Annotated in this window: 52 protein-coding genes (2 of these 52 only partly in view); 31 read left to right on the top strand and 21 right to left on the bottom strand. The window is 69.3% G+C overall.

Features of this window, described 5'->3' with window-relative positions:
* The 4 genes from rpoZ to AB0I35_RS05245 all read left to right on the top strand — a co-directional run.
* A protein-coding gene (rpoZ, locus tag AB0I35_RS05260; protein WP_067493623.1) for a DNA-directed RNA polymerase subunit omega crosses the window boundary here: on the top strand, positions 1-186 show its 3' portion. The gene continues 93 nt to the left of window position 1, outside the view; only the last 186 of its 279 coding nucleotides appear in the window; its start codon lies beyond the left edge, outside the window; the stop codon is at positions 184-186.
* A gap of 28 nt (positions 187-214) precedes the next feature.
* On the top strand, positions 215-1,432 hold the full coding sequence (gene coaBC, locus AB0I35_RS05255) for a bifunctional phosphopantothenoylcysteine decarboxylase/phosphopantothenate--cysteine ligase CoaBC (protein ID WP_357394498.1): 1,218 nt from the start codon (positions 215-217) through the stop codon (positions 1,430-1,432).
* A 167-nt stretch (positions 1,433-1,599) separates the two neighbouring features.
* Entirely contained in the window at positions 1,600-2,811 is a 1,212-nt protein-coding gene (gene metK, locus AB0I35_RS05250; protein ID WP_084476608.1) for a methionine adenosyltransferase, read from the top strand.
* A 15-nt stretch (positions 2,812-2,826) separates the two neighbouring features.
* Complete coding sequence (locus tag AB0I35_RS05245) at positions 2,827-5,187, top strand: primosomal protein N' (protein ID WP_357394497.1); 2,361 nt, start codon at positions 2,827-2,829, stop codon at positions 5,185-5,187.
* A gap of 188 nt (positions 5,188-5,375) precedes the next feature.
* Here the strand turns inward: AB0I35_RS05245 and AB0I35_RS05240 are convergent, their stop codons facing one another.
* Positions 5,376-6,221: an NAD(P)H-binding protein gene (locus tag AB0I35_RS05240; protein ID WP_357394496.1), complete on the bottom strand. Its 846-nt coding sequence runs from the start codon at positions 6,219-6,221 to the stop codon at positions 5,376-5,378.
* A 74-nt stretch (positions 6,222-6,295) separates the two neighbouring features.
* On the opposite strand from AB0I35_RS05240, the gene AB0I35_RS05235 reads away from it, so the two are divergent.
* The 8 genes from AB0I35_RS05235 to AB0I35_RS05200 all read left to right on the top strand — a co-directional run bounded on the left by AB0I35_RS05235 (position 6,296) and on the right by AB0I35_RS05200 (position 13,988).
* Positions 6,296-6,886 (top strand): TetR/AcrR family transcriptional regulator, encoded by a 591-nt coding sequence (locus AB0I35_RS05235; RefSeq protein ID WP_357394495.1) that lies wholly within the window; start codon positions 6,296-6,298, stop codon positions 6,884-6,886.
* Between the two features lie 127 nt (positions 6,887-7,013).
* Positions 7,014-7,829, top strand: coding sequence for an acyl-CoA thioesterase domain-containing protein (locus AB0I35_RS05230; RefSeq protein WP_357394494.1), 816 nt, complete (start codon positions 7,014-7,016; stop codon positions 7,827-7,829).
* A gap of 128 nt (positions 7,830-7,957) precedes the next feature.
* Positions 7,958-8,635, top strand: a complete 678-nt coding sequence (locus AB0I35_RS05225) for a PadR family transcriptional regulator (protein WP_357394493.1) — start codon at positions 7,958-7,960, stop codon at positions 8,633-8,635.
* Between the two features lie 146 nt (positions 8,636-8,781).
* Positions 8,782-9,714, top strand: a complete 933-nt coding sequence (locus AB0I35_RS05220; protein ID WP_357394995.1) for an alpha/beta fold hydrolase — start codon at positions 8,782-8,784, stop codon at positions 9,712-9,714.
* A 75-nt stretch (positions 9,715-9,789) separates the two neighbouring features.
* The gene (def, locus tag AB0I35_RS05215) at positions 9,790-10,329 is read left to right on the top strand and encodes a peptide deformylase (RefSeq protein ID WP_067493859.1); all 540 of its coding nucleotides are present in this window, start codon (positions 9,790-9,792) and stop codon (positions 10,327-10,329) included.
* Entirely contained in the window at positions 10,329-11,252 is a 924-nt protein-coding gene (gene fmt / locus AB0I35_RS05210) for a methionyl-tRNA formyltransferase (protein ID WP_357394491.1), read from the top strand. The genes def and fmt overlap by 1 nt, the downstream gene beginning before the upstream one ends.
* Before the next feature lie 787 nt (positions 11,253-12,039).
* Entirely contained in the window at positions 12,040-13,398 is a 1,359-nt protein-coding gene (locus AB0I35_RS05205) for a transcription antitermination factor NusB (RefSeq protein ID WP_357394994.1), read from the top strand.
* A gap of 251 nt (positions 13,399-13,649) precedes the next feature.
* Positions 13,650-13,988 carry an MmcQ/YjbR family DNA-binding protein gene (locus tag AB0I35_RS05200; RefSeq protein ID WP_067636589.1) on the top strand — a complete coding sequence of 113 codons (339 nt, stop codon included), beginning with the start codon at positions 13,650-13,652 and terminating at the stop codon, positions 13,986-13,988.
* A 27-nt stretch (positions 13,989-14,015) separates the two neighbouring features.
* Here the strand turns inward: AB0I35_RS05200 and AB0I35_RS05195 are convergent, their stop codons facing one another.
* Both AB0I35_RS05195 and AB0I35_RS05190 read right to left on the bottom strand, forming a co-directional pair.
* Positions 14,016-14,906, bottom strand: coding sequence for an RNA polymerase sigma factor SigF (locus tag AB0I35_RS05195; RefSeq protein ID WP_357394490.1), 891 nt, complete (start codon positions 14,904-14,906; stop codon positions 14,016-14,018).
* Positions 14,906-15,328: an anti-sigma factor gene (locus AB0I35_RS05190; protein ID WP_067493638.1), complete on the bottom strand. Its 423-nt coding sequence runs from the start codon at positions 15,326-15,328 to the stop codon at positions 14,906-14,908. Before AB0I35_RS05190 ends, AB0I35_RS05195 begins: the two co-directional genes overlap by 1 nt.
* A 96-nt stretch (positions 15,329-15,424) precedes the next feature.
* Here AB0I35_RS05190 and rpe point away from each other — a divergent pair, with 96 nt between their 5' ends.
* Positions 15,425-16,081, top strand: coding sequence for a ribulose-phosphate 3-epimerase (gene rpe, locus AB0I35_RS05185; protein WP_357394992.1), 657 nt, complete (start codon positions 15,425-15,427; stop codon positions 16,079-16,081).
* 10 nt (positions 16,082-16,091) lie between these two features.
* Here the strand turns inward: rpe and AB0I35_RS05180 are convergent, their stop codons facing one another.
* Positions 16,092-16,565 carry a hypothetical protein gene (locus tag AB0I35_RS05180; protein WP_225280667.1) on the bottom strand — a complete coding sequence of 158 codons (474 nt, stop codon included), beginning with the start codon at positions 16,563-16,565 and terminating at the stop codon, positions 16,092-16,094.
* Between the two features lie 403 nt (positions 16,566-16,968).
* On the opposite strand from AB0I35_RS05180, the gene AB0I35_RS05175 reads away from it, so the two are divergent.
* The 4 genes from AB0I35_RS05175 (at position 16,969) to AB0I35_RS05160 (ending at position 19,891) form a co-directional block, all read left to right on the top strand.
* Positions 16,969-17,592, top strand: coding sequence for a riboflavin synthase (locus AB0I35_RS05175; protein WP_357394488.1), 624 nt, complete (start codon positions 16,969-16,971; stop codon positions 17,590-17,592).
* Between the two features lie 97 nt (positions 17,593-17,689).
* Complete coding sequence (locus AB0I35_RS05170) at positions 17,690-18,934, top strand: bifunctional 3,4-dihydroxy-2-butanone-4-phosphate synthase/GTP cyclohydrolase II (protein ID WP_357394487.1); 1,245 nt, start codon at positions 17,690-17,692, stop codon at positions 18,932-18,934.
* Positions 18,935-18,959: 25 nt separating this feature from the next.
* The gene (gene ribH / locus AB0I35_RS05165) at positions 18,960-19,436 is read left to right on the top strand and encodes a 6,7-dimethyl-8-ribityllumazine synthase (protein ID WP_357394486.1); all 477 of its coding nucleotides are present in this window, start codon (positions 18,960-18,962) and stop codon (positions 19,434-19,436) included.
* A gap of 8 nt (positions 19,437-19,444) precedes the next feature.
* Positions 19,445-19,891 carry a PH domain-containing protein gene (locus AB0I35_RS05160; RefSeq protein WP_357394485.1) on the top strand — a complete coding sequence of 149 codons (447 nt, stop codon included), beginning with the start codon at positions 19,445-19,447 and terminating at the stop codon, positions 19,889-19,891.
* A 28-nt stretch (positions 19,892-19,919) separates the two neighbouring features.
* Here AB0I35_RS05160 and AB0I35_RS05155 read toward each other — a convergent pair whose 3' ends face one another.
* Positions 19,920-21,869, bottom strand: coding sequence for a gamma-glutamyltransferase family protein (locus AB0I35_RS05155; protein ID WP_357394484.1), 1,950 nt, complete (start codon positions 21,867-21,869; stop codon positions 19,920-19,922).
* Positions 21,870-21,944: 75 nt separating this feature from the next.
* Between AB0I35_RS05155 and AB0I35_RS05150 the strand changes: the two genes are divergently transcribed.
* On the top strand, positions 21,945-22,634 hold the full coding sequence (locus AB0I35_RS05150; RefSeq protein ID WP_357394482.1) for an HAD-IA family hydrolase: 690 nt from the start codon (positions 21,945-21,947) through the stop codon (positions 22,632-22,634).
* Between the two features lie 80 nt (positions 22,635-22,714).
* On the opposite strand, the gene AB0I35_RS05145 is transcribed toward AB0I35_RS05150, so the two are convergent.
* Complete coding sequence (locus AB0I35_RS05145; RefSeq protein ID WP_357394481.1) at positions 22,715-23,125, bottom strand: hypothetical protein; 411 nt, start codon at positions 23,123-23,125, stop codon at positions 22,715-22,717.
* Positions 23,126-23,260: 135 nt separating this feature from the next.
* On the opposite strand from AB0I35_RS05145, the gene uvrC reads away from it, so the two are divergent.
* The 7 genes from uvrC (at position 23,261) to tpiA (ending at position 31,592) form a co-directional block, all read left to right on the top strand.
* Complete coding sequence (gene uvrC / locus AB0I35_RS05140; protein ID WP_357394480.1) at positions 23,261-25,264, top strand: excinuclease ABC subunit UvrC; 2,004 nt, start codon at positions 23,261-23,263, stop codon at positions 25,262-25,264.
* A gap of 106 nt (positions 25,265-25,370) precedes the next feature.
* On the top strand, positions 25,371-26,327 hold the full coding sequence (gene rapZ, locus AB0I35_RS05135) for an RNase adapter RapZ (protein WP_357394478.1): 957 nt from the start codon (positions 25,371-25,373) through the stop codon (positions 26,325-26,327).
* A complete protein-coding gene (gene yvcK / locus AB0I35_RS05130; RefSeq protein ID WP_357394477.1) occupies positions 26,324-27,388 on the top strand; it encodes a uridine diphosphate-N-acetylglucosamine-binding protein YvcK in 1,065 nt (354 codons plus the stop codon). The genes rapZ and yvcK overlap by 4 nt, the downstream gene beginning before the upstream one ends.
* The gene (gene whiA / locus AB0I35_RS05125) at positions 27,379-28,362 is read left to right on the top strand and encodes a DNA-binding protein WhiA (protein WP_067493655.1); all 984 of its coding nucleotides are present in this window, start codon (positions 27,379-27,381) and stop codon (positions 28,360-28,362) included. The genes yvcK and whiA overlap by 10 nt, the downstream gene beginning before the upstream one ends.
* A gap of 201 nt (positions 28,363-28,563) precedes the next feature.
* Entirely contained in the window at positions 28,564-29,580 is a 1,017-nt protein-coding gene (gene gap / locus AB0I35_RS05120; RefSeq protein WP_357394476.1) for a type I glyceraldehyde-3-phosphate dehydrogenase, read from the top strand.
* A gap of 5 nt (positions 29,581-29,585) precedes the next feature.
* Positions 29,586-30,800 (top strand): phosphoglycerate kinase, encoded by a 1,215-nt coding sequence (locus tag AB0I35_RS05115; RefSeq protein WP_357394474.1) that lies wholly within the window; start codon positions 29,586-29,588, stop codon positions 30,798-30,800.
* Positions 30,801-30,803: 3 nt separating this feature from the next.
* Complete coding sequence (gene tpiA / locus AB0I35_RS05110) at positions 30,804-31,592, top strand: triose-phosphate isomerase (RefSeq protein ID WP_067493662.1); 789 nt, start codon at positions 30,804-30,806, stop codon at positions 31,590-31,592.
* A 57-nt stretch (positions 31,593-31,649) separates the two neighbouring features.
* On the opposite strand, the gene AB0I35_RS05105 is transcribed toward tpiA, so the two are convergent.
* On the bottom strand, positions 31,650-32,435 hold the full coding sequence (locus AB0I35_RS05105; protein WP_357394473.1) for an META domain-containing protein: 786 nt from the start codon (positions 32,433-32,435) through the stop codon (positions 31,650-31,652).
* A gap of 135 nt (positions 32,436-32,570) precedes the next feature.
* On the opposite strand from AB0I35_RS05105, the gene AB0I35_RS05100 reads away from it, so the two are divergent.
* From AB0I35_RS05100 to AB0I35_RS05090, 3 genes are read left to right on the top strand one after another with little or no spacing between them, the layout of a single operon-like run.
* Positions 32,571-34,166 (top strand): MFS transporter, encoded by a 1,596-nt coding sequence (locus tag AB0I35_RS05100; protein ID WP_357394471.1) that lies wholly within the window; start codon positions 32,571-32,573, stop codon positions 34,164-34,166.
* Positions 34,167-34,200: 34 nt separating this feature from the next.
* Positions 34,201-34,434, top strand: a complete 234-nt coding sequence (gene secG, locus AB0I35_RS05095) for a preprotein translocase subunit SecG (protein WP_067493884.1) — start codon at positions 34,201-34,203, stop codon at positions 34,432-34,434.
* 36 nt (positions 34,435-34,470) lie between these two features.
* Positions 34,471-35,031 (top strand): hypothetical protein, encoded by a 561-nt coding sequence (locus AB0I35_RS05090; protein WP_357394470.1) that lies wholly within the window; start codon positions 34,471-34,473, stop codon positions 35,029-35,031.
* On the opposite strand, the gene AB0I35_RS05085 is transcribed toward AB0I35_RS05090, so the two are convergent.
* From AB0I35_RS05085 to tkt, 8 genes are all read right to left on the bottom strand, one after another.
* A complete protein-coding gene (locus AB0I35_RS05085; protein ID WP_357394468.1) occupies positions 35,032-39,135 on the bottom strand; it encodes an amino acid adenylation domain-containing protein in 4,104 nt (1,367 codons plus the stop codon).
* A gap of 126 nt (positions 39,136-39,261) precedes the next feature.
* Positions 39,262-39,738 (bottom strand): hypothetical protein, encoded by a 477-nt coding sequence (locus AB0I35_RS05080; protein WP_357394467.1) that lies wholly within the window; start codon positions 39,736-39,738, stop codon positions 39,262-39,264.
* Positions 39,739-39,857: 119 nt separating this feature from the next.
* The gene (locus tag AB0I35_RS05075; RefSeq protein WP_357394465.1) at positions 39,858-42,077 is read right to left on the bottom strand and encodes a thiamine pyrophosphate-dependent enzyme; all 2,220 of its coding nucleotides are present in this window, start codon (positions 42,075-42,077) and stop codon (positions 39,858-39,860) included.
* Between the two features lie 177 nt (positions 42,078-42,254).
* Complete coding sequence (gene pgl, locus AB0I35_RS05070) at positions 42,255-43,049, bottom strand: 6-phosphogluconolactonase (protein ID WP_357394464.1); 795 nt, start codon at positions 43,047-43,049, stop codon at positions 42,255-42,257.
* Positions 43,042-43,950 carry a glucose-6-phosphate dehydrogenase assembly protein OpcA gene (gene opcA / locus AB0I35_RS05065; protein WP_067636576.1) on the bottom strand — a complete coding sequence of 303 codons (909 nt, stop codon included), beginning with the start codon at positions 43,948-43,950 and terminating at the stop codon, positions 43,042-43,044. The genes pgl and opcA overlap by 8 nt, the downstream gene beginning before the upstream one ends.
* A complete protein-coding gene (zwf, locus tag AB0I35_RS05060) occupies positions 43,947-45,515 on the bottom strand; it encodes a glucose-6-phosphate dehydrogenase (protein ID WP_357394462.1) in 1,569 nt (522 codons plus the stop codon). Before zwf ends, opcA begins: the two co-directional genes overlap by 4 nt.
* Positions 45,516-45,519: 4 nt before the next feature.
* The gene (tal, locus tag AB0I35_RS05055; RefSeq protein ID WP_357394461.1) at positions 45,520-46,656 is read right to left on the bottom strand and encodes a transaldolase; all 1,137 of its coding nucleotides are present in this window, start codon (positions 46,654-46,656) and stop codon (positions 45,520-45,522) included.
* A 4-nt stretch (positions 46,657-46,660) separates the two neighbouring features.
* Positions 46,661-48,802, bottom strand: a complete 2,142-nt coding sequence (gene tkt / locus AB0I35_RS05050; RefSeq protein ID WP_357394460.1) for a transketolase — start codon at positions 48,800-48,802, stop codon at positions 46,661-46,663.
* A gap of 562 nt (positions 48,803-49,364) precedes the next feature.
* Here tkt and AB0I35_RS05045 point away from each other — a divergent pair.
* Positions 49,365-50,288 carry a heme o synthase gene (locus AB0I35_RS05045; RefSeq protein WP_357394990.1) on the top strand — a complete coding sequence of 308 codons (924 nt, stop codon included), beginning with the start codon at positions 49,365-49,367 and terminating at the stop codon, positions 50,286-50,288.
* Positions 50,289-50,347: 59 nt separating this feature from the next.
* Here the strand turns inward: AB0I35_RS05045 and AB0I35_RS05040 are convergent, their stop codons facing one another.
* The gene (locus AB0I35_RS05040) at positions 50,348-51,313 is read right to left on the bottom strand and encodes a quinone oxidoreductase (RefSeq protein ID WP_357394459.1); all 966 of its coding nucleotides are present in this window, start codon (positions 51,311-51,313) and stop codon (positions 50,348-50,350) included.
* A gap of 78 nt (positions 51,314-51,391) precedes the next feature.
* Between AB0I35_RS05040 and AB0I35_RS05035 the strand changes: the two genes are divergently transcribed.
* Positions 51,392-51,757 carry a hypothetical protein gene (locus tag AB0I35_RS05035; RefSeq protein ID WP_357394457.1) on the top strand — a complete coding sequence of 122 codons (366 nt, stop codon included), beginning with the start codon at positions 51,392-51,394 and terminating at the stop codon, positions 51,755-51,757.
* Positions 51,758-51,932: 175 nt separating this feature from the next.
* Here the strand turns inward: AB0I35_RS05035 and AB0I35_RS05030 are convergent, their stop codons facing one another.
* The 5 genes from AB0I35_RS05030 to AB0I35_RS05010 all read right to left on the bottom strand — a co-directional run bounded on the left by AB0I35_RS05030 (position 51,933) and on the right by AB0I35_RS05010 (position 57,362).
* Positions 51,933-52,904, bottom strand: a complete 972-nt coding sequence (locus AB0I35_RS05030; protein ID WP_357394456.1) for a heme A synthase — start codon at positions 52,902-52,904, stop codon at positions 51,933-51,935.
* Positions 52,905-52,971: 67 nt separating this feature from the next.
* Positions 52,972-53,751 carry an ABC transporter permease gene (locus AB0I35_RS05025; protein ID WP_357394455.1) on the bottom strand — a complete coding sequence of 260 codons (780 nt, stop codon included), beginning with the start codon at positions 53,749-53,751 and terminating at the stop codon, positions 52,972-52,974.
* The gene (locus AB0I35_RS05020; protein ID WP_174550292.1) at positions 53,748-54,683 is read right to left on the bottom strand and encodes an ABC transporter ATP-binding protein; all 936 of its coding nucleotides are present in this window, start codon (positions 54,681-54,683) and stop codon (positions 53,748-53,750) included. The genes AB0I35_RS05025 and AB0I35_RS05020 overlap by 4 nt, the downstream gene beginning before the upstream one ends.
* Entirely contained in the window at positions 54,677-56,392 is a 1,716-nt protein-coding gene (gene mptB, locus AB0I35_RS05015) for a polyprenol phosphomannose-dependent alpha 1,6 mannosyltransferase MptB (RefSeq protein WP_357394453.1), read from the bottom strand. The genes AB0I35_RS05020 and mptB overlap by 7 nt, the downstream gene beginning before the upstream one ends.
* A 73-nt stretch (positions 56,393-56,465) precedes the next feature.
* Positions 56,466-57,362, bottom strand: a complete 897-nt coding sequence (locus tag AB0I35_RS05010) for a rhomboid family intramembrane serine protease (RefSeq protein ID WP_357394452.1) — start codon at positions 57,360-57,362, stop codon at positions 56,466-56,468.
* Positions 57,363-57,551: 189 nt separating this feature from the next.
* On the opposite strand from AB0I35_RS05010, the gene AB0I35_RS05005 reads away from it, so the two are divergent.
* Positions 57,552-57,671, top strand: the start of a protein-coding gene (locus tag AB0I35_RS05005; RefSeq protein ID WP_357394451.1) for an FAD-dependent oxidoreductase. 1,356 nt of this gene lie beyond the right edge of the window; only the first 120 of its 1,476 coding nucleotides appear in the window; it begins with the start codon at positions 57,552-57,554; the stop codon falls past the right edge of the window.

Here is a 57,671-nt window from a genome sequence, read left to right as displayed (position 1 = left end):
AAGTACGCCCTCGTGATCTACGCGGCCAAGCGCGCCCGGCAGATCAACGACTACTACAACCAGCTCGGTGACGGCATCCTCGAGTACGTCGGCCCGCTCGTCGAGCCGGGTCTGCAGGAGAAGCCGCTGTCGGTCGCCATGCGCGAAATCCACTCCGACCTGCTCGAACACACCGAGGGCGAGTGACAATCCCCAGCCGGGAGGCGTAAAGACCATGCGGATCGTCGTCGGGGTCGGCGGGGGCATCGCCGCTTACAAGGCGTGTGCCCTCGTTCGCCGTTTCACCGAGACCGGGCACCAGGTGCGGGTCATTCCCACCGAGGCTGCGCTGCAGTTCGTCGGCAAGGCGACCTTCGAGGCGCTGTCCGGTCAGCCGGTGCACACGGACGTGTTCACCGACGTGCCCGAGGTGCCGCATGTGCGGATCGGCCAGGAGGCCGATCTCGTCGTCATCGCCCCCGCCACGGCGGATCTGATGGCCCGCGCCGCCCAGGGGCGCGCCGACGATCTGCTCACCGCCACCTTGCTGACGGCCCGATGTCCGGTGTTGTTCGCGCCCGCGATGCACACCGAGATGTGGGAGCATCCGGCGACGGTGGCCAATGTCGCGACGCTGCGCGCGCACGGCGCCAACGTCATGGAACCCGCGTCGGGCCGGCTCACCGGCACCGACACGGGTCCGGGACGGCTGCCGGAACCGGAGGAGATCTTCGGTCTGGCCTCGCTGCTGCTCGAGCGCGCCGACGCACTGCCCCGCGACCTGACCGGTCGCCGCGTGGTGATCACCGCAGGTGGGACGAGGGAACCCCTCGACCCGGTGCGTTTCCTCGGCAACCGCAGCTCCGGAAAGCAGGGTTACGCCCTGGCCAGGGTCGCCGCCCAGCGTGGCGCCCAGGTGACGCTGATCGCGGGCAACACCATCGAGCTCGCCCCGCCCGCCGCGGTCGAGCTGGTCCACATCACCACCGCCGAACAGCTCAAGACGGCCGTCGACAAGCACGCCGTCGGTGCCGATGCGGTCGTCATGGCCGCCGCGGTCGCCGATTTCCGTCCGACCCACGTGGCGGCAGCGAAGATCAAGAAGGGCGCCGACGAACCCGACGTGATCCCGTTGACCAAGAACGCCGACATCCTCGCCGGTCTGGTCGACGCCCGCACCGAGGGCAGGCTCGACGGCACCGCGATCGTCGGTTTCGCCGCCGAGACCGGGGACGACAACGGTGACGTGCTCACCCACGCCCGCGCGAAACTGGCCCGCAAGGGCTGCGACCTGCTCGTGGTCAACGCGGTGGGTGAGGGCAAGGCGTTCGAGGTCGACACCAACGACGGGTGGCTGCTCGGGGCCGACGGTACCGAGGTGGCGCTCGATCACGGTTCCAAGGCGCTGCTGGCCAGCCGGGTGCTCGACGCGCTCGTCCCGCTGCTGCGCTGACCGGGTAAAACCGCCGTTTCGTGCGCGAAAACCGTTGCGCCGCAACGATCTCGCGCAGTGTACCGCGCACGGGTGTGTTCGTGGTGTGGCTTGTCCTAACCCGCCACCTTGTCGGTGGTTTGGAATAGTCTGAAGAGAAGTAACCCGTTGAGGGAGAGGGAATAACTGTGCGTACGACAGGTAGTCGGCTATTCACCAGTGAGTCTGTGACCGAGGGCCATCCGGACAAGATCTGTGACGCGATCAGCGATTCCATCCTCGACGCATTGCTCGCCGAGGATCCGGGCAGCCGCGTCGCGGTGGAAACCCTGGTCACCACCGGCCAGGTCCATGTCGCGGGCGAGGTGACCACGTCGGCTTACGCCGATATCCCGCGGATCGTGCGCGAGAAGGTCCTCGAGATCGGATACGACTCCTCCGCAAAGGGTTTCGACGGCAACTCCTGCGGTGTCAACATCGCGATCGGTGCGCAGTCACCCGATATCGCCCAGGGTGTCGACACCTCGCACGAGGCGCGCGTCGGCGGGTCCGACGACGAGATCGAACGCCAGGGCGCGGGCGACCAGGGCCTGATGTTCGGCTACGCCACCACCGACACCCCCGAGCTGATGCCGCTGCCGATCGCGCTCGCGCACCGGCTCTCGCGCAAGCTCACCGAGGTCCGCAAGTCCGGCGTGCTGCCCTACCTGCGTCCCGACGGCAAGACCCAGGTCACCATCGAATACGACGGTGACCGCCCGGTCCGCCTCGACACGGTCGTCATCTCCACCCAGCACGCCGCCGACATCGACCTGGACAACCTGCTCGCCCCCGATATCCGCGAGAAGGTCGTCGAGGCGGTCATCGCCGATCTGGAGATTCCGTCGCTGGACACCTCCGACATCCGCCTGCTGGTCAACCCGACCGGCAAGTTCGTGCTCGGTGGCCCGATGGGTGACGCCGGTCTGACCGGTCGCAAGATCATCGTCGACACCTACGGCGGCATGGCCCGCCACGGTGGTGGCGCGTTCTCCGGCAAGGACCCGTCGAAGGTCGACCGTTCGGCCGCCTACGCCATGCGCTGGGTCGCCAAGAACGTGGTGGCCGCCGGTCTGGCCGACCGCGTCGAGGTGCAGGTCGCCTACGCCATCGGCAAGGCGGCGCCGGTCGGTCTGTTCGTCGAGACCTTCGGCACCGAGAAGGTCGACCCGACCCGCATCTCGACCGCCATCTCCGAGGTGTTCGACCTGCGTCCGGGCGCGATCATCCGCGATCTCGACCTGCTGCGCCCGATCTACGCGCCCACCGCGGCCTACGGTCACTTCGGCCGCACCGACGTCGACCTGCCCTGGGAGCACACGGACCGCGCCGACAAGCTGCGCGCGGCCGTCGGCCTGTAGTACCCACTCACCCGCGTGACCGCGGACGAACCATCGACAGCAGCGGGACACCCGATCGCCCGGGTGCTCCCGCTGCTGTCGCCTGCGCACCTGGACCGCGACTTCGACTACCTCGTCCCGCCCGAACTGGACGAGATCGCCCAGCCCGGTGTGCGGGTGCGCGTCCGCTTCGCCGGCCGCCTCGTCGACGGCTATCTCCTGCAACGCCTTTCGTCCACCGAGCACACCGGCAAAATGGTGAAGCTCGAGCGCGTCGTCTCCCCGGAACGCGTCCTCACCCCCGAAATCCTCCGCCTGGCAACAACTGTCGCCGCCCGCTACGCAGGCACCCGCGCCGACGTCCTCCGCCTGGCCATCCCCCCGCGCCACGCCCGTACCGAGGCCAGTGGATCGGCCACCACGCCGAAGAAGCCGGCCGCCCGAGCTACGGCCAAGGACGCCGCCAACGCGACTGCGCGGCCCCTCCGGGCCACCCCAGGGTCGTCCAGCAACGCTGCCGGAGCGGAGGGGTCTGATGGCGCCACCGCGACACAGGCTGAAACCGCAGCTGAATCGATTACTGCCGCAACCGAATTCGCTTCGACATCCGCCGCCCCGGATGGACCGAGCGCCACCGACGCTGTGGACGTCCCCGCCGCCGACCGCACAACCGACGCGTTCGGAACTGTCGGTGTGGTCGGTTCGGTTATCGGCGGCACTGCGGGCGTGAGTGGAGGCGTGTCCGGCTCGGATTCTGTTAGGGGTGGATCCGGGTCAGCGACAATGGAATCTGTTCTCGATGTGGATGTTTCGGCGTGGGGGCGGTATCTGCACGGTGAGGCGTTCGTGCGTGCGTTGCGGGAGGGGAGGGGTCCGAGAGCGGCGTGGCAGGCGATGCCGGGGGAGGACTGGGCGGCTCGGTTGGCCGAGTTGGCGGCGACCGTTGTGGCTGCGGGGCGCGGTGTGGTGCTGATGGTGCCGGATCAGCGGGATCTGGACAGGTTGCTCGCGGAATGTGTTCGGCTGGTGGGGGATTCGGCGGTCGGGTTGTCGGCGGGGTTGGGGCCCGCGGCGCGGTATCGGCGGTGGTTGTCGGTGTTGCGGGGGCAGGCGCGGATCGTGGTGGGGACGCGGGCGGCGGTGTTCGCGCCCGTGCGTGCTCTCGGGTTGATCGCCATCTGGGACGACGGCGACGACACCTACGCCGAACCGCGTGCGCCCTATCCGCACGCCAGGGAAGTCGCGATGCTGCGCGCGCACGAGACGGGTGCCGCCTTCGTGGCCGCCGGGTTCGCGCGCAGCGCCGAGATCCAGGCGGTGGTCGAATCCGGTTGGGCGCATGATCTTCTCGCCGACCGCGCCACTCTCCGCGCGGTGATGCCGCGCATCAGCGCACCGGGCGACAGCGACTTCGCGTTGGAACGTGACGCGCTGGCCCGCGCTGTGCGCATCCCCGGAGTAGCGTTCACCGCCGCACGAGCCGCCATCAAGGAGAACGCGGCGGTGCTGGTGCAGGTGCCGCGGCGCGGGTACGTGCCGTCGCTGGCCTGCGCCAAGTGCCGCACCCCCGCCCGCTGCCGACACTGCAACGGGCCCTTGGCATTACCGCATTCGAGCAATGGCGAGGCGGCCAGCCCGCACTGCAAGTGGTGCGGCATCACAGAGGCGGCGTTCCGCTGCCAGGCGTGTGGGGCGCGGGCGCTGCGGGCGATGGTGATCGGCGCGACCCGCACCGCCGAGGAACTGGGCCGGGCCTTTCCCGGCGTACCGATCAGGTCATCGGGCGGCGGGGAGATGCTCGATACCGTGGAACCCGGCGCCCAGGTCGTCGTCGCCACGGTCGGCGCCGAACCCGTGGTGCGCGGCGGCTACGGCGTGGCGCTGCTCCTCGACGGTTGGGCCCTGCTCGGCCGCGCCGACCTGCGTGCCGCCGAGGACACCCTGCGCCGCTGGATGGGCGCCGCCGCCATGGTCCGCCCCCGTGGCCAGGTGATCGTGATGGCCGAACCGTCCCTGCCCACCGTGCAGGCCCTGGTCCGCTGGGACCCGGTCAACCACGCCGCCGCCGAACTCGAAGCTCGCGCCGAGGTGGGCTTCCCCCCGGCCGTCCGTATGGCCGCTGTCGACGGCACCACCGACTCGATCGCCGAACTGCTCGAGGCCGCCCAGCTACCCGACCAGGTGGAGATCCTCGGCCCGGTCCCACTCCCACCCACGGCCCGCAAACCGTTCTCCGGCGCCGACGAACCCGCCGAAGTGGAACGCATGCTCCTCCGCGTGCCCCGCTCCACGGCGGCCCCCTTGTCCCGCGCCCTCGCCGCCGCCCAGGGCGTCCGCAGTTCCCACCGCTCCGACGCCCCCCTCCGCGTCCAGATCGACCCGGTCGACATCGGCTGACCTCGCCCGGACAGATTCGGGCATCCATCCGCGTCGGCCTGATGGACGTCGACTGATGCGGGCGGGCCGATTCCGGGTGCCCTCCACCTCGGACCCGAGGACATCAACTGATCAGGCCGACCCGCCGTCACCCTGTGGGGAACGCCCGACAATGGTCGGCCCCGCGCTCGGCATGAGCCGCGGCGGGTTCAGCGGAACATCGCGCTGTGGCGCCGCGCCCACTGGGCGTACGACGTGGCCGGGCGCCCGAGTACCCGCTCGATGTCATTGCTGACCTGCTGTTCCTCGGGAGTCGGTGTGCCGAGGATGGTCAGGGTGTGGTCGACGACCGGTTCCGGCATGAAGTGCAGCATGTTCTGCTTCGCCTGGGCGGGTGTGAGCTCGACGAAGGTGATCGGCTCTTCGATCGACGCGGCGAGGGCGGCCGCCTGTTCCCGTGGACTCACCGCGGCGGGGCCGGTGAGCGTGTAGGCGTTTCCGGCGTGGCCGTCCTCGCGCAGCGCCGCGGCCGCGACGGCGGCGATATCGGCGGGGTCGACCGAGGGCAGGCCGACATCGCCGAAGGGCGCCGCGACCGTGCGGGCAGTGCGGACGGATTCGAGCCAAGCGAAGGTGTTGGAGTTGAACGCGCCCGGTCGCAGCGCGGTCCATTCGAGGTCGGAGGCCGCGAGGGCCTGCTCGAAGGCGATTGTTCGCGCGTACCCGGCGGACTCGGGCCGGGTGACCGCGCCCTGGGAGGACACGAAAACCACGCGGCGCACACCGGCCGCCGACGCCGTTTTCAGCACCTGTTCCGGCTCGGGTCCGCCCATCAACTGCTCGCCCGTGATGAGCAGGAACAGCGCGTCCGCGTCGGCGAGGGCCGGGGAGAGACTGTCGAGGTCGCCCAGATCGGCGACGACGTGCTCGACGCCCGCGGGCAGGTCGACGGGCGTGGTTCCGCGCGAGACCGCACGAACCGGCTCTCCCGCCTGGTGCAATACCTCGACCAGCTGACGTCCGATATTGCCGGTCGCACCGGTGACAACGATCATGCTCACTCCTGAGTTAGTTGGCTGACTAAACAGACCGTAGCAGCTGGTTCGCCATCCTGTCTATAGTTAGTCGCATGACTGACTCACAAACGCGGGTTGCGCCGAGAGCGGGGAAGCGGGAACGTCTCGTCGAGGCGGCCGCGCGGGTGTTCTACGAGCAGGGCATCGAGAAGACGACCATCGCCGATATCGCCACCGCGGCCGACGTCCCGGTCGGCAACGTCTACTACTACTTCAAGACCAAGGATCAGTTCGTCCACGCTGTCATCGAGACCCATGCGAGCACGCTGGCAGAGGTGGTCGCGAAGCTCGCGCCGCTGCCCGGACCTGCCGAGCGGTTGAAGGCGATGGTCGACTCGTGGGTGGACCAGCGTGACCTCGCCGCCCGTTTCGGCTGCCCGACCGGCTCGCTCGCCGCCGAACTCGACAAGCGACCCGACGGCTTCGGGGGCGAACCGGCGCGGCTGATGAGCCTCCTGATCGACTGGGCGCGCGATCAATTCACCGAACTCGGCAGGCCCGACGCGGCGGAACTCGCGGTAGCCTTCGTCGCGGCCTATCAAGGAATTTCCTTGATCACCAACACGTTTCGTGATCCCGACCTCATGGTTACCGAAGGTGACCGGCTGAAACGGTGGATCGATGAGGTCGCCGACCGGGGCTGATCAGGCCGGGGCACGGACCGGACGCTGCTGTCCGGTTCGTGGCCACCGAGGTCGGGGGAGGCGACGGTGCTGTGGTAAGACCGGATGACCCTGCCCGATGACGTGCGGCGGGCCTGCGGAGAGGACCGTGGTGGAGTTCTTCAGGATGTCCGACGGTGAGTTCGTGCCGACGGAAGTGGCGATCAGTCGCTGGTCGCCCAATCAACTGCACGGTGTCGCGGTGTGCGGCCTGCTCGCGGTGGAGGCCGAGAAGCACAGTCCTGGAGAGGGTTTCGTGCCGGCCAGGTTCACTGTCGACCTGTTCCAGCAGGTAACGACCGACCCGATCTCGCTGCGCAGCGAAGTGGTGCGCGACGGCAACCGCATCAAGGTCGCCGATGTCCGGCTCGTGCAGCAGGGGCAGACGCGCTCCCGCGCCACCGTCACCTTCCTCGCGGCCACCGACGACCCGCCCGGCACCGTCTGGCAGCCCGACCTGGAACTACCCGTCCCCGAGCAGCGCATCGACGAACCGGGCGGCGCCGCACCGCTGTTCAAATCCGGTGCGGGCGACTGGCTCACCGATTTCCGCACCGTCTGCGACGCGGAACGCAAGGTCACCTGGAACAACCTGCCGACCCTCGTCGCGGGGCAGCCCTTCTCGCCCTTCCAGCGCGCCGCCGCCAGCGGTGACCTCACCAACCTCGTCTGCCACTGGGGTTCGCACGGTGTCGGCTACATCAACGCCGACATGACCCTCAGCCTCTCGCGCCTACCCGAGGGGGTTGAGCTCGGTCTGCAAGCCCTCGATCACACCTCACGGGCCGGTGTCGCGGTGAGCAGTGCCGTCCTCTACGACCGCCGGGGCAAACTCGGCACCGCCACGATCACCGCCATCAGCAACGACCGCCGACGCTCGCCCTCGACTACGGAGAGCGAGCCGGTCGCGGTGGCCGTCGAGTAGTTCACTCGCGGGAGGGTGATCCGATGCTGCCGTGAGGCGGCGCACAGCAAGAACACCCTTGCGCTAGATGCATTGCCGATATATCGACGATAACGTCAACCAACAACGAACATGCCGAGGAGGCTGTTATGCACGACGATCGACAAAGAGAATTCGGACACTTCGAGCGAGGACGCGGTCAGGGGCACCCGGAATTCGGGCCCGACCGCAGGCACTTCCGGCGCGGTGGCCGCCACGGTCACGGCCCGGAATTCGGACCCGGCTTCGGCCCGGGATTCGGTCCCGGTTTCGGCCCGGGCTTCGGCCGGGGACGCGGTCGCGGCGGCCGGGGCAGGCGCGGTGACGTCCGCGCCGCGGTTCTGTTGCTGCTCGCCGAACGACCCATGCACGGCTACGAACTGATCCAGCAGATCCGCGAGCGCAGCGACGACATCTGGCGTCCGAGCCCGGGTTCGATCTACCCGGCATTGGCCCAGCTCGAGGACGAGGGACTGGTCCTCATCGAGAAGGTGGCCGGGCGCAAAACCGCGCAACTCACCGAGGCGGGCAAGACCTATGTCGAGACCGAGCGCGACGAGCTCGGCGACCCTTGGGCCGAGGTCCGGCAGGACGTCGGCGCCCAGGCGCTCGATCTTCGTGGCCTCGTCGGCCAGGTGATGGGTGCGGTCGGTCAGGTCGCCCAGGTCGGTACCCCGGAACAAGCCGCGCGAGCGGCCGAGGTGCTCACCGAGACCCGTCGGGCGCTGTACCGGATCCTCGCCGAGGACGACATCGCCGCGACCGGTGACGCAACCCCCGATAAATGAGGGCGGCGTGAACCCCCTTTTCGAGGTGCGTTTGCCCAGGCAATGGAGTAAATCATTGGGGTATGGAACAACCGCGAGGTCTGTGGGGTTGGGGATCGTCACAATGGGGAAGGGCGGTGTCGCGGACGGCGCTCGCCTGCGCGGCGGTGATCGGGGTGGCACTCGCCCCGATCGCCACCGCGGAACCGCCGGGCTACCGCCCGGCGATCATCCCGAGCGAACCCGGTCCGGCACAGTCCGACCACCTGGCCGCTGCCCGCTACATCAGCGACCATCCCGACGCGGTTCCCTTGGGCGTCAACAACTTCGGCTGTAAGCCGAGTGCCGAGCACCCGCGCCCGGTCGTGCTCGTCCACGGTACCGATTCGAGTGCCTACTCCGACTGGTCGGGTATCGGCCCGCAACTCGTCGCGGCCGGCTTCTGCGTGTTCGCGCTGAACTACGGTGGCGCGCCCGGCGCCGACACCTACGGCACCGAGGACATGCGCGTCAGCTTCGCCCAGCTCGCCGCCTTCGTCGAGCAGGTGCGCGCGGCGACCGGGGCGGCCGAGGTCGACCTCGTCGGTTTCTCGCAGGGGGCCAATGTCAGCCGGTACTACGTCAACAAGCTCGGCGGCGCCGAGGTGGTGAACACCTGGGTGGGGCTCGCCTCCCCGAGCTACGGCGGCGTCATGTACGGCCTCGTACCGGTCGGTCAGGCGGTGCCGGGCATGATGGACGTGTACGCGAAGGTGACCTCCACCGCCGCCGTCCAGCAGGCCCAGGGTGAGCCGATCATGGTCGAACTGAACGCAGGCGGCGACACCGTGCCCGGTGTCCGTTACGTCACTGTCGGCAGTCGAGTCGACGAGATGATCCAGCCGTTCGAGAACATCGCCCTGCGCGGACCGGGCGCGGAGAACCTCGTCCTCCAGGATCTGTGCCCCGACGACCTGACCGGGCATTTCAACCTCGTCTACGACCCCTTCGTGCAGCAACTGCTGCTGCGGGTGCTCGACCCGACCCGGCCCGCGCCGGTCTGCACTCCGGTGCCGTTGGGGACGGGCATCCCGCAGGTCATCATCGCCGGCAACTCCTGACGGCCGCGCCGGTCGGAACCACCCCGGCGGGTCTCTAGAATGGGACGACCGCACATCGTCCAGCCGGGAGCCGCCGTGACCATTCAGCCCGTTCGCCTGTTCGGCGATCCCATCCTGCGCTCGCGTGCCGACGAGGTCACCGAGTTCGGTGCCGAGCTCGCGCAGCTCGTCACCGATCTCACCGAGACCATGCACGACGACGGCGGCGTCGGGATGGCGGCGCCGCAGATCGGCGTGGGGCTGCGGGTGTTCGTCTACGACACCGGCGACGCCGCCGGGCACGTGGTGAACCCGGAGTGGACCGCGATCGGCGAGGACGAGCAGGTCGGGCCCGAGGGCTGCCTGTCGATCCCCGGCGTGCGCTACGACGTGCGCCGGGCGCTGCGGGTGCGCGTCACCGGCGTCGACAAGACCGGTGCGCCGGTCGAATTCGACGCCGACGGGCTGCTCGCGCGGTGCGTGCAGCACGAGCACGACCACCTCGACGGAGTGCTGTTCGTGAACCGGCTCGAGCCGGCCGACCGCAAGGAAGCGATGCGGACCATCCGCGAATCCGACTGGTTCCGTGCGGGTGTCACCGTGCGTGAGTCCAGCGGTGTCGGCGGTGGCCGCTGATGCGTCTCGTCTTCGCGGGCACCCCCGAACCGGCTGTTCCCTCGCTGCGACGGCTGCTCGACAGCGAGCGCCACGAGGTGGTCGCGGTGGTCACCCGGCCCGACGCGGTCGCCGGTCGCGGGCGCAAGATCATGCGTTCACCGGTCGGTCGGCTGGCCGACGAACACGGCATCCCGGTGCTCACCCCGCGTAAACCGTCGGAACCGGAGTTCGTCGAGGCGCTCACCGCGCTCGCCCCGGACTGCTGTCCGGTGGTGGCCTACGGTGCCCTGCTGCCCCAGCAGATCCTCGACATCCCCACCCACGGCTGGATCAACCTGCACTTCTCGCTGCTGCCCGCGTGGCGCGGCGCGGCGCCCGTGCAGGCCGCCATCCTCGCCGGGGACGAGATCACCGGTGCCAGCACCTTCCAGATCGAGGCTGGGCTCGACACCGGGCCCGTCTACGGCGTGATGACCGAGAAGATCGGCCACACCGACACCTCGGGTGAACTGCTCGCGCGCCTCGCCGAGGCAGGCGCGGTGCTGCTCGAGAAGACCATGGACGGTGTCGAAGACGGGACGCTGCAAGCGATTCCGCAATCCAACGACGGCGTGTCCTACGCCCCGAAGGTGACCGTCGAAGCGAGCCGCATCCGGTTCGACGAGCCCGCCCTGGCGATCCACCGCCACATCCGCGCCGTCACCCCGGCGCCCGGCGCGTGGACCGAGGTGAACGGGCTGCGCCTCAAACTCGGCCCGGTGGAGCTGGTGGAGGAAACCTTGCCCGAAAGCGAGATCGAGGTGCGCAAATCCGGCGTCTTCGTCGGCACGTCGACCACCGCGGTCCGCCTCGGCCAGGTCCAACCGCCCGGCAAGAAGATGATGAACGCCCTGGACTGGGCGCGCGGCGCCCGTCTCGCACCGGGCACGGTGATCGGATGAGCGAGCGTAGCGAGCGAACGATGAACACAGCTGCCCAGGCGATCATGCCGGAGCCGAGCGTCAGCGAGGTGCAGGCATGAGTGCCTCCGACCGCAGGCGTCGGCGCGAAGCCGACCAGCGCAGCGGCGCCGCACCCCGCGACGACCGCAAGATCACCGGCAAGAATGTCGACGGCGGCTGGGCCGCACGCGCCGCCAAGGGCCGAGACAACAAGGCCCCCCGCGCCGAGGACGACCGTCGCCCACGTCGTGGCGACAGCGACGCCCGAGGGTGGGACTACGGCCGCCGTGGCCCTGCCCGCGCCGACGACACCCGGCGCGCTCAGGGCCGCGACTCCGGCGCTGCCCGCGACGACCGAGGTTATGACGCTGCCGGGCAGTCCTCGCGTAGCGACCGCGCACCGCACGGTCGCGGCCGGGACTCCGGCGACCGATCCGGCGTTGCGCGCGACGACCGTGGCTACGATGTCGCCGGGCCGTCCGGGACCTCACGGGGCGACCGTGTGCGGCGTGACGCGGGGCCACGCGGTGACCGGCCGCGCGGCAGCGGCGTCGGCGAGCAGACCGGCGCGGGTCGTTCCGGCGGTGGGCGCGAAGGAGATTCGCGTGGAGCTCGCCGTGGGCAGGCAGCCGATCGAGGCGCCGACGGCGGCCGTTCCGGTGAAGCGCGGGCAACACAGGGTGGGAAGCGAAGCGACCGGACCGGTGGCGCACGACAGGGGCAGGGCGGCGGAAAGCCGGCCGGGCAGCGCAGTGAACGGCAGCGCGCCGATCGGCCGGATCCGAGTGTGCCGAGTCCGCGCAAGCGGCGGGGTGAGCCGGTGGACGTGGCGCGGGAGGTGGCCCTCGACGTGTTGCGGGCGGTGCGCGAACGTGACGCCTACGCCAACCTCGTGCTGCCGAAGTTGTTGCGGGAGCGAAAGATCAGCGGGCGTGATGCCGCGTTCGCGACCGAGCTCACCTATGGTGCGTGCCGGTCGCAGGGGCAGCTCGATGCCGTGATCGCGGCGTGCGCGGGTCGTCCGGTCGGCGAGATCGACGGGCCGATCCTCGACATCCTCCGCCTCGGCGTCTACCAGCTGCTGCGCACACGGACCAGCCCGCATGCCGCCGTGGACACCTCCGTCGATCTGGCCCGTGCCGAATTCGGCCAGGGCCGTGCCGGTTTCGTGAACGCGGTGCTGCGGCGGGCGGGGGAGAAGACCGCCGAGCAGTGGATCGCGGAACTGGCACCGGCCGATCCGGTCGGCAAGCTCGCCTTCGAATACGCGCACCCCACCTGGATCGCCCAGTCCTTCGCCGACGCGCTCGGTGCGCAGGCGGGTGAACTGTCCGACCTGCTGGCCGCCGACGACGAACGTCCGGTGGTGCATCTGGTCGCGCGTCCCGGGGAGATCACGTCCGAGGAATTGGCGCTTGTCACCGGCGGTGAGGAAGGTCGCTGGTCGCCGTACGCGGTGTACCTCGACGGCGGTGATCCCGGTCAGCTCGAACCGGTACGCGAGGGAATCGCCGCGGTGCAGGACGAAGGTTCTCAGCTCGTCGCGCTGGCGCTGAGCCGGGCACCGCTCGAGGGCCCCGACCAGGGTCGCTGGCTCGATCTGTGCGCCGGACCCGGCGGGAAGGCGGCGCTGCTCGGCGCGCTCGCCGCGATCGACCTGTTCGCCGTCGATGCGGTGGAGCCGTCGGAGCACCGCGCCGAACTGGTCCGCAAGTCCACCCGCGACCTGCCCGTCACGGTGCACGTGAAGGACGGCCGCGACACCGGTCTGGAACCCGGCTACGATCGCATCCTGGTCGACGCCCCCTGCACGGGCCTGGGCGCCCTGCGCCGCCGCCCCGAGGCACGCTGGCGCCGCACTCCCGCCGACGTCCCGGAACTGGTCACTCTGCAGCGTGAACTCCTCACCGCCGCCTGGGATCTCCTGCGCCCCGGTGGTGTGGTCGTGTACTCCACCTGCTCCCCACACCTGTCCGAAACCGTCGCGGTGGTCGCCGATTTCGTCCGCCGCACCGGCGCCGAACAACTCGACACCCGCGACCTCCTCCCCGGCGTCACCGGCCTCGGCGAAGGCCCCTCGGCCCAACTCTGGCCCCACCGCCACGGCACCGACGCGATGTTCCTGTCGGCCCTGCGCAAGAAGTAGAGGGCCGACGCCGGCTATGTGAGGGCCGCCGCACCGTCATATCGTCGACCGGATGCCGCGGTGGGCCTGCGAAGCAAGTGGTAGCAGGCACGGCCAGCATGGCGGTGCGGTTCGAATCCGGCCGCGCCGCCCTGTGCCGGACGGGGGAGCCCTCGATGGCTTATCACGGTGCGGCGCATCGCGTAGCCGTGCGACCGCGAGCGGTGACATTCGTCCAAGGCGTGGCGTGTCTCGCGGGGGAGAATTCGCGTATGGCGATGACGTGGGAACAGGTGGTGGAGATCGCGACCGCGCTGCCGGGGGTGGCGGAGGGGACGTGGTGGCGCAGTCCGGGGCTATCGGTCGGCGGGAAGAGTTTCGCGCGGCTACGGTCGGAGGCCGAGGGCGGGCTGGTGCTCTTGTGTGAGCCGTCGGAGAAGGAGGCGCTACTCGCCTCGGGGGATCCGGCGTTCTATACGACGCCGCACTACGACGGGCACCCGTATGTGCTCATCGATCTGGAAGTGGTCGACCGGCAACAGCTCGCCGAGCTGATCGACAGCGCCTGGTGGTTGCGCGCACCTGCGAAACTGCGGCGCGAACGCGCGTAGGGGGACACCGTCGTCCCCGTGGCGGATTCAGTCCCGCTCGGACAGATCGCGCAGGCGCGCAAGGGTTTTCGCGAGGATTCGCGAGACGTGCATCTGCGAGATGCCGAGCTGATTCGCGATCTGGGTCTGGGTCATCGACTCGAAGAAGCGCATCGTGAGGATCCGCCGCTCCCGCTCGGGCAGACCCGCCAGCAGTGGGCGAACCGCGATGTACTCCTCGACCCGGTCGAACTGCGACTCCTCCTCGCCGAGGGTGTCGAGCAGCGAGGCGTCGCTGTCGCGACCGACCGAGGCAGCGTCGATCGAGGTGGGTTGGTAGGCGTTGCCCGCGATGACCGCCTGGGTCACCTCGTCGGGGTCCACGTCGAGTTCGGCCGCGATCTCCTTGGCCGTCGGCGAACGACCCAGCCGCTGTGAGAGCTGGTCCACGGCCGCACCGATACGCAGATGGGTTTCCTTCACCCGGCGCGGAACCCGCATGGCCCAGGTGTTGTCGCGGAAATACCGCCGCACCTCGCCCATGATCGTCGGCACCGCGAACGACAGGAAGTTCGAGCCACGGCTCAGATCGAACCGGTCCACCGCGTGCACCAGGCCGACCCGCGCCACCTGCGACAGATCGTCGAACGGCTCACCGCGGCCGCTGAACTTGCGGGCGATGTGGTCGGCCAGTGGGATGCAGCGGTTGATCAGCGCGTCCCGGGCAACGGCGTGCGCGGCGGTGCCGGGTTCGGTCGCCGCGAGCCGTTCGAACAGCGCGCTCACGTCGTCGTACCCGGACGGAGCAGCGGGCGCGGGTTCGGTCAACTGCTCCTCGACGACCTGCTCCTCGATGACGGGCTCGTCGAGCACGGCTTCGGCGGGCTGTTCGAGAGTTTCCGGATCGGGCTTGTGCTCTTCGTTGGTTTCGCCGTGCACTACGCCTTCCCCCGGACCCGACGGATACGGACACTCGTCGGATACCCGGACCTGGCGGCGTCGAATCCTTGCTGGTCGGCGTTCACCTCGTCGCTCAGCGTGCGCAGCACATGCCAGCCGAAGCTGCGCTGGTCGGGCAACCCTTCCGCGGCCGCGACACCCTCCACACGCACGACGAGTTCGGTGTCACCGACGACGAACTCGCAGGTGAGCTGCGAGCCGGGCGCGGCGATCGCGATGAGTGTGGAACACACCTCGTCGACCGCCAGACGCACGTCGGCCACCTCGTCGAGGGTGAAATCGCTGAGCAGGACCAGTGTTTCGGCCAATCCGCGCAGGATCGGCAGCTGGGTCACCGACGCTGCCACGCGAATCTGCACCGGATCGCTGAACAGCTCTTGTTCCGCCGAAATATTGGTCACGCTCTGTAGGCTACCCACAACCGGCCGCCGATCACCACGCGGTCGCTACACTTGCGCGCTGTGTCCACACCGACGTTCCACCGCCCGGCCGAGCCGATGATCGCCCCGTCCATCCTGTCCGCGGACTTCGCGAACCTGGCCGCCGAGGCCGCCGCTGTCGAAGGTTCCGACTGGCTGCATGTGGATGTGATGGACGCCCACTTCGTGCCGAACCTCACACTCGGCCTGCCGGTGGTGCAGAGCCTGCTCAAAGCCACCGACATCCCGTTCGACTGCCACCTGATGATCGAGGATCCGGGCCGCTGGGCGCCCGGCTACGCCGAGGCGGGCGCCTACAACGTCACCTTCCACGCCGAGGCCACCGACGATCCGATCGCCGTCGCGCGCGATATCCGCGCGGCGGGTGCCAAGGCCGGGCTGTCGGTGAAGCCGAACACGCCGATCGAGCCGTACCTGGAAATTCTGCGCGAATTCGACACCCTGCTCGTGATGAGCGTGGAACCGGGTTTCGGCGGTCAGTCGTTCATTCCCGAGGTGCTGGAGAAGGCGCGGATCGTGCGCAATCTCGTGGACGCTGGCGAATTGCGGTTGCTCGTCGAAATCGACGGTGGCATCAATACCGACACCATCGAGCAGGCCGCCGCGGCGGGCATCGATTGTTTCGTGGCCGGGTCGGCGGTCTACAACACCGCCGACCCCGGTGCGGCCGTCCAGAATCTGCGCAGTCTGGCAACCGCCGCCTGGTTGCCGTGAACCGGTTCGGTCAGTGCGGGTGCAGGGCGTGGCTGCCCAGCGCCCTCGCTGTCTCGATCACGGCCTCGAGCGGTGGCCGATTGTCGGCTGCCTCCGGTGCGCGCACCCAGGTGCGGTAGCCGGTGCGTTCGTCGTCGGGGGAGGGCAGCACGATGTGGCTGCCCGCGCACGCGACGCTCGCGTAGAGGCGGAACAGTTCGGCTTCGGCCGTCGGCGTGAGGGTGTCGAGGTGGCAGGGGCCGGTGAGGAAGGTCCAGCAATGGGCGCGCGGATGGTCGACGACCGGTCCGGCGATACCGTCGGCACGCAACTGCGCCTGTACCCGCTCACCCAGGTCACCCGGCATGGTCACCGCACCGTAGTGGGTGCCGATCTGCAGGAGGATGCGCCGGGAGTCGGGGTCGACCGTCGCGGGCAGGTGTAGCTCCCGTCGGTAATGGACGCAGCGACTTTCCAGCGTGGAATCGAGCAGTGGGTAGCTCACAGTGTTGTCTCCCGGTATCGCATCGTTGAACGTCGGGAATCGTTGACGTAACAATATTGCGTCAGTGGCGAGGGCGTGGCAAGTCCGTGGATCTCCGTGTTTCTTCTTTCGGAGCCCGGGGTACAAATCGGGGTGGTCGTGGCCGGAAAATTTATTGCACCGACACACGGAGTAAACCAACGAAGGATTACCGCCGCATTCTATTACGGCGGCGATTCTTTATGTCCGGATTCTTTTCCCGCGATTTTCCGTCGCCGTGCGGGTTTTGCGACCTCCCGCTCAGCGCGCGGTCGGATTCCACCCTCACCTGTGCCGCCACTAGGCTGTGCGTCGAGCGGGAATAGCGGTCGTCTACCCGCTGTTGGGCCCAACGGGTACGGATGACGCGACAAGGGAGTCAGACATGTTCACAGGGATCGTCGAGGAACTCGGCGAGGTCGTGGCCACCGAGCAGCTGGCCGACGCCGCCCGGTTGACGATCCGCGGCAAGCTGGTGACTTCCGATGCCGGACACGGCGATTCGATCGCGGTGAACGGCGTGTGTCTCACCGTCGTCGACGTGATCGACGGCGACAGCTTCACCGTCGACGTGATGGCCGAGACCCTCGACCGGTCGAGCATCGGCGCCCTCGTGCCCGGCTCCCGGGTGAACCTCGAACGCGCCGCCGCGATCAACAGCCGCCTCGGTGGACATCTCGTCCAGGGCCACGTCGACGGAACCGGCACCGTGCTGGCCCGCACCCCGTCCGAGAACTGGGAGGTGGTCCGCGTCTCCCTGCCCGACGCCATCGCCCGCTATGTGGTGCAGAAGGGCTCGATCACCGTCGACGGCGTCTCGCTCACCGTGTCGAACCTCGGTATCGACGACGAACCCGCCGCCGACGGCAACCGCGACTGGTTCGAGGTGTCACTGATCCCCACCACCCTCGCACTGACCGTGCTCGGCACCGCGCCGGTCGGCACGACCGTGAACCTCGAGGTCGACGTCATCGCGAAGTACGTGGAGCGCCTGGCACAGCGAGGCTGACCCACTGTGTCGGGCGCCTCGAAAAGGCCCCCGACGCACGCCGTACTGTAGTAGTGACCCTGCGGCGCCAGCCGCCAAGATTACGGAGCAAGCAGACGTGACCAGGTTGGACAGCATCGAGCGCGCGATCGCCGATATCGCGGCCGGCAAGGCTGTTGTCGTCATCGACGACGAGGACCGTGAGAACGAGGGCGATCTCATCTTCGCGGCCGAGAAGGCCACCCCGGAGCTGGTCGCGTTCATGATCCGCTACACCTCCGGCTACATCTGTGTGCCGTTGACCGCCGACGACTGCGACCGCCTCGGTCTGCCGCCCGCGTACGCGATGAATCAGGACAAGCACGGCACCGCCTACACCGTGTCGGTCGACGCGCGCGAGGGCATCACCACCGGTATCTCCGGCGCCGACCGCGCCGTCACCATGCGGCTGCTGGCCAGCGCCGAGGCCAAGGCCGACGATTTCACCCGTCCGGGTCATGTGGTGCCGTTGCGCGCCAAGGACGGCGGCGTGCTGCGCAGGCCCGGTCATACCGAGGCCGCGGTGGATCTGGCCCGGATGGCCGGGTTGCGGCCTGCGGGTGTGATCTGCGAGATCGTCAGCCAGAAGGACGACGGGCACATGGCCCGCACCGACGAGCTGCGGGTGTTCGCCGACGAGCACGACCTGGCGATGATCTCGATCGCCGACATGATCGCCTGGCGGCGCAAGCACGAGAAGCACGTCGTCCGGGTCGCCGAGGCGCGCATCCCGACCGCGCACGGCGATTTCAAGGCCGTCGGCTACCAGAGCATCTTCGACGAGGCCGAGCACGTGGCGCTGGTGCGCGGCGACATCGGCGACGGCGAGGACGTGCTGGTCCGGGTGCACTCGGAGTGCCTGACCGGTGACGTGTTCGGTTCGCTGCGCTGCGATTGCGGCCCGCAGCTCGACGCGGCACTGGAAATGGTCGACAAAGAGGGTCGCGGCGTGGTGCTCTACATGCGTGGGCACGAGGGCCGCGGCATCGGCCTGATGCACAAGCTGCAGGCCTACCAGTTGCAGGACACCGGGCGCGACACCGTCGACGCCAACCTCGACCTCGGCCTGCCCGCCGACGCCCGCGACTACGGCACGGGCGCCCAGATCCTGGTGGACCTCGGCATCCGGTCGATGCGGCTGCTCACCAACAACCCGGCCAAGCGGGTCGGTCTCGACGGGTACGGGCTGCGGATCACCGAGCGGGTGCCGATGCCGTTGCGCGCCAACGCCGAGAACCTGCACTATCTGCGGACCAAGCGTGATCGCATGGGCCACGATCTGGTCGGTCTCGACGACCTGGATCTCGGCGAAACCGCGCAGTAACTCTCCCGAAAGGCAGCATCAGACGATGAGCGGCACCGGCGTACCGGAATTCGCGCTGGCCAAGGCCACCGACCTCAAGCTCGCCATTGTGGCGTCGCGCTGGCACACCGAGATCTGCGACACCCTGGTCGCGAACGCGGAACGCGTCGCGAGGGAGGCCGGGGTCGAGCACGTCACCGTCGTGCGCTGCGCCGGGGCGATGGAATTGCCCGTGGTCGCCCAGGAATTGGCGCGGAGCCATGACGCTGTCGTCGCGCTCGGTGTCGTGATCCGTGGTGGCACACCGCATTTCGAGTACGTGTGTGATGCGGTGACCGCCGGGCTCACCCGGGTGTCGCTGGACGAGTCGACCCCGGTCACCAACGGCGTACTCACCACCGACACCGAGGAGCAGGCGCGCGACCGTGCCGGGCTGCCCGGTTCGGCCGAGGACAAGGGTGAGCAGGCCTGCGCCGCCGCGCTGGACGCCGCGCTCACCCTGCGCGCGCTGCGATCGGCGTGACGGTGCCGGTGGAACAGCACGCGGATTGGGAGCTCGAGGTGCGCCCTCGGCGCGCGAGCCGGACCGCCGCCGTGGCCGCGGTGCTCGTGCTCGCGTTCTTCACCGCGGGTGGGTTGCTGTTGCGCACCGGGTCGACCGGGGTGAACTTCCGGGTCGCCGACCAGATCGCGATGATCCTGATCGGCGTCCTCGGCGCGGGAGCGGTGCTGCTGCTCACCCGGCCACGGGTGCGTGCCGGTGCGCGCGGGGTGGCCGTGCGCAATATTCTCGGCTACCGCGAATACCCGTGGGAGGTCATCCGCGGCGCTGCCTTCCCCGACCGTAAGGCGTGGGCGCGGCTCGAACTCGTCGACGACGACTACGTGCCGATGCTGGCCATCCGGTCCAACGACAAGTCCTACGCCGCCGACGCCATCGAGCGTCTGCGCGAACTCGGCGCGCGCTACAGCGCCTGAGTTCGCCCAGCGGACTCAGGCGCAGCGGTCAGCGGGTGTCGCCGAGTACCGCACCCTCGCGGCGGGGGTCGGCCCCACCGATCCAGCCGTCCTTGCCGTCGCGCTGCAGCGCGCTGAGGCCGCTGGACTGTGGTGCGACCGTCACCTGGTGACCCATCTCGCGCAGCTTGCGTACGAGGGGGTCGTTGTCGCCGTTGGCGGTGGCGTCGATCGCCGGATGCTCGCCGCCGATACCCGTGCTCGGCGAATTGCCCGCCCCGAAGGACACCCCCGACACTGCCTGCTGCGGATCCAGACCCCAGTCGAGCGCTCCGACAAGGGTTTTCACCACGAACTGGATGATCACCGAGCCGCCGGGTGAGCCGGTGACCAGCGCGAGCTCGCCACGGTTGCCCTTGTCGTCGCGATCGAACACCAGAGTCGGGCTCATCGAACTGCGCGGCCGCTTACCCGGCTGCAGGCGGTTGGCGACGGGGGTGCCGTCGGGGTCGAGCGGGTCGGCGGCGAAGTCGGTGAGCTGGTTGTTCAGCAGGAACCCGTCGACGAAATGGAACGAACCGAAGGCCGATTCGACCGTCGTCGTCATCGCGGCCGCGTTGCCGTACTTGTCGACCATCGAGATGTGGCTGGTGCCGTGCTCGGGCGGCTGCGGGCCGTTGCCCAGCGGCACCGGGCCGAGATTACCCGGCTGGGCCGTACCCATGCTGCGGTCCGGGTTGATGAGCGTGGAGCGTTCCTTCAGGTACTGCGGGTGGACCAGCGACAGCGCCGAATTGCCCGGCAGCGGAATGAAATCCGGGTCGGCGACGTATTTGTTGCGGTCGGCGTAGGCGAGGCGCTCGGCCTCCGAGATCAGGTGCACGGCGCGGGCATCGGGCTTGCCGCCGTTGCGGTTCACGTCCCGCGGGCCGAGCGCGGCCAGATCGAAATTGGCGAGGATGCCCATCGTCGCCGCCACGGTGCTGCCGCCCGAGGACGGCGCGGGCATGCCGCACAGTTCGTATTTGCGATACCCGGTGCACAGCGCGGTGCGCTTCTTCGGTTCGTAGTTCGCCAGGTCGGTGGTGGTGAGCAGGCTCGGTGTGCGCCCGCCCGCCGTGCTGCCCGCCGCCTCGACGATGTCCTGGGCGATGGGGCCGCTGTACAGGGCCTCCGCGCCGTCGGTGGCCAGGGCCGACAGGGTCTTCGAGTAGGCGGGGTTGGTGAGCACGGTGCCGGTGCGTTTCGGCGAGCCGTCCGGTTCCAGGAAGTAGGCGCGCGCGCCCTCGTCGGTCGCGAGGTCCTTGGCCGATTCGGCGATCTGGCCCGCCAGCCGCGGGCTGATCTCGAAACCGCTGTCGGCCAGCGCGATCGCGGGCTCGAACAGTTCCTTCCAGGCGGTCATGCCGTGCTCGCGGTGCGCGAGCTCCAGCATCCGCACCACACCGGGCACCCCGATCGAACGGCCGCTGGCGCGGGTGTTCGGCGCCGGTTCGGTCCGGTCGGTGTCGCTGACCCAGCGCAGGTAGTTCTCGGTGGCGGCGGCGGGTGCGGTCTCGCGGCCGTCGTAGGCCTCCACCGTGCGGGACTTCGCGTCGTAGTGCACGAGGAACGCACCGCCGCCGATGCCGGAGGCCTGCGGTTCAACCAGGCCGAGCACCGCCTGGGCGGTGACGAGGGCATCCGTGGCGGTGCCGCCGGCGCGCAGCACCCGACAGGCGGCCTCGGTGGCGATGGGGTTCGCCGTCGACACCGCGTAGGTGCTGGTGCGGACCGGTGACATGTCGCCTCGGTAGCCCGAGGTGATCTCGGGGTTGGTACTCAGATTCTGGGTGGTCGGGCCCGTCGCGGTCGCGGGCGCCGCCGTGATCGGGGTGCCGTTGGGCGGGCTGGTGCACTCCGCCGCCTCGGTGTCGTCTGTCGAACAACCGGCCAGCAGCCCCACCGTGAGCACTGCGGCCGTCGTGGCCCCGATCCACGTCCGTCGCCTTGGCGTCATCGTGGCAGCGTAACCCCGAACCGTCGTCGCGCACAGGGATTTCCGGCCGGGCGCGGCAGCGTTACCCTGGCTGACATGGCGATCGATGCGGTGCTGTTCGATTTCTCCGGCACGGTGTTCCGGTTGGAGGACGACCCGAACTGGGCCGACGTCCTCGTCGGCGACGACGGCACCCCGTTCGACGTGGCGGCCAAGGCCGAGGTCCTGCGGCGCATGACGGCACCGGTCGAACAGTTCATGACCTTCGACCCGCCCGGCCAGCACGCCTGGGACAACCGCGACCTCGATCCCGCCCTGCACCGCCAGGCCTATCTCGAGGTGCTGCGCGGTTCGGGCGTTCCCGAGGCGCAGGCCGCCGACCTGTACGGGCGGCTCATCGACCCGCTGGCCTGGACGCCGTACCCCGACACCGGAACCGTGCTGAAAGCCCTTGCCGCCCAGGGTGTCCCCGTGGGTGTGGTGAGCAATATCGCCTTCGACATCAGGCCCGCGTTCGCCACCAGGGGCTGGGACACACTGGTCGGCGCGATGACCCTGTCCTACGAGGTCGGCGCCATCAAACCCGACGCACGGATCTTCCTGGACGCGATCGACCGCCTCGGCGTCGACCCGGACCGTGTCCTGATGGTCGGCGACAGCGCCGAGGCCGACGGCGGCGCCACCGCCCTGGGCGCCCGGTTCGCCCTCGTCGACCCACTCCCGATCGCAGACCGTCCACGCGCCCTGATCGACGCCCTGGCACTCCACGGGATCGCCACCGGGTAAGCGGTCGGTACGGTCGTGCGAACCACCGCTCGGTGGTCCCGAACGAGGAGGTGGGTTACCGCGCTGTCAGCGGCAGGCCTTCAGCGCTGGCGGGTGAACCAGGTCTTGGCCGACGGGCGCATGAGCAGGGCGGCGACGGCGCCCGAGGCGACGATGCCCACCGCGCCCGGCGGGAGGCCGGTGAGGATGCCGGTGCAGGAGGTGAGTGCGCCGACGGCCGCCAGGGTCACCGCGGCGACGCGCACGCGGTCGCCCGCCCGGCCGAAGAGCACGACCAGTGGAACCAGGGCGAAGGTCGGGAGGTAGCCGACCACCACGCCGAGTGGACTCTGCTTGCCGAGTGCGGCGCCGATCACGATCAGCACCACGCCGACCGCCGCGGAGACCAGGGCGATCAAGCGCGCGCCGCGCACCGTGGCGGGCATCAGCCACGACGGGGTCGCCTCGTCGTCCAGGTCGTCGTAGGGGTGCAGGGCGGGGGCGTCGGTCATCGGGGGTCCTTTCCGGCGGCAAGCCGAACATCAACGCTACACACCGGCCCCCGCCGCCGAACCCGACGGTTCGCCCGTGCCGTCCCACCCAGCACAGGCGGCGGGATTGTCGGTAGGCCTCGCTACCCTGGATACGTGGCAGATCCCGCGACATACCGGCCGGCGCCGGGCACGATTCCCGTCGAACCCGGTGTGTACAAATTCCGGGACGCCTACGGGCGGGTGATCTATGTCGGTAAGGCCAAGAGCCTGCGCAGCCGGTTGAACTCCTACTTCGCCGACGTGGCGTCACTGCATCCGCGCACCAGGCAGATGGTGACAACGGCCGCGAGCGTGGAGTGGACCGTGGTGTCCACCGAGGTCGAGGCGCTACAGCTCGAATACAACTGGATCAAGGAATTCGATCCGCGCTTCAATGTGCGCTACCGCGACGACAAGTCCTACCCGGTGCTCGCGGTGACTCTCAACGAGGAATATCCGCGGCTTTTCGTCTACCGGGGCGCCCGCAAGAAGGGCGTGCGCTACTTCGGCCCCTACGCCCACGCCTGGGCCATCCGCGAAACTCTCGACCTGCTGCTGCGGGTGTTTCCCGCGCGTACCTGTTCCAACGGAGTCTTCAAGCGGCACAACCAGATCGGGCGCCCCTGCCTGCTCGGCTACATCGACAAGTGCTCGGCGCCGTGCGTCGGCCGGGTCAGCGCCGACGAGCACCGCCACATCGTCGACGACTTCTGCGACTTCCTGTCCGGCAAGACCGACAAGATGGTCCGCGCCATCGAACGCCGCATGCACGAGGCCGCCGACGACCTCGACTTCGAGACCGCCGCCCGCCTGCGCGACGACGTGCAGGCCCTGCGCCGGGCACTCGAGAAGCAGGCGGTGGTACTCGGCACCGGCACCGACGCCGATGTGATCGCCTTCGCCACCGACGAACTCGAGGCGGCCGTGCAGATCTTCCACGTGCGCGACGGGCGCGTGCGCGGTCAGCGCGGCTGGGTGGTCGACAAATCCGGCGACGCGCTCGACATCGCCGAATCCGGCACCGAACTGGCCGCCCTCGTCGAACAGTTCCTCACCCAGTTCTACGGTGAGCAGGCAGCGATGGCCGACCAGAGCATGGAACCCGAGGCGGCGACCGTCGTCCCGCGTGAGGTGCTCGTCCCGGTGCTGCCCGCCGACGCGCCCGAGATCCAGGCATGGCTGAGCAAGTTGCGCGGCTCGGCGGTGTCGCTGCGCATCCCGCAGCGCGGCGACAAGAAGGCGCTCGCCGAAACCGTGCAGCGCAACGCGGGCGAGGCGCTGGCCCAGCACAAGCTCAAGCGCGCGGGCGACCTGACATCGAGATCCCAAGCGCTGCAAGATATTCAGGACGCACTCGAACTCGACAGCGCGCCACTGCGCATCGAATGCGTCGACATCAGCCATGTGCAGGGCACCGACGTGGTCGCCTCGCTGGTGGTGTTCGAGGACGGCCTTGCCCGCAAATCCGAGTACCGCCACTTCGCGATCAAGGAGGCCGCGGGCGGCGGCCGCTCCGACGACGTCGCCAGCATCGCCGAGGTGACCCGTCGCCGCTTCGCCCGGCTGGCGCGCGAACGTCAGCAGCCCGTCGACCTGCCGGAGGAACTCGCCGCCGACGACACCGACGAGCCCGGTTCACGCCCCGGCATCGATCCGACGACCGGCAGACCGCGCCGCTTCGCCTACCCACCCAATCTCTACGTCGTCGACGGCGGCGCACCGCAGGTCGCCGCCGCCGCGGAGGTGCTCGACGAACTCGGCATCACCGACGTCGCGGTGATCGGCCTGGCCAAACGCCTCGAAGAGGTGTGGGTGCCCGGCGAACCCGATCCCGTCATCATGCCGCGCACGAGCGAGGCGCTGTTCCTGCTGCAACGCGTGCGCGACGAGGCGCACCGCTTCGCCATCAACTTCCATCGCAGCAAGCGCTCGCGCCGGATGACGGCGTCGGCGCTGGACTCGGTACGCGGGCTCGGCGAGACGCGCCGCGCCGCGCTGGTCACCCATTTCGGTTCGGTCGCGCGGATCAAGGACGCGACGGTCGACGAGATCACCGCGGTGCCCGGTATCGGCGTTTCCACGGCCAAAGCGGTACTCGAGGCACTCAACAGCACCTAGCGATCAGCGAGACGCAACATTGCGAGTGCCGTACGTTGTGTCTGCGCCCGATACCCGAACCGGTGCGAGATGATCGAAAGGCACCCAGAAACGGATCCGGTAGGACATGACAAGCGTCGAATCGAACAACAAGGCGGGGGCGGCACCGGACAACGCCGGGACAGTCACCGACACACAGCAGCCAGTAGAAGTGGTCATCGTCACCGGCTTGTCCGGCGCGGGCCGCGGCACTGCCGCGCGCGTCCTGGAGGATCTGGGCTGGTACGTCACCGATAATCTGCCACCGGAACTGATCGGCCGCATGGTCGAACTCGGTGCCGCGGCCGATCCGCCGATCCGGCGGCTCGCGCTGGTCATGGACGTGCGGAGCCGGTTCTTCACCGGTGACCTCTCCGGTGTCACCGAGCAGTTGCGTGCCGCGGGCATCCGCACGCGGGTGCTGTTCCTCGAGGCTTCCGACGACGTGCTGATCCGGCGTTTCGGCTTCGCCAGGCGCAGACATCCGCTGCAGAGCGACAGTCCGGACGGCACGCTCTCCGCGGGCATCACCGCCGAGCGGGCCCGGCTGTCGGCCGTGAAGGTCGCCGCCGATGTCGTCATCGACACCACCGAGCTGTCGATCCATCAGCTGCACCGCAAGCTGGAAGAGGTGTACGGCGCCGGCGTGCCCGCCGCGCTGCAGCTCACCGTGCAGTCCTTCGGTTTCAAGTACGGTGTTCCACTCGACGCCGACACGGTGTTGGATGTGCGTTTCCTGCCGAATCCGCATTGGATTCCCGAATTGCGGGAACACACGGGCCAGGAGTCGGTGGTCAGCGACTATGTGTTGTCGCAGCCGGGCGCGCAGGACTACCTGCGCACCTGCCACCACCTGGTCGACCTGACCACGACCGGATACCGGCAAGAGGGGAAGCGATACATGACGGTGGCAGTGGGGTGCACCGGCGGGAAACACCGCAGCGTCGCGATCGCCGAGGCGCTCGGGGAACGCATCGGTGCCGACACCGGCCCCGCGGCGGTCGACGTCGTGCGCGTGGTGCATCGGGACCTGGGGCGCGAATGAGTGGATGGGAAGCCGACCCAGCCGTCGTCGCGCTGGGCGGTGGTCACGGCCTGTACGCGACCCTCACCGCCGTGCGCAGGCTGACCAGACGGATCACCGCCGTGGTCACGGTCGCCGACGACGGTGGGTCCTCCGGACGTCTGCGTGCCGAACTCGGCATGCTCCCGCCCGGTGACCTGCGGATGGCGCTCGCCGCGCTGGCCGAGGACGCCGACGGCATCTGGACCACCACCGTGCAGCACCGCTTCGGCGGATCCGGCGCGCTCGCCGGGCACTCGCTCGGCAACCTGCTGCTCGCCGGGCTCACCGACATCCTCGGCGACCCGGTCGCGGCGCTCGACGAGGTGGGCAGGCTGCTGCGCATCACGGGCCGGGTCCTGCCGATGTCGCCGATCCCGCTCGACATCGAGGCGGAAGTATCGGGGCTGGAAGCGGATCCGCGAGTCGGCCGCTGTGTACGCGGTCAGGTCGCGGTGGCGACCACACCGGGTAAGGTCCGCCGGGTGCGGTTGATTCCCTCGGATCCACCTGCCGGCCCGACGGCCGTCTCGGCGATCGAACACGCGGATGTCGTTGTGCTCGGGCCGGGTTCGTGGTTCACCAGTGTGATCCCGCACGTGCTCGTCCCCGGTCTGCGCGACGCGCTGGTCCGCACCAGGGCGCGTAAGGTACTCGTGCTGAATCTGGCCGCGGAGCCGGGGGAGACGGCCGGCTTTTCCGCCGAGCGTCATCTCCATGTATTGTCCCAGCACGCACCGGGTTTCGCGGTCGACGATGTGCTCGTCGACTCGGCGTCGGTGCCCGAGGGGCGGCAGCGGGAACATGTGTCAAGAGCCGCCGAACAGTTGCGCGCACGGGTAACGTTCTGCGATGTGGCCGAGCCGGGAACGGATCGGCATCATCCCGGAAAACTAGCCGCCGCACTGGATCAGCTGATTCGGTCGCCGCGGTCGCAACTGGCTGGGCTTCGAGTCGAGAGACAGCACAGTGCCACGGATGTGCACAGTGTTGCAGATGAGCGTTCGGGGTCGGTGGGAAAGGAGCGCGTCTCGTGGCGATGACAGCCGAGGTGAAGGACGAGCTGAGCAGGCTCGTGGTGTCGCAGGTCAGCTCACGCAAGGCGGAATTGTCGGCATTGCTGCGATTCGCGGGCGGTCTGCACATCGTCGGGGGCCGGGTGATCGTGGAAGCCGAGGTGGACATGGGGTCCATCGCCCGCAGGCTGCGCCGCGAGATCTTCGAGTTGTACGGCTACGGCTCCGATGTGCACGTGCTCGGCGCGGGTGGCTTACGCAAGACCTCCCGCTACGTGGTCCGGGTGTCCAAGGAGGGTGAGGCCCTGGCCCGTCAGACCGGGCTGCTCGACGTGCGCGGCAGGCCGGTGCGCGGATTGCCCGCCCAGGTGGTCGGCGGCAGCATCGGTGACGCCGAAGCCGCCTGGCGCGGTGCCTTTCTCGCGCACGGTTCGCTCACCGAGCCGGGGCGGTCCTCCGCGCTCGAGGTGAGCTGCCCTGGCCCGGAGGCCGCGCTGGCGCTGGTCGGTGCGGCCCGTCGGCTCGGGATCACCGCCAAGGCCCGCGAGGTGCGCGGCACCGACCGGGTGGTGGTGCGCGACGGCGAGGCGATCGGCGCGCTGCTCACCCGCATGGGCGCCCAGGACACCAGGCTCACCTGGGAGGAGCGCCGCATGCGCCGCGAGGTGCGCGCGACGGCCAACCGGCTGGCCAACTTCGACGACGCCAACCTGCGCCGCTCGGCGCGCGCTGCCGTCGCGGCGGCGGCCCGGGTGGAACGCGCGCTCGAGATCCTCGCCGACGACGTGCCCGACCACCTTGCCGCCGCGGGCAAGCTGCGTGTGCAGCACCGGCAGGCCTCGCTCGAGGAACTGGGTCAGCTCGCCGAGCCGCCGATGACGAAAGACGCTGTCGCGGGCCGCATCCGGCGTCTGCTGTCGATGGCCGACCGGCGTGCCAAGGACCTCGGCATCCCCGACACCGAGTCGGCGGTGACGGCCGAACTTCTCGACGACGCCTGAGGATTCGCGCCAACCGGCTGTGACGTATCCGACGTTCAGGGCATAGCGGTCATGTGCGATCGCTATGCCCTTTACGCTGTGCATTCCAGGTGCTCAGGGGCGCGCGACTCACAAACCGCAGGTGGCTGTCGGTGGGGTTGGGTCGGCTACTACTGTGGTGACCGTCGGAATGAATCCGCTTGAAAGCTGAGGAGCGATAACGTGACTGTCCGGGTAGGTATCAACGGCTTCGGTCGTATCGGACGTAACTTCTTCCGTGCGGTGGAGGCGCTGAAGGCTGTCGGCAAGACCGATATCGAGATCGTCGCGGTCAACGACCTCACCGACATCAACACTCTTGCGACGCTCCTGAAGTACGACTCGATCCTGGGTCGCCTGCCGCAGGACGTGTCCGTCGACGGTGACACCATCGTCGTCGGCGAGCAGCGCATCAAGGCGCTCGCCATCAAGGAGGGCCCGTCGGCGCTGCCGTGGGCGGACCTGGGCGTGGACATCGTCGTCGAGTCGACCGGCATCTTCACCGCCGCGGAGAAGGCCAAGGGCCACCTGTCCGCCGGTGCCAAGAAGGTCATCATCTCCGCGCCCGCCACGGGCGACGACATCACCATCGTGATGGGCGTCAACGACGACAAGTACGACGGCAGCCAGAACATCATCTCCAACGCCTCGTGCACCACCAACTGCCTCGGCCCGATCGCGAAGGTGCTCAACGACGCGTTCGGTATCGAGCAGGGTCTGATGACCACCATCCACGCCTACACCCAGGACCAGAACCTGCAGGACGCGCCGCACAAGGATCTGCGTCGCGCCCGCGCCGCGGCCCTGAACATCGTGCCGACCGGCACCGGCGCCGCCAAGGCCATCGGCCTGGTGCTGCCCGAGCTGCAGGGCAAGCTCGACGGTTACGCGCTGCGCGTCCCGGTCCCGACCGGCTCGGTCACCGACCTGACCGCGACGCTCACCAAGGCCGCGACCATCGAGGAGATCAACGCCGCGATGAAGGCCGCCGCCGAGGGTCCGATGAAGGGCATCCTCAAGTACAACGAGGACCCGATCGTGTCGAGTGACATCGTCACCGACCCGCACTCCTCGATCTACGACGCCCCGCTGACCAAGGTCATCGGCAACGAGGTCAAGGTCGTGTCCTGGTACGACAACGAGTGGGGCTACTCCAACCGCCTCGCCGACCTGGTCGGTCTCGTCGGCAAGTCGCTCTGAACGCGATGACGGTCAAGACACTCCAGGATCTCCTGGCCGAGGGTGTCGAGGGTCGGGGCGTGCTCGTGCGCTCCGACCTGAACGTCCCCCTCGACGACAACGGCCAGATCACCGACCCGGGCCGCATCATCGCCTCGGTGCCGACGATCCAGGCGCTGGTCGAAGCCGGTGCCAAGGTCGTCGTGATGGCGCACCTGGGCCGCCCCAAGGGCGAGCCGGACCCGAAGTTCTCGCTGGCGCCGGTGGCCACGAAGCTGGCCGAACTGCTGGGCCGCAATGTCCAGCTGGCCGGTGACGTGGTCGGTTACGACGCGCTCTCGCGTTCGGAGGGCCTGACCGACGGTGACGTGCTGCTGCTCGAGAACGTGCGTTTCGACGCGCGCGAGACCAGCAAGGACGACGCCGAACGGGCGAAGCTGGCCGCCGCGTACGTGGAACTGGTCGGCGACGACGGCGCGTTCGTGTCCGACGGTTTCGGTGTGGTGCACCGCAAGCAGGCCTCGGTCTACGACGTGGCCCAGGTGCTCCCGCACTACGCGGGCACGCTGGTGGCCGCCGAGGTCGAGGTGCTGCAGAAGCTCACGCAGGACCCGGCCCGCCCGTACGCGGTGGTGCTCGGCGGTTCCAAGGTCTCCGACAAGCTCGCGGTGATCGAGGCGCTGGCCCCCAAGGTCGACACCCTGGTGATCGGCGGCGGCATGTGCTTCACCTTCCTTGCCGCACAGGGCATCTCGGTCGGCAGCTCGCTGCTGCAGGAAGAGATGATCGACACCTGCAAGAGCCTGCTCGAGCGCTTCGGTGACGTGCTGCACCTGCCGGTCGACATCGTCGCGGCCGACAAGTTCGCGGCCGATGCCGAGTCGAAGACCGTGGCGTCGACCGAGATCCCCGACGGCTGGATGGGCCTGGACATCGGCCCGGAGTCGGTGTCGCGCTTCGCCGCGCTGCTCACCGAGGCCGAGACGGTGTTCTGGAACGGCCCGATGGGCGTGTTCGAGTTCGAGAAGTTCGCCGACGGCACCCGTGGCGTCGCCGAAGCCATCGTGACCGCCACCGGCAAGGGTGCGTTCACGGTCGTCGGCGGCGGCGACTCGGCGGCTGCCGTGCGCACGCTCGGCCTGCCCGACGACGGCTTCTCGCACATCTCCACCGGTGGTGGCGCGTCCCTGGAATACCTGGAAGGCAAAGAGCTGCCCGGTATTTCGGTGCTGGAGGGCTGAGCGATGGCAGCGCGTAAGCCGCTCATCGCGGGCAACTGGAAGATGAACCTCAACCACCTCGAAGCCATCGCGCTGGTGCAGAAGGTGGCGTTCGCGCTGCCGGAGAAGTACTTCGCGAAGGTCGACGTGGCGGTCATCCCGCCGTTCACCGACATCCGCAGCGTGCAGTCGATCGTCGACGGCGACAAGCTGCTGCTCACCTATGGTGCGCAGGACGTGTCGGTGCACGATTCGGGTGCCTACACCGGTGAGATCAGCGGGTCCATGCTGGCCAAGCTGGGCTGCACCTTCGTGGTGGTCGGGCATTCGGAGCGGCGCCAGTACCACACCGAGGACGACGCCACGGTGCTGGCCAAGGCCAAGCAGGCGCTGAAGAACGACCTCACCCCGATCGTCTGCATCGGCGAGGGGCTCGGTGTTCGCGAGGCGGGCACGCACGTCGAGTTCAACCTCGAGCAGCTGCGTGGTTCGCTGAAAGGCCTCACGGCCGAGGAGATCTCGAAGGTCGTCATCGCCTACGAACCGGTGTGGGCCATCGGCACCGGCAAGGTGGCCTCGGCGGCCGACGCGCAGGAAGTGTGCGGTGCGATCCGCGGCGAGCTGGAGAAGCTGGCCTCCCCGGAGGTCGCCGCCGGTGTCCGTGTGCTCTACGGCGGGTCGGTGAACGCCAAGAACATCGGCGAACTGATCGGTCAGCCGGATATCGACGGCGCGCTCGTCGGCGGTGCCTCGCTCAAGGGTGACGAGTTCGCCACCCTGTCCGCGATCGCTGCCGGTGGTCCGCTGCCCTGACCTTTTCTGCTGTACCGAAGGGCCGGAATCCGTGCAAACGGGTTCCGGCCCTTTCGTCTACTGCTGGGCGCGCAGCTCCAGGCCCGTGCCGTTGGCGTTGCGCAAGGTGAGGGTGTCGGCGTCGACGGTGGCCTCGGTGTGACCGTCGAGGACCTCGAGGACGTGCCGTTCGACCTCCATCACCTCCGGCGGGCACATCATCTTCGTGGTGGCGACCTCGAAGCTCACCTCGTCGCCGGGGCTGAGCTGCGCGGTGCCGGTCAGGCGATTACATCCGGTGGTGCCGCTGACCTGGCCGTCGGCGGTGATCGTGAGGGTGGGTCGGGCCTCGTCGAGTGCGGCCGAGCGGATCTTGGCGTCCGGGGTGAGCAGGGTGGTCGCGATCCAGGTGGTCCCGGTCAGCGGTTTGTCCGGGGTGACGATCTTCTTGTCGGTGAGGTGGACGGTGACGTCGGAGCCGGTGAGGGTCAGGTTGTCGCCGTCGAGCCGCCAGGTGGGGCTCGCCTCGAGGAACGAGTTCTGCCAGGCGTCGGCCTGGCCGCGCTCACCGGGGCAGCCCATCAGGGTGCCGGCGAGTCGGGAGGTGCGCAGCACGTTGTCGCTCAGGTCGACGGTGCCGCTGCTGGTGTTGCACCCGGAGTTCGCGGTGATCCGCCCGTTGTCGAAGGTGAGCGTCATCGGGCCGCCGCCGGGGATCGCCCCACCCTCCACCCGCGTCGACAGGTAGGTGTGTCCCATCGGCGTCGGCTTCGGTGGCGCGTCACCGGAGTCACCGGACGAACAGGCGCCTGCCGCGACGGCGAGCACACACAGAGCGGCGAGGCGGAGCGGGAATCCCGGCATCGGCCCATCGTACGTCCGCCCGGCGACCGCCGATCAAGATCACCACGCGCTGGTGGCGGTCGGTGCTCGGCCGATGCCGCCACCACAGCGTGGTGAGCGTGCGCCCAGGTGGGGGACCGGGGATATGCTCGGGACGTGACGGGTGTGGCGGGTGAGCGGGTGTCGACCTGGGCTCCGCTGCGGTCGCCGGTGTTCCGGGCGTTGTGGATCGCGCAGCTCGTGTCGAATCTGGGCACCTGGATGCAGACCGTGGGCGCACAGTGGATTCTCGTCGACCAACCCAATGCCGCGGTGCTCGTCTCGTTCGTGCAGACCGCGATCACGCTGCCGGTGATGTTGCTGTCCATTCCGTCCGGGGTGCTGGCCGATCTGCTCGATCGGCGCCGGTTGCTGCTCGGTGCGCAGGCAGGTATGGCGCTGGCCTCGCTGACGCTGACCGTCTTCACCGCGACCGGCCACACCACGCCCGCGGTGCTGCTCACGCTGTTGTTCCTGCTCGGCTGCGGTCAGGCACTCACTGCCCCCGCGTGGCAGGCGATCCAGCCCGAACTCGTGCCACGCGACCAGATCACCTCGGTGGCGGCGCTGGGCAGCATGAGCGTGAACATCGGTCGCGCGGTCGGGCCCGCGGTGGCGGGCGTGCTGGTTTCGGTGGCCGGGCCGACGGTGGTGTTCGGGTTCAACACGCTCTCGTTCGTCGGCATCGTGGCCGTGTTGCTGGTGTCGAAGTGGCCGGTCCGGGTCCGCTCGCTGCCGAGCGAACGCCCGCTGGCCGCGTTGCAGGCGGGCACCCGGTTCATCCGGGCCGCGCCCGCCATCCGGCGGGTGTTGTTCCGCTCCATTCTGTTCATCGCGCCCGCCAGCGCGGTGTGGTCGCTGCTTCCGGTGATCGCGCACGACCGGCTCGGGCTGGCCTCCGACGGGTACGGCCTGCTGCTCGGTGCGCTCGGGCTCGGTGCGGTGTGCGGTGCGCTCGGGTTGTCACGCCTGCGGCTGCTGTTCACGCCGACCCAGCGGTTGGCGCTGGCCGCGGTGCTGTTCGGGATCGGCGCGGTGGCGACCGCGCTGGTGCACAGTGTCGTGCTGGTGCTCGTGCTGCTCGTCGGCGCCGGGCTGGCCTGGCTGCTCGCCATGTCGACACTGAACTCGACCATGCAGCTGCTGCTGCCCGCCTGGGTGCGGGCGCGCGGGCTGTCGGTGTACATGCTGGTGTTCATGGGCGGGCAGGCCATCGGCTCGTTGCTGTGGGGGCTGGTCGCGGGGGCCTACGGCGCCGTCACCGCGTTGCTGATCGCGGCGGTGCTGCTCGGAGCGTGCGCGGTGAGCACGGTGTGGTGGCCGATCCGGCACAACGTCGAGGAGATCGACCTCTCACCGGCCGCGTACTGGCCCGAACCGCAGCTCGTCGTCGAGCCCGACCCGGCCGACGGGCCCGTACTCGTGCTGCGCGGATACGACGTGCCGCCGGAGGACGTAGCGACCTTCACCGACGCGATGGCGCTGGTCGGACGGTCGCGGCAGCGCACGGGGGCGATGGAGTGGCGGCTGTATCGCGATGTCGGGACCGTCGACCGGTTCGTCGAGGCGTTCGTCGTCCGCTCCTGGGCCGAGCACATGCATCAGCATCAGGTGCGGCTCACCGCGCGTGATCGGGAGATCGAACAGGCCGTGGCGCACTACGCGGCGGGGCCCGAGACCGTGTCGCATCTGGTCGCGGTCGAGCCTGGTTAGACCGGGCGCCCGCCCAGCACCTAGGATGGTCGCCATGTCGCTGTTCCTCGATATCCTCCTTGTGATCACCAGCGTGCTGTTGGTGCTGCTGGTGCTGCTGCACCGCGCCAAGGGCGGCGGCCTGTCCAGCCTCTTCGGTGGCGGCGTGCAGTCGAGCCTGTCGGGTTCCACCGTCGTCGAGAAGAACCTCGACCGTGTCACCATCTTCGTCGGCATCGTCTGGCTGATCGCCATTCTCGGCATCGGCCTGGAGATCAAGTTCTCCTGATTCCCTCGCACTGTCCCGTCACGTACGGTGGCGGTCATGAGCTCTGGGGGAGTTGTGCGGTCGCGTCGGCCGGTGCCGACCTGGTGGACCGTCGTCATGTCCTGTGTCGCGGTCTCGACCGCACTGTGCTGTTGTGCCCTGCTGTGGCAGAACACGATCGACGGGCCGATCGAACGCCTGCTGATCGCCGTCGTGGCGCTCGGGGCGGTCGGTGTGCTGTGGTTCGCGTTCGGGGTCGTCGGGGTGGTGGCGTTCCGCGCCGGCTGGCTGACCGCAGCCGCACCGTTGATCGTGGTGCTTACCGCGGTTCTCGGCGGGACCGGTGCCGCGCAGCGATTCGGATGGTCGCTGTCCAAACCCCAGTTCGAACGCGCCGCGCAGACGTGTGAGCCGTCCACCGTCGACCAGCGCATCGGATTGTTCACCGTCACCGAGGTTCACCAGGAAGACGGCGGGTGCCTCTTCCGAACCCCTGGCGGGTTCATCGGCAGTGTCGGCTACGCGTATCTGCCCGCCGGTGCCCCCGAGCCGACGGGTGAGTACGACGAGACCTACCGGCCGTATGACGGTGTGTGGTACCGGTTTTCGGGGTGGTGATCACCACGGTTCCTCGGCTGCGGTAGTCGCGAGCGCCGGTTCGGAAGGTCCTTCCACCCGGTCGAGGTGACGAGCGAGCAACGGACCGATGTGAGCGAAGACCGAGGTGTTGGTGAGCTGGGCGTGGGTGGCCTCGACCGGATGCTCGATCACCTCGCCGGTGACGAACGGTTGCCACATGTCGCCGTCGAACATCGCCGTGATGCCGCGCGTCGCCGAGAAATACAGCAGATCACCGTCGAAGCGGGCGGGGCGGTAGGTGTGTGACAACCGCACGCCCGCGATGTAGCCGCGGTGCAGGCGTTCGAGCTGACTGGCCGAAAGCCCGGTGCCGAACGAGGTCTTCGTGCTCGCGAGGACCGCGGCCGCCTCGGCGGCGGTGACATCCGGGGCGGCGTCGGCGTCGTCGGGTTCGTCACCGAGCAAGTGGGTCAGCAGGTCGCGCATGCGCGGTGTCGGTGGTTCCTCCGGGGTGAAGACGACGCTGTCGAGCATGGTCAGCACACCGACCCGGGCGCCGGTGTCGCGGAGGCGGACGGCGAGGGCGTGGGCGATCTGGCCGCCGAGCGACCAGCCGAGCAGGTGGTACGGGCCGCGGGGTTGTAGTTCGAGGACGACGGCGAGATAGTGCTCCACCAGGTCGTCGATCGACGGCGTTCCCGTGAGTTCGGTGGCTTGCAGGCCGTAGACGGGGCGGTCGGGGAGGTAACCGGTCACGCCCGCGTAGCACCAGGCCAGCGGAACCGCCGAGTGCACGCAGAACAGGGGTGGGCGAGAACCCTTGCGGCGCAGGACGAGAACGGTGCCGAGAGCGTCGTCGTCGCCGTGGCCGTCGAAGGTGGCGATGCGTTCGGCCAGCGCGGCCACCGTCGGTGTGGTGTAGAGCCAGCGCACGGTGACGGGGACGCCGGTCGCGGCGGCGATATCGGACGAAACCAGCACACCGAGAAGGGAATTGCCGCCTAGTTCGAAGAAGTCGTCGTCGAGGCCGACGGTGGTGCCGAGCGTCGCGGTGATGCGGTCGGCTAGCAGGCGTTGGAGCTCGGTGGCCGGTGGGCGGGTGGGGTTCGCGGTGAGCGTCGCTGCGGGGAGGGCGGAGCGGACGACTTTCCCGTTGCCGCCCAAAGGAAGCCGGTCGAGTTCGATCAGGGTGGTCGGGACGAGGGCCTGCGGCAGTGCGGCACGCGACCGGGCCAGGACGGCGGCGGTGTCGACGTGCCTTCCCGGTACGGGAACCACGTAGCCGATCAGGCGCGCGCCCGGTGTGCCCGCATCGGCGACGGTGACCACGGCGTAGGCGATCTCGGGTTCGGTGAGCAGCGCCGCCTCGATCTCCGCGGGTTCGATGCGCCGGCCGTGGACCTCGAGCTGGGCGTCGAGCCTGCCGAAGAATTCGAACTCCCCGTCGGGGCGAGCACCGACCAGATCGCCGGTGCGGTACAGGCGGGTACCGTCACCGAACGGGTCGGCGACGAAACGTGCGGCGGTGGCGGCCGGGTCGTTCAGATAGCCGTCGGCGACGCACGCGCCGCCCACGTAGAGCTCACCCCGCGCGGTGACCGGCGCCTGCCGCAGGCGCGTATCGAGGACCCACGCGGACACGCCCGGCAGCGGATGGCCGACCGTCACCGAGTCGTCGGGGCGCATGGCATCCGTCTCGGTCACCATGATGGTGGTCTCGGTCGGCCCGTACCCGTTGAACAACCGCACCTGCGGTGCCCACTCGGCCATCAGCGCCGCCGGACACGCCTCGCCGCCGATCGCGACGACCTCGACGGTCGGCAGCTGCTGTGGTGCCAGCGTGGCGAGCACGGCGGGCGCGGTCTGTAAAACGGTGCAGCCGCTAGTGCGGATCAGCTCGGCCATCTCCTGACCGGCCACGACCGTCGGCGGGGCGACCACCACCCGGGCGCCTGCCGCGAAACCGGCGAGCAGCTCGAGCAGGTGCGCGTCGTAGGTGGCGCTGTGGGAGTGCAGAAGAACCGAATCCTGTTTCAGGCCATACTGTTTCAGCAGGTAGTCGGTCAGGTCGCCCAGTGCGTGGTGGGCGACGACGACACCTTTGGGCGTGCCGGTGGTGCCCGAGGTGTGGATCACGTACGCCGGATCACCCGGCAGCAGCGGGCGAGGGCGATCGTGGTCACCGACCGGGGTACCCGGGTAGCGGTTCGCCTCGACCGGATCGTCGATGGCGAGCCAGGTGATCGCATCGCAGCCGACGCTCACCCACGAAACCGTCACCCCGAGCGGCGCCCCACAGCGCGCGATGATGGTGGCCAACCGGTTCGCGGGTTCGTCCGGATCGACGGGGACGAAGCAGGCCCCCGTCTTCGCCACCGCCCACAACGCCACCACCGACTCCAGCGAACGCGGAATCGCGACGAGGACGAATGTCGCGGGCCCGGCGCCGCGCGCGAGGAGTGCCCGAGCCCACCGCGACGAGATCTCGTCCAGCTCCGAGTAGGTGAGGGTACGGTCCCGATCTTGCAGTGCCACTGAGGAATACGTCGCCTCGGCGGGTGCGGTGTCGCCCGCCGTGTCCCGCGCCTGCCGGGTCGGCGGAGTCGATGGCGAAGCGACGGCCTGCGGTGCTGGTAGCAGTGCGCCGACTCGAGGTGGTGGGGTGACCTGTGGTGGCAGGCGGTCAGGTGTCGCGAGGGCTGAGCACAGGAGCTCGGACAGAGTTCGCGTAGGTGCGTTCGAGCGCATCGAGCTGGGGGACGACTGGTTCGGCGACCGCATGGAATCGGCGGTCGGGGCGTGCATGGTGATGGGGTCGTGGGGATGGGCGGTGAGGAAGTGGGTGAAGTAGGTGAGGAAGGTGCGGTGGTGGGTGAGGACGGCGTCGTAGGAGTAGCGGGCGGGGTTCGCCTGGAAGTCGATGGAGACCTCGTCCGGGCCGATCTGGTAGCCGTTGACATGCAGATCCGTGACCGGACCCAGAGCGAGCAAGCGCACCTGGCCCGACAGCGGGCCCAGGTGTAAGGGCTCGGTGAAGGCGAGGGTGTTGACCACCGGACCGAATCCCTCCCGCAGGGTGGGGTGGTCGCCGCGGATGTCCTCGTGCCGGTGTCGTTGATGACGCAACGCACCGATCACCGCCGCTCGCACCTGCGCGATGACGGCGCCGACGGTGATGTCGTCCAATCCGGACAGCCGCAGCGGAACCACATTCGACATCGAACCCGCCGAACGGCGCAGCACGGCGGTCGGTCGCGCGGTGACCGGGATCGTCAGCGTCACCTCCGCGCTCCCCGTCATCCGCGCCAGATAGCCCGCGAAAGCGGCGATGATCAGCTCCGGGAACGTCGCGCCGTGCCGGGCCTTGGCGTCCGCGAGCTGCCGCACGGTTTCGGCGTCGAGGGTGGCGTTCACCTGATGCGGACGGGGCGCGGGTGCCGCCGTCCGCCGGGCCAAGCTCACCGGCTCACCGACCTGCGCCAACTGCTGCCGCCAGAAGGCGCGGTCAGCTTCGGCGCGCGAGGATGCTCGGTAGGCGCGGTCCTCGTCCAGCAGTCGCGCGACTGTCAACGGTCGCTGGTCGGACTTGGTCGCCCTGCTCCTCGTTTCGTCGACGGCGCTCGTCTGGCGGAGGGCGGTGCGGTAGAGGTCGCCCGTTCGGGCGAGGAGTGCGGCGGCGCCCATACCGTCGAGGACGATGTGGTGGCTGCGCAGGTACAGCAGGTGGCGGGTGGGCGTGATGGTGAAGATCGAGGCGACGGTCAGGTCAGGGGCGAGCGGGTCGAGCGGGGCGCTGTGGTCGCGTTCCATGTGGTCGAGAGCCACCGCGACGGCGTCGGGGGCGGTGGTCAGGTCGACGATGTCGAAGGTCAGCGGTGTCGCGGAGTCGACGAATTGGTGCGGGACGCCGTCCACGAGAGTGAGCCGCACCCGGGGGGATTCGAACTCGGCGGCGGCCTGCCGGGTGCAGCGGGTGAGCAGGTCGAGGTCGGCCTCGCCCGCCAGATCCAGGTACATCGCCACGGTGGCGGGGACGTCGGGGTGCAATTGCTGGGCGAGCCACCAGCTCCATTGCGCTTGGGACAGTGGACAGGTGACCCCGACATCCGACCGCACCGTGAACACGCCTCCATGGGTTGACACCGCACCGCTGAAATGTTCTCGGCAAACCTACGGCACATCGCGTGCCCGCGGCCCGTTTTCGGCGGCGGGTGTGTCCCCGGTGGACAGCCGAGGCGGCGGATGCTCGCCCCGGCGCCAGGGGTCGGGTCAGCTGATGTCGATGGTTCCGTCGAACATCAGCGGCGTCGGCCCGGGCATACAGTCGGTGAAGGAGCTGGTCGGCATCGGTACGCCGTAGCCGATCATGTTCGGCGCACCGTTCTCGCCCTTGGCCACCGTGATCTGGATGGCCATCGAATCCGGTGCGAACAGCATCACCGGTTGGGCGGTGGTGATCGGATACACCAGCGACACCTTGTTGCCCTGAACCCGCAGGCAGGTGACCGGCCCGGTGACCTGCACCGGCAACGGCATGTTCCCGAACTGCCCGGTGGCGACGTAGGTACCCGTGGCGGGTCCGTCACCCTGTCCTTGCGCGTCGACGTGCAGGATGTTCAACCCGAGCACCTGCATACTGCCGTCGATCGACACCGTCGCCGGTGCCGCCGCGGCCTGCCCCGCACCCGCGGCGACCGCCGCTGCCGCCACCGTCGCGATGCCGAAACGTGTAAGCCCTGTCCTCATGACGAAATCCTCCGAGTAGACGAGTGTGTGCGGTGTGTACCCGGCGCGCGGTCACCAAACCGCGCCGATCGCGTACTTCTCGACAGGTTTCGGCGAATTCCTCGCAAAGGGGACCAAATTCAGGGCAGGAGGGCCAGTGCCGCCTTCTCGATGTCCGTTTCGTTCAGCAGCACGGTGTCCGCGGCGGGGCCGAGCGGCACGAAACTGTCGATGCTGGTGACGCGGGCGAGGGCGCCACGATATCCGGCGTCGACGAGCGCGGTGAAGACCGATTCGGACACACCGCCGCTGTGGCGGGTCTCGTCGGCCACCAGCACCCGGCCCGTCGCGACGGCCTGGTCGAGCAGATCCGCGAGCGGCAACGGGTTCAGCCACCGCAGATCGAGGACGCGGGCATGCACGCCTGCGTCCGCGAGGCGATCGGCGACGCGCAGACTCATCGGAACACCGTTGCCGAAGGTGACGATGGTGAGATCGGTGCCGTCGCCGTAGACGCGGGCGCTCCCGATCGGGACGTGTCCGGTGCTCGGCGACGCGAGCCATCCGTCGTCGCCGGGATGCAGGTCGCGGGTGTGATACAGGGCGATCGGTTCGACGAACACGCAGACCCGGCCGTCCACCCGCGCCGCCGAAACGCATGTGCGCAACAGGGCGGCGGCATCGTCGGCGCGGGCCGGGACGGCCACCACCACCCCGGGGATATCCCGCAGTGCCGCAAGGGAATTGTCGTTGTGGAAGTGCCCGCCGAAACCCTTCTGGTAGGCCAGGCCCGCGATGCGGATCACCATCGGATTGCGGTACTGCCCGGTGGAGAAGAACTGCAGCGTCGCCGCTTCGCCCCGGATCTGATCGGCCGCGTTGTGCACGTACGCCAGATACTGGATCTCCGGAATCGGCACGAATCCGGCCGAGGCCGTGCCGAGTGCGGTGCCGAGCACGGCCTGCTCGTCGAGCAAGGTGTCGAACACCCGCCGCGCCCCGAATCGCTTCCGCAGGCCCTTCGTCACCCCGTACACCCCGCCCTTGCGGCCCACGTCCTCGCCGAAGACCAGCACGTCGGGGTCGCGGGCGAGGAGTTCGCCGAGGGTGTGGTTGATCGCCTGGGCGAGGGTCATCCTGGGGCCGACAGACAGGTCCTTACTCGGGGAGTCGGTGGTGGTCGCGGAGCGGAGAACGTCTGCGCGGACGGCCGACGGGTGGGAGGGGGCGAGGTCAGCGATGACGGCCGACGCGGAATCCAGCCTCGCCTCACGCACCACCTCGTCGCTGACCTCGCGCACCCGGTCGGCGATGCGGTCGTAGCGGGCGAGCAGGTCGGACGAGTCGGTGACGCCGGTGGCGAGCAGGTAGCGGGCGGTGCCGAGGAGGGGGTCGCGGGCCAGGTCGGCGGCGATCTCGGCCGGGCCACGGTAGCCCGCCTCAACATCCGAACCCGCGTGGCCGCCGAGGCGGACCGTACGCAGGTGCAGGAAAACCGGGACCCGCCAGGTGCGGGCCAGATACACCGCGTCCTCGGCGGCACCGAGTACATCGGGCAGGTCGCATCCGTCGGCGGCGAGATAGGTCAGGCCGGGGCGTGGACCGTAGGCGCGCTCGATCCAGTCGGCCGGTGTCGGGACGCTGATCCCGAGCCCGTTGTCCTCGCAGACGAACACGATGGGCATCGGCACACCCTGGTGGGAGGCGTGCACGGCGGCATTGATCGCACCGGTCGCGGTGGAGTGGTTGGCCGAGGCGTCACCGAAACTGCACACCACCACCGCGTCTCGTGGCCACCGGCACGAAATCCCTTGGCGAGCAGCTCTTTCGATCGCGAACGCGAGTCCGACGGCGCGGGGAAGATGCGAAGCGATGGTCGAGGTCTGGGGAATGATCGACGCGGTGGCGCTACCGAACACCTTGTGCCGTCCACCGGAGATCGGATCGCTCGCCGCCGCGACCACCCCCAGCAGCACGTCCCGGATCGGATCCAGGCTGGGCACCCGCTTGCACCGCTGCACGAAGAACGCCCCGGACCGATAGTGCAGCAATGCCGGATCATCCACCCGCAGGGCCGCGGCCACCGCCGCATTCCCCTCGTGCCCCGACGACCCGATGCTGTAGAACCCCTGCCTGGCAGCCCCCAACCGCCGGGCCGCCAGGTCGAGATGCCTACTCGCCACCTGCGATTCGAACAACTCCAACCCGAACGCCGCATCGATCCCCGCCCCGGCATCGACCGCCCCCGCCGCGACCCTCACCACGGCAGTCCGGAATGCCGCATCCAGATCAACCGACCCTCTGCCCACCTCGCCCATTGCCCACTCCTCGCCCGCAGCCGAGCCGACGCCGATCGCCATGCCGAGAGCCCCGATGCTAGCGCCGCGACCTCTTCTCCACGGCTGACTCGGCCACCAGAAGGAAGGCTCGGACAGGTTCTGTGACACCTCGTCCGGCACTGGGCGCGTCGGCCCGGTCGAACCGCGAAGCCGACGGCGCCGATCGTGTCGAACCGGTCGGCACCGTCAGCCCGCGCGTCACTCTTCGTCGTCTATATCGACCAGCAGGTCGGTCGCGGCGGCTTCGTCGATGACCCAGGTGGTGGATTCGATGCCGACCGCGCCTGCGGAGGGGACGTCGTCGGGGGAGGCGCCGTTGACGGCGGCGGCTACCGCGGCGGCCTTGCCTTCACCGCTGACCACCAGCATCACGTGGCGGGAGCGGTGCACGGCGGGCAGGGTGAGGGAGACACGGGTGGGTGGCGGCTTGGGGCAATCATGAACCGCGACAACGTAATCCGTCTGCTCGCGGACGGCGGGGGAGTGCGGGAAGATCGAGTCGATGTGTCCTTCGGGGCCCATGCCGAGCACCGTCAGATCGATGTCGCCGCGCTCGTCGAGTTCGGCGTGCAGCAGCTGGGCGTAGGCGGCCGCGGCTTCCTCGGGCGAACCGTACGTGCCATTGGAGGCGGCCATCGGGAACACCTTCGCCGGATCGAGCGGGACGAAGTCGAGCAGCGCCTCGCGCGCCTGCAGTTCGTTGCGGTCCGGGTCGCCCGAGGGGACGAAACGCTCGTCGCCCCAGTAGACGTACAGGTTGGACCAGTCGATATCGCCGGGCGCCTGGCGCACCTTCTCGAGCAGGCGGATACCGTCGCTGCCACCGGTGAGCGACACCGACGCGGTGCCGCGCTCGGCCTGGGCCGCGACGATCACGGCGACGAAACGTTCGGCGGCGGCGTCGGCGAGCAGTTCCTTGTCGTCGTGCACCTCGACGGTGTTGGCGGGGAATTCCTCGCCGAGCTCGTCGTGCAGCTCGATACGGTCACTCATAGGTCACCTTTTCGATTCCGGCGAGCGCCTCGGCGTAGATCTCGTCGGCGTCGAGCCGGCGCAGTTCCTCGGCGAGACAATCGCGAGTTTCCCGGCGCGCCAGCGCGATTCGCTGGTCGGGGGCGCCGGTGCGGGTCAGCGTTGCCGTCCTGCCCAATTGCGGTCGAGCGATGGCGATCGAATCGGTGGCACGGCGGATCTCCACCCGCAGCTCACCGGTCCTGCGGACGACCGGGCAGTCCAGCCGCGCGGCCAACCACCCCGCCAGCGTATCCAGCGCGGGCTCACTGGCCAGCCCGGACACGCTCACCGACAGCACCGGTTCGAACGGCGGCTCGTCCAGCGCGGCGGCGAGCAGCGCCCGCCAGTAGGTGATGCGGCTCCACGACAGGTCGGTGTCGCCGGGCGCGTAGGAAGCACAGCGTTTGCCCAGCGCGGCCTGCGGGTCGGGCGCGAATGTGGCATCGGTGATGCGCCGCTTGGCCAGCTTGCCCACCGAGTCCTGGGACGGAAAGTCCGGTGCCCCCCGCGGCCACCACGCCACCACCGGGGTGTCGGGCAGCAGGAACGGCGTCACCACGCTGCTCTCGTGGTTCACCAGCGGACCCTGCAACCGCAGCACGATCACCTCGGCGGCCCCGGCGTCGCCGCCCACCCGGATCTGGGCGTCGAGCCGGGTCTCGGCGTCGCGGTCGCCACGGGCGAGCACGATCACGCGACAGGGGTGTTCGCGGCTGGCGTCGTTGGCGGCGTCGATGGCGTCCTCGGCCTCGGACGAGTCGAGGGTGCACACGACCAGGGTGAGCACCCGGCCCTGGGTGATGACACCGTTGGACTCGCGCAGCTGCACCATCCGCTTGGCGACCTCGACGGTGTTGGTGTCGGGCATGTCGACGATCACGGGCGTCGCCATTCACGCCCGCTGCGCGCGAGCATCTCGTCGGCCGAGCCGGGACCCCAGGTACCGGCCTCGTAGGGTTCGGGTTTGCCCTCGGCGGCCCAGTGCGCGATCACCGGATCGAGGATGCGCCAGGACAATTCGACCTCCGCGTTGACAGGGAACAGGGACGGCACCCCGAGCAGCACGTCCAGGATCAGGCGTTCGTAGGCCTCGGGGGAGGACTCGGTGAACGCCTCGCCGTAGCTGAAGTCCATGTTCACATCGCGCACCTCCATCCCCGAACCGGGCACCTTGGAACCGAACCGCAGGGTGATGCCCTCGTCCGGCTGTACCCGGATGACCAGGGCGTTCTGGCCGAGTTCCTCGGTCATCGTCTGGTCGAAGGGCAGGTGCGGCGCGCGTTTGAACACCACCGCGATCTCGGTCACCCTGCGGCCCAGGCGTTTTCCGGTACGCAGGTAGAACGGCACCCCGGCCCAGCGGCGGTTCTCCACGTGCAAGGTGATCGCGGCATAGGTCTCGGTGCGCGACTGCGGGTCGAACCCCTCCTCCTGGTGCAGACCGACCACGTGCTCGCTGCCCTGCCAGCCCTCGGTGTACTGGCCGCGCGCGGTGGTCTCGTCGAGTGGTTCCACGAGTTTCGTCGCCGAGAGCGCCTTGATCTTCTCGGTGGTGAGCTGCATCGGTTCGAAGGAGGTCGGTTCCTCCATCGCGGTCAGCGCCAGCAGTTGCAGCAGATGGTTCTGGATGACGTCGCGCGCGGCGCCGATGCCGTCGTAATACCCCGCGCGCCCGCCCAATCCGATGTCCTCGGCCATGGTGATCTGCACGCTGTCGACGAAATTCGCGTTCCAGATCGGCTCGTAGAGTTCGTTGGCGAAGCGCAACGCCAGGATGTTCTGCACCGTCTCCTTACCGAGATAGTGGTCGATGCGGAACACATGCTCCTCCGGGAACACCCGGTTGACCAGGGCGTTGAGCTCTTGGGCGCTGGCCAGGTCGTGCCCGAAGGGCTTCTCGATCACCACCCGCCGCCACGGGGTGTAGCCCTCGGGGCGCGGGGCGGCCTTGGCCAGTTCGTGTTCGGAGAGCTGGTCGAGGACCACCGGGAACATATTCGGCGGAATCGACAAGTAGAAGGCGTAGTTGCCGCCGGTGCCACGGGTGGCGTCGAGGTCTTTCAGGGTGGTGGCGAGGGTGGCGAAGGCGGTGTCGTCGTCGAAACTGCCCTGCACGAAACGCAACCCTTCGGCCAGGTGGTCCCAGACCTCCTGGCGGAACGGGGTGCGCGCGTGCTGCTTCACCGCGCTGAGCACCACCGCGGCGAAATCCTCGTCGGCGTAATTGCGCCGGGCGAAACCGACCAGGGCGAAACCAGGGGGCAACAGCCCCTGGTTCGCCAGGTCGTAGATGGCCGGCATCAGCTTCTTACGGGACAGATCCCCGGTGACACCGAAGATCACCATGCAGCAGGGCCCCGCGATGAAAGGCACCCGTTTGTCGCGTTCGTCGCGCAGCGGGTTGTGCCACAGCCCCGCCTTGTCCGTCGTTGCTGTGCCGGCCATCAGATCAGTTGCCCCCTGCCGCCGCGGTGCGCAGTTCCTCGGTGGTGGCGTCGATCAGCTCGCCCCAGGAGGCCTCGAACTTGTCGACACCTTCGCGCTCGAGTACCTCGAACACGTCGGCCAGGTCGATGCCCGCGGCCTCGAGGTCGCTGAACACCTGCGCGGCTTCGACCGCCTTCCCGCTGAGCGTGTCGCCCCGCACCTCGCCGTGATCGGCGAAGGCCTGCAGCGTCTTCTCCGGCAGCGTGTTGACCGTGTTCGGTCCGACGAGCTCGGTGACGTACAGGGTGTCGGGGTAGTCCGGGTTCTTCACACCGGTGGAGGCCCACAGCGGCCGCTGCCGGTTGGCGCCCTGGGCGGCCAGGTGGTTGTAGGTGGAGGTGTGCGCCCCACCGTCGAACACGTCCTGGTACTCGGCGTAGGCCAGCCGGGCGTTGGCCACGCCCGCCTTGCCACGCAGCGCGAGCGCTTCCGGGGTGCCGATCGCCTCGAGCCGCTTGTCGATCTCGGTGTCCACGCGGGAGACGAAGAACGACGCGACCGAGTGGATCTTGGCCAGATCGTGGCCCGCGACCTTGGCCTGACGCAGACCGTCGAGGTAGGCGCCCATCACCGCGCGGTAGCGCGGGACGGAGAAGATCAGCGTCACGTTCACGCTGATGCCCTCGGCGATCACCGAGGTGATGGCGGGCAGACCCGCCTCGGTGGCCGGGATCTTGATGAACAGATTCTTGCGGTCGACGATCTTCCACAGCTCGATCGCCTGGGCGACCGTCTTGTCGGCGTCGAAGGCGAAACGCGGGTCGACCTCGATCGACACCCGGCCGTCGACACCGCCCGTCGACTCGAACACCGGGGCGAGCACGTCGCAGGCGGCGCGCACGTCGTCGGTGGTGATGGTGCGGATCGCCGCATCGGCGTCGGCGCCTTGGGCCGCAAGGTCTTTCACCTGCGCGTCGTAGGCGTGACCGACACTGAGCGCGGCCTGGAAGATGGACGGGTTCGTGGTGACACCGACGACGCCCCTGGTCGCGATCAGGTCGGCGAGGTTGCCGGACTTGATGCGGTCACGGGACAGATCGTCGAGCCACACCGAGACCCCCGCTGCCGCGAGTGCGGCGAGATTCTCGTTCTGTGCCATGGTTTTACCCCTTCACCTTGTCGAGCGTGCGCTGCGCGGCGGCGACGACGGCATCGGCGGTGATACCGAATTCGCTGTAGAGCTTCTTGAAGTTCGCGGACGCGCCGAAGTGCTCGATCGACACGATCTCACCCGCGTCACCGACGAGCCGGTACCACGGCATCGCGATGCCGGCCTCGACGACGACCCTGGCACGGACCGCGGCCGGGAACACCTCGTCGCGGTAGGCCTGGTCCTGTGCGTCGAACCATTCCACACACGGCATCGAGACCACTCGGGTCGGAATGCCCTGTGCCTCCAGGGTAGTGCGTGCCTCGACGGCCAGCTGCAGCTCCGAACCGGTGCCGACGAGGATCAGCTCCGGGGTGCCGGTGGACGCCTCGGCCAGCACGTAGCCGCCCTTGCGCACGCCCTCGTAACTGGTGCCCTCGAGAGTCGGCACGTCCTGGCGGGTGAGCGCCAGCGCGGACGGGCCGTCCTGGTGGGGAGCGTCGTAGGTGTGGAAATGCGAGGCGTGCTCGTCGGAGTCGCGCTCGAGGATGGTGCGCCAGGCGTAGGCGGTCTCGTTGGCGTCGCCGGGGCGGACCACGTTGAGACCGGGGATGGCCCGCAGCGCGGCCAGGTGCTCGATCGGCTGGTGCGTCGGGCCGTCCTCGCCGAGGCCGATGGAGTCGTGGGTCCACACGTAGATCGCGGGCACCCGCATCAGCGCGGCCAGGCGAACCGCCGGGCGCATGTAGTCGGAGAACACCAGGAAGGTGCCGCCGTAGGGGCGGGTCGGGCCGTGCAGGGCGATGCCGTTGAGGATCGAGCCCATGGCGTGCTCACGGATACCGAAGTGCAGGGTGCGGCCGTAGGGCTGCGCCTTCCACATGCCGGTGGAGATTGCTTCGGGACCGAAGCTGGGCTGACCGGGCATGGTGGTGTTGTTGGACTCGGCCAGGTCGGCCGAACCGCCCCACAGTTCGGGCAGCACGTCGGCGAGCGAGGCCAGCACCTTGCCGGAGGCCTTGCGGGTGGCCATGCCCTTGGGGTCGGGCTCGAAGGTGGGCAGGTGCTCGGTCCAGCCCTTGGGCAGCGAGCGGGTCAGCAGGCGGTCGAACAGTTCCTTGTTCGACGGATTCGCCGCGGCCCAGGCGTCGTAGTCGGCCTGCCAGGCCTGCTGCGCCGCCGCGCCGCGCTCGAGCGCCTTGCGGGTGTGCTCGATGACGGCCGGGTCGACGTCGAAGGACTTGTCCGGGTCGAAGCCCAGCGCCTTCTTGACCGCGGCGACCTCGTCGGGGCCGAGCGCCGCACCGTGCACGCCACCGGTGTTCATCTTCGAGGGGGCCGGGAAGCCGATGATGGTGCGCAGGATGATGATCGAGGGCTTGTCGGTCACCGCCTTGGCCGCCTCGATGGCCGCCTCGATCGCCACCACGTCCTCGCCGCCCATGACGGTCTGCACGTGCCAGCCGTAGGCTTCGTAGCGCGCGGCCACATCCTCGGTGAAGGCGATGTCGGTGTTGTCCTCGATGGAGATCTCGTTGTCGTCGTAGATCAGCACGAGGTTGCCCAGCTGCTGGGTACCCGCGATCGAGGACGCCTCGGCCGTGACACCTTCCTGCATGTCACCGTCGGAGGCGATGACGAAGATGTGGTGATCGAACGGGCTGGCGCCTTCCGGGGCGTCGGGGTCGAACAGGCCGCGCTCGCGCCGGGCCGCCATCGCCATGCCGACCGCCGAGGCGAGACCCTGGCCGAGCGGGCCGGTGGTGATCTCGACACCGTCGGTGTGCCGGAACTCCGGGTGACCCGGGGTCAGCGAATCCCACTGGCGCAGCTGCTCGAGGTCGGACAGCTCGAGGCCGAAACCGGCCAGGTACAGCTGGATGTAGAGGGTGAGGCTGGAATGCCCACACGAGAGCACGAAGCGGTCGCGGCCGGACCAGCTCGGATCGGCCGGGTTGTGGCGCATGACGCGCTGGAAGAGGCTGTAGGCGACGGGGGCGAGGCTCATCGCGGTGCCCGGGTGACCGTTGCCCGCCTTCTGCACCGCGTCGGCGGCGAGGACACGGGCGGTATCGACGGCCTTGGTGTCCAGGTCCGTCCAGTCGCTGGGATAGTTCCGCTGAGTGAGGGCGCGAATGTCGTCTGTGACTGACACGACCGTGGTTCTCCTGACCTAGGTTTCGTCGACGGCGAGTGGATGGCAGCGGCGATGGTGTCGTACTGGACCGCACGCGGCCGGGGGTGCGTACCGATGTACAGGAATACCCTAGAGGTGCTGTTCCACCTGATCGGCGCGAACCCTGAGTGTGAGTCTAGTTGCCCATCCCGCGATCACGCCGGGGGTCGTCGCCGGGAATCGGCGCGGCGCGCGGCACGTCGTTCACCTGCGTGTCGGGACCGGTTCACCGGCAGACACCGGGCGCAACTCCGACCCGACTGCTCCCGGTCGTGGCGCGCCTCCGCCTCTGGACTGACCGGAGGGTGCGCCGAAGGAGTGCCCGCAGGGAGCGAAGAGGCGGAGTTGAGCGCCGCGACCCGCGGCGCCAGCCGCATATGTCACCGTCTACCATCGTCTGTAGTAGTGGCCGCGCCGCAGCCGCGCGCTGCTCGTTCCAATGCCGGATGCGAAGCACAGCGTGCGAGGAGAAACAGTGCGGATCGGTAACCAGCCGGGTAGTAGCGGTGCGCACGATTCCTCGACGGCTCTCGCCGATCGTCTGGCGGGCGACAGCGTGTTCGCCCGGGTCGTGCGGAAGCCGCTGGCCTACATCGCGCTCACCAAACCGCGAGTCATCGAGCTCCTGCTCGTCGCGACCATCCCGACCATGCTCCTGGCCGACCGGGGCAATGTCGACATCCGGCTGATCCTGGTCACGCTGTTCGGTGGCTGGATGGGCGCGGCCAGCGCCAACACCCTCAACTGTGTCGCCGACGCCGACATCGACAAGGTGATGAAGCGGACCGCGCGCCGCCCGCTGGCCCGCGACGCGGTGCCCACCTCGCACGCGCTGATCTTCGGCCTGGCGCTCGGCGCGATCTCCTTCGCCTGGCTGTGGTGGCAGGCCAACCTGCTCAGCGGCGTGCTGGTGGTCGCGACCATCCTGTTCTACGTTTTCGTCTACACGAAGGGTCTCAAGCGCCGGACCTCGCAGAACGTGGTGTGGGGCGGCGCGGCCGGCTGTATGCCCGCCCTCGTCGGCTGGTCGGCGGTCACCGGGAACATCGGCTGGCCCGCGATCGTGCTGTTCGCGGTCATCTTCTTCTGGACGCCGCCGCACACCTGGGCGCTGGCCATGCGCTACAAGGAGGACTACCGGGCGGCGGGCGTGCCGATGCTGCCGGTGGTCGCGACCGAGCAGGTCGTCACCAAACAGATCGTCATCTACACCTGGCTCACCGTGCTGGCCACCCTCGCCCTCGTCCCGGCGACGGGTGTCATCTACGCGGCCGTCGCACTGGTCGCCGGTGCCTGGTTCCTGCTCATGGCGCACCAGCTGTACGCGGGTGTGCGCCGGGGCGAATCGGTGAAGCCGCTGCGGTTGTTCCTGCAGTCCAACAACTATCTGGCCGTGGTGTTCTGCGGTCTGGCCGTCGACTCGGTGCTGGGCTGGACCACGCTGGGCAGCATCGTCGGTCTGTAGCTCTCGCACGAACTCGAACCGGCGGCCGGGCGGTGATCGCCCGGCCGCCGGTTTCGCGTCTACGGCAGCAGGACGATCGACCCGGTGGTCTTGCGGGCGGCGAGGTCGCGGTGGGCGTCGGCGGCATCGGCGAGCGGGTAGGTGGCGCCGATGCGCAGTGTGAGCGTGCCCGCCGCGATGGCGTCGAAGATATCGGTTGCGCGCCAGAGGAATTCGGCACGATCTCGGGTGTAGGCACCCAGCGACGGGCGCGTCAGCCACAGCGAACCGGCCGGATTGAGGCGCTGCGGATCGAACGGCGGTACCGGACCGCTGGCCGCGCCGAACAGGGCGAGGGTGCCGCGCACCCGCAACGAGGCGAGGCTCGCTTCGAAGGTGCTCGCGCCGACGCCGTCGTAGACGGCCGCCACGCCCTGGCCGTCGGTGAGTTCGCGGACCCGGGCGGCGAGGTCGTCGTCGTAGCGCAGGACCTCGGCGGCGCCCGCCTCGCGGGAGAGCTTCTCCTTGGCGTCGGTCGAGACCGTGGTGATGACGCGCGCGCCCTTGGCGGCGGCCAGCTGGGTGAGCAACAGCCCGACCCCGCCCGCGCCCGCGTGGACGAGCACCGGGTCGCCGGGTTCGGGCGTGAAGACCGATTCGACCAGGTAGTGCGCGGTCATGCCCTGCAGCAGGGCCGCCGCGGCGACGGCCGGTTCCACGCCCTCGGGCACCTTCACGGCCACCGCCTCGTCGACGGCGACCTTCTCGGCGTAACTGCCCGGCGCGGCCGCCCACGCCACCCGGTCGCCGACGGCGAACTCGGTGACCTCGGCGCCGACCTCGGTGACCACGCCGGTGCCCTCGGAGCCGGGGATGTACGGGGTGGCCTGCGGGTACTGGCCGGTGCGGAAGTAGATGTCGATGTAGTTGACACCCACGGCCCGGGTCTCGACCAGCAGTTGTTTCGGGCCGATCCGCGGGGCGTCGACCTCCGTCGGCCGCAGCACCTCGGGACCACCGTGTTCGGAAACCTGAATCGCGCGCATGAGTCCCCTTTCTACACCCCTGGTGGCGGGCGTCACTCGAGGGTGGACGCGTGACTACCTGCCGGTAAACTCTCGTCCATGAGTACAACCGCCGCGCCCGAGGCCGTGAAGGTGCCCGCCGAGGTCGAGAAGTCCGTCGCGAAGTTCGTTGCCGCACACGGCGGTTCGGGCACGGCCGTGCTCCAGTACATCGGCGAGCAGGGCGTGCGTATCACCCTCGTCGGCGAAGACGGCGTCCTCGGTGACCGCGTGGTCGCCGATCTCGCCACCGCGAAGGCGATCGTCGAGCGTGTCGACGGGCTCACCGAGACCGAGGAGTGGGACCGCGAACTGGTCTCCAAGGTGACCCCCGCCAAGGGCCACTGGGCCAAGATGGCCGGCTGGGTCGCCCGCTCGACCAAGTTCCCCAAGGCCCGCAACGCGGACGCGTTCCCGGGAGCCTGATCCGCCCGTCGCCGAACATCACTCGGTCGTCGCGACTCTCCGGTGAGAGTGCGACGACCGAGTCGTTTCCCGGCCGTGTATCGATGCGATCGCGCTTCTCGACACGGGGTGTTCAGCGCCCGCTCAGACGGTGATCGCGGCGACAACGTGATCGCGTGGTTCTCCCGACCGGGCGTCAGTGCGCGGCGGCGGTGGAGACGGCGGGTGCTCCCACGGTTTCACGGGTGCGCAGCGAGGCCCAGAGGGCGGCGGTGGCGGCGGTGCAGGCCGCGGCGCCACCGACGTGGATGGCGACCAGGGCGGCGGGGACGTCGGTGAAGTACTGCACGACACCCACCAGAGCCTGCGACAGGACGATCCCGAGCAGTACGAACAGGCGCTTGCGGATCGCGGGGGTGATGCCGACGGCGTAGAGGCCGAAGGCCAGGCCGACGAGCAGGGCGAGATAGCCGATGAGCAGCTGCGAGTGCAGGTGCACCAGGGTGACGATCTCGACCTCGAGGCGCGCCACCGGCCGGTCGATGCTCTTGTCACCGGCATGCGGTCCGGCGGCGGTGACCAGCGTGCCCGCGATCAGCACACCCGCCAGCGCCACGCCGCTGAGCGCGGTGAGCCAGCGCAGGGGAGTGGGCACCTGCACGGTGTCGATACCGTCGTCGGGCTGACCGATCTTCGCGTACAGCACCACCGCCAGCCACACCATCACCATCGAGGCGAGCAGGTGCACGGCCACGGTCCACCACAGCAGGCCGGTGCGCACGGTGATGCCGCCGATGATCGCCTGCACGACGGTGCCGCCGGGCATCAGCCAGGCGTAGACGAGGACTTCCTTGCGCCTACGGGCCCGGACGACGGCCAGCACGATCAGCGCCGCGCACAGCGTCACCACGAAGGTGAGCAGCCGGTTGCCGAATTCGACGGTCTGATGCAGCACCGGCACCTCCGACACCCCGACGGGGGTGAAGCTGCCGGGGAAGCACTGCGGCCAGGTGGGGCAGCCGAGACCGGACGCGGTGACGCGCACGATCGCGCCGGTCACCGAGATCCCGGCCTGGCTCAGAATCACCGCGAGGGCGATGAGCCGCTGGGTCCGCAGCGAGGGGAGTGGCAGCCGGTCGACGAGGCCAACGAAGGCGCGATACAGCACGTCACGATGGTACTGGCAGGCGATTCCCGCTCGATACCCGGGCTACTACAGTGCGTCGTTGGTCACGTCAGCCGAAGCGGAACAGCCGGGTGGCCAGCCACCCGCATACCACGCCCCACACCGCGAGCACGGCGACGCCGAACCAGTCGATCGACCCGGTAAGGGCCGCTTCCAGGGCATAGGCCAGCGCGCCGGAGGGAACCAGGCGCGCGATCACCGTCAGCGCGGCGGGCACGGTGTCGACCAGGACGAGACTGGCGATACCGAGCATCACGAACCACAGGATATTGGCCAGGGCGAGCACGATCTCGGCCTTGAGCGTGCCGCCGAGCAGCAGACCCATCGCCGCGAAGGTCGCCGTGCCGAGCGCGATCACCAGCGCGCCGAGAGCCAGCCCGCCCGCACCGGGACGCCACCCGAGCGCCATCCCGATCGCCCCGAGGAGCACCGCCTGCAGCACCACCACGATCAGCACGGCGGCGCACTTGCCCGCGATCACACCCCAGCGCGGCAGCGGCGTGGCGCCGAGCCGTTTGAGCGCGCCGTAGCGGCGGTCGAAGCCCACCGCGATGGCCTGACCGGTGAACGCGGTCGACATCACCGCCGTCATCATCACCATCGGCACGACCCGGTTCACGCGGTCCGCACCCAGATCGCCGAACGGCAGCAGGGTCAGCCCGATCAGCAGGGTGATCGGGATGAACATGGTGAGCAGCAGCTGTTCGCCGTTGCGCAGCAACAGTTTCAGCTCGAGCGTGGTCTGCGCGACGAGCATCGCGGCGCGCGAGGCGGGGCGCGGGTCGGGGGTGAAGGTGCCGGGCTGGAACCGGCTCACGGTCTCGGTCATCCGCGCAGGTCCCGTCCGGTGAGTTCGAGGAAGACGTCTTCGAGGCGTCGCTGATCTATGCGGATGTCGGTGGCGAGCACATCCATCCGCGCGCACCAGGCGGTCACCGTCGCCAGTACTTGCGGGGTGATCTCGCCTTCGACCAGATAGGTGCCCGGCGTGGTCTCGTGCGGCGAGAACCCTTCGGGCAGAGCCGATTTCAGCAGCTCGATATCGAGTTTCGGTGGGGCGCAGAACCGCAGCTGACCGGCGGCGCCGTGCGCGGTGACCTCGGCGGGGGTGCCCTGGGCGACGATCTCGCCGTGGTCGATGATGACGAGCTGGTCGGCGAGCTGTTCGGCCTCGTCCATCATGTGCGTGGTGAGCACGACGCTCACCCCGTCGCGGCGCAGGGCATCGATCAGTTCCCACACGATCAGCCGGGCCTGGGCGTCCAGACCGGCCGTCGGTTCGTCGAGGAACACGATCTCCGGCCTGCCGACCAGGGCGCAGGCGAGGGCCAGGCGCTGCTGCTGACCGCCCGAGAGGCGCCGGTAGGGGGTGCGGCGGTTGTCCTGCAGGCCGAGGGTGCGCAGCAGCCAGTCTGGGTCGATGGGGTCGGCGGAATAGGCCGCGACCAGGTCGAGCATCTCACCCGCGCGGGCGCCGGGGTAGGCGCCGCCGCCCTGCAACATCACGCCGATGCGTGGCCGCAGCTGTTCGGAGTCGGCGATCGGGTCCAGACCGAGCACGCGGACCGTGCCCGCGTCGGGGCGCACGAAGCCCTCGCACATCTCCACGGTGGTGGTCTTGCCTGCGCCGTTGGGGCCGAGCAGCGCGAAAACCTGTGCCTGCTCCACGTCGAAACGCAGGCCGTCGACCGCGGTGGTGTCGCCGTAGCGCTTGACCACGCCGTCGACGCTAACGGCGGGTCCCGGGCTTCTCGTCACGATGTGACACGGTAAGCCGTGGCCTCCTGTGACGGAGCCGACACCCCCGCCTGGGCCCGCCACGGCAGGGTGTGCCGGGTGAGGACGTAGAACAGCGCGAAGCACACCGCGGCCGCCAGGGCGGCGCCGATGATCTGGAAGACCTGGAATTCGGCACCACGCGGCATGACGAGCATCGACACCACCGCCGAGAACGCCACGGCGGGCACGCGGAACACCGGTTGCGTAGCCCAGGCGGCGAGCGGGACGATCGCCCACAGCAGGTACCAGGGCTGGACCACCGGGAACAGCAGCACGATCGCGCCGAGCGACACACCGAGCGCGCCCACCGGATGCAGGCGGCCGGTACCGGTCGCCACCAGCATCCGCACCGTCACATAGCCCGCGACGAGCCCCGCGATGGGCCGGGTGATCGACAGCAGTGCCGTGGTGTGGTCGCCGAGCCCGAGCAGCACCCCGCCGAAACCGGTGATGACACCGATCACCGTCGGCAGCGACATCCAGCTGCGCACGGCGTTGGCGACGCTGAGGGTGAACACCCACCCGAAGCCGAGCCCGCTGGCCAAGCTCACGAAAAGCGTTGTCGCCCCGGCGATCACCCCGAGCAGGGCGGCGGCCTTGACGACGGCGAGCAGGCTGCCGCCCCAGCGCCGTGCCAGCGCCATCCCGACGAAACCGAGCGCGATGATGGAGGTGAACTTGATCGACGACGACAGCGTGATCACCATCGCGCCCCCGATCAGCAGGGCGTAGGCGCGGGCGTCCAGTGGTGGCATCGTGGCGTTGAGGGTGTCGCGCCGGCCGCCCTCGCCGTAGATGGCGCGCAGCGTGAGCTCCATGCCCGCCAGCATCAGACCGATCATCAGCGCGTCGTTGTGCACGCCGCCGACCAGGTGGAACAGCACGAGCGGGTTGGCCGCGCCGAGCCACAGCGCGCTCACCGGCGCCACCCCGCAGCGCACCGAGAGCCGGGGCAGCGCCCACACGATCAAAGCGACGCCCGCGAGCGCGAGCAACCGGTGCACCCACACGCCGGCGATGATGTTGTCGCCGGTCAGCTCGGCGATACCGCGCCCGATCCACAGGAAGAGCGGGCCATAGGGCGCCGGTGTGTCACGCCAGATGGTCGGCACGTTGTTGGTGAGGACGTTGTCGATCCCGAGCCCGGCGACGGGCCCTTCGGCGTACGGGTCGATGCCGCGCGCGGCGATCTCGCTCTGGGCCAGGTAGGAGTAGACATCGTTGCTGAACATCGGCGGCGCCACCGACAGCGGGATGATCCACAGCAGCAGTGTCCGGTCGAGCTGGGACCGGGTGAGCCGGTGCAGTGGCGATCCGGCCAGGCCACCGATCGCGAAGCGGCCCAACAGCAACCAGGCCCCGATCACCAGCACGGTGCCGAACATGCACATCGCCAGCGACCCGGTGTGGGCGCGCGCGAAGATGCCGAGCACCCGTACACCGGAGACCGGATTCTGGTGCACGGGCTGCGCGCCGATGCCGAGCGCGGCGATGGCCATCAGCACGGCACCGGTGGCGCCCATCAACCGGATACGGTCCAGCTGGGCGCGTTCGCGTTTGTCGAGGCCGGGGACCTCGGTCTCGTCGCGGTGCAGAGCCGCGACGGTGTGATCGGGCGCGGGCACGTCGAACCCGAGGGCTCGCCGCCCGAACGCCAGTGTCTTGCGCGCCGCGCCCTCCAGTACCGCCACGGGGTCGAAGCCTAGTGCGCCCGGCCGTGATCGTTGTGGCACCGGTCGGCGCCACCGCCCCGACCAGCGCGAACTAGGCGGGACCGATGAACACCGGGTCGGTGCGTACCCAGAGCGCGGCGGCGACGACGACGGCCAGACAGATCACCGCGACCAGGCCCATCGCCACCCATCCGATGCGCTGCGCCGAGCGCAGATCCCGCGCCGACAGCCAGCCGGGAACGAACAGGATGCCCAGCGCGCTGAGCGTGCCCGCCGCGAGTCCGCCGAGGTGACCCCACAGGGAGATCCCCGGCAGCGAGAAGCTGATGAGCACGTTGACGCCGATCACCACCAGCATCGGGGTCGGGCTCTGCCGCAACCGGATCAGTGTCACCGTCACGGCGCCGAACAGGCCGTACACCGCGCCCGACGCGCCCGCGGTCATGGTGTACGGATCCGACAGCGCCATCACCGCCGCAGAACCGCCGAGCAGTGAGACCAGATACAGGCAGCCGTAGGTGAGCCGGCCGAGTACCTGCTCGAGATCGCGGCCGACGACGTAGAGCGCGAACATGTTGACCAGCAGATGGATCGCGCCGTAGTGCAGGAACCCCGAGCCGAGCACCCGCCACCACTCACCGTCGGCGACCAGCAGCGGGACCAGCACGAACTCGCCGAACACCGACGAGCCCCGATGGTTCTGCATCGGGTTGCCCGCCTGCGCGGCGGTCACCAGGTAGACCAGGACATTGATCGCGATCAGCCCGTAGGTCACCATCGGTACCGGCGACGCGCCTGCCCGCGCGCCCGCGACGGTGCGCACAGGCCGCACGTCGCGCTGACCCTGCCGGACGCAGTCCACACAGTGCTGGCCGACGGCGGCCGACCGTAGGCATTCGGGGCAGGCGGGCCGGCCGCAGCGAGTACACGCGAGGCCGGTCGGCCGGTCGGGGTGGCGGACGCACGTCTGTGCGGGCGGGTGTGACACAGGGTCATCGTGCCATGAGTCACCGACACGAGTCGGGCTGTGCGAACGTCGTCGGTCGGCGGCTCACCCACGGTCCCCGGCGACGGCAGACGATCTGTATCTCGGCGAGGCGCAGGGTCGGCCGAGCGGTGCGGCGGTCGCGGCGGGCGTGTCCGGTTTCGACCGGCCCGGCCGGGCTATGCGCTCCTCATGACGTCTCTGTGGTTGAACAACGCCGAAGTCCCCGCCCGGTTACGGCTGACCCCCGGTTCGCACTTCGACACCGTCGTCCTCGGCGCGGGCATCGTCGGGTTGACGACCGCGCTGCTG

The organism is Nocardia sp. NPDC050378 (assembly GCF_040655675.1).
GTDB classification, from domain to species: Bacteria; Actinomycetota; Actinomycetes; order Mycobacteriales; family Mycobacteriaceae; genus Nocardia; species Nocardia coubleae.
Note: the sequence above shows the minus strand (reverse complement) of the source record. Positions and strands in the feature narration are given on the sequence as shown.

Excerpts from the sequence above, each read along its gene's own strand:
- coaBC (WP_357394498.1), top strand. The coding sequence starts at position 215 with ATGCGGATCGTCGTCGGGGTCGGCGGGGGCATCGCCGCTTACAAGGCG.
- AB0I35_RS05240 (WP_357394496.1), bottom strand. The coding sequence starts at position 6,221 with ATGATCGTTGTCACCGGTGCGACCGGCAATATCGGACGTCAGCTGGTC.
- AB0I35_RS05235 (WP_357394495.1), top strand. The coding sequence starts at position 6,296 with ATGACTGACTCACAAACGCGGGTTGCGCCGAGAGCGGGGAAGCGGGAA.
- AB0I35_RS05225 (WP_357394493.1), top strand. The coding sequence starts at position 7,958 with ATGCACGACGATCGACAAAGAGAATTCGGACACTTCGAGCGAGGACGC.
- fmt (WP_357394491.1), top strand. The coding sequence starts at position 10,329 with ATGCGTCTCGTCTTCGCGGGCACCCCCGAACCGGCTGTTCCCTCGCTG.
- AB0I35_RS05200 (WP_067636589.1), top strand. The coding sequence starts at position 13,650 with ATGGCGATGACGTGGGAACAGGTGGTGGAGATCGCGACCGCGCTGCCG.
- rpe (WP_357394992.1), top strand. The coding sequence starts at position 15,425 with ATGATCGCCCCGTCCATCCTGTCCGCGGACTTCGCGAACCTGGCCGCC.
- AB0I35_RS05175 (WP_357394488.1), top strand. The coding sequence starts at position 16,969 with ATGTTCACAGGGATCGTCGAGGAACTCGGCGAGGTCGTGGCCACCGAG.
- ribH (WP_357394486.1), top strand. The coding sequence starts at position 18,960 with ATGAGCGGCACCGGCGTACCGGAATTCGCGCTGGCCAAGGCCACCGAC.
- AB0I35_RS05155 (WP_357394484.1), bottom strand. The coding sequence starts at position 21,869 with ATGACGCCAAGGCGACGGACGTGGATCGGGGCCACGACGGCCGCAGTG.
- AB0I35_RS05150 (WP_357394482.1), top strand. The coding sequence starts at position 21,945 with ATGGCGATCGATGCGGTGCTGTTCGATTTCTCCGGCACGGTGTTCCGG.
- AB0I35_RS05145 (WP_357394481.1), bottom strand. The coding sequence starts at position 23,125 with ATGACCGACGCCCCCGCCCTGCACCCCTACGACGACCTGGACGACGAG.
- rapZ (WP_357394478.1), top strand. The coding sequence starts at position 25,371 with ATGACAAGCGTCGAATCGAACAACAAGGCGGGGGCGGCACCGGACAAC.
- yvcK (WP_357394477.1), top strand. The coding sequence starts at position 26,324 with ATGAGTGGATGGGAAGCCGACCCAGCCGTCGTCGCGCTGGGCGGTGGT.
- AB0I35_RS05115 (WP_357394474.1), top strand. The coding sequence starts at position 29,586 with ATGACGGTCAAGACACTCCAGGATCTCCTGGCCGAGGGTGTCGAGGGT.
- tpiA (WP_067493662.1), top strand. The coding sequence starts at position 30,804 with ATGGCAGCGCGTAAGCCGCTCATCGCGGGCAACTGGAAGATGAACCTC.
- AB0I35_RS05105 (WP_357394473.1), bottom strand. The coding sequence starts at position 32,435 with ATGCCGGGATTCCCGCTCCGCCTCGCCGCTCTGTGTGTGCTCGCCGTC.
- secG (WP_067493884.1), top strand. The coding sequence starts at position 34,201 with ATGTCGCTGTTCCTCGATATCCTCCTTGTGATCACCAGCGTGCTGTTG.
- AB0I35_RS05090 (WP_357394470.1), top strand. The coding sequence starts at position 34,471 with ATGAGCTCTGGGGGAGTTGTGCGGTCGCGTCGGCCGGTGCCGACCTGG.
- AB0I35_RS05080 (WP_357394467.1), bottom strand. The coding sequence starts at position 39,738 with ATGAGGACAGGGCTTACACGTTTCGGCATCGCGACGGTGGCGGCAGCG.
- AB0I35_RS05075 (WP_357394465.1), bottom strand. The coding sequence starts at position 42,077 with ATGGCGATCGGCGTCGGCTCGGCTGCGGGCGAGGAGTGGGCAATGGGC.
- pgl (WP_357394464.1), bottom strand. The coding sequence starts at position 43,049 with ATGAGTGACCGTATCGAGCTGCACGACGAGCTCGGCGAGGAATTCCCC.
- zwf (WP_357394462.1), bottom strand. The coding sequence starts at position 45,515 with ATGGCCGGCACAGCAACGACGGACAAGGCGGGGCTGTGGCACAACCCG.
- tal (WP_357394461.1), bottom strand. The coding sequence starts at position 46,656 with ATGGCACAGAACGAGAATCTCGCCGCACTCGCGGCAGCGGGGGTCTCG.
- AB0I35_RS05040 (WP_357394459.1), bottom strand. The coding sequence starts at position 51,313 with ATGCGCGCGATTCAGGTTTCCGAACACGGTGGTCCCGAGGTGCTGCGG.
- AB0I35_RS05035 (WP_357394457.1), top strand. The coding sequence starts at position 51,392 with ATGAGTACAACCGCCGCGCCCGAGGCCGTGAAGGTGCCCGCCGAGGTC.
- AB0I35_RS05025 (WP_357394455.1), bottom strand. The coding sequence starts at position 53,751 with ATGACCGAGACCGTGAGCCGGTTCCAGCCCGGCACCTTCACCCCCGAC.